The organism is Pseudomonas sp. MM227, assembly GCF_947090715.1.
Taxonomy (GTDB): domain Bacteria; phylum Pseudomonadota; class Gammaproteobacteria; order Pseudomonadales; family Pseudomonadaceae; genus Aquipseudomonas; species Aquipseudomonas baltica.
The window spans coordinates 983187-1039809 of record NZ_OX352319.1; the positions used below are offsets into that span (position 1 = coordinate 983187).

Below are 56623 nucleotides of genomic sequence, written 5' to 3' on the forward strand. Positions count from 1 at the left end.
TGCGAAAGCCCGCGCAGCAGCCGCGCCGGTCAAGGTGAACATCGCCAAGATCGAGCCGGGGCAGCAGATGGTTGTCCAGTGGCGCGGCCAACCTGTTTTCATCTGCCGACGCACGCCGCAGATCCTCGAACGCCTGGCCCAGAACACCGAGCATCTGGCCGATCCCCAATCGCGCGATTCCGATCAGCCAGGCTATGTCGACCCAGCCCTGCGAGCCATCAAGCCCGAAGTGCTGGTGGTGGTGGGTATCTGTACGCACCTGGGGTGCTCGCCGACCTTTCGTCCCGAGGTCGCCGCCGCCGACCTCGGGCCGGACTGGCAGGGCGGGTATTTCTGCCCGTGTCACGGCTCGCACTACGATCTTGCCGGACGGGTCTTCAAGGCACAGCCCGCGCCGTTGAACCTGGCCGTGCCCGCGCATCACTACGAAAGTGCCGAGGTACTGGTGCTGGGTGTCGACGGGGAGGGCGCCTGATGCGTGGCCTGCTGCAGTGGATCGAGGCGCGTCTGCCGGTGGGCAGGGTATGGCGTGATCATCTGAGCCATTACTACGTCCCCAAGAACCTGAATTTTTTCTATATCTTCGGCTCGCTCGCCCTGTTGATGCTGCTCAACCAGTTGCTTACCGGCATCTGGTTGACCATGAACTACACACCCACTGCCGAAGGCGCCTTCGCCTCCATCGAATACATCATGCGCGACGTCGAATATGGCTGGCTCCTGCGCTACCTGCATTCGACCGGTGCGTCGGCATTTTTCATCGTGATCTACCTGCACATGTTCCGCGGGCTGCTGTATGGCTCCTATCAAAAGCCGCGCGAGCTGGTGTGGGTCTTCGGCATGTCGCTCTACCTGCTGCTGATGGCGGAAGCGTTCATGGGCTACCTGCTGCCGTGGGGGCAGATGTCGTATTGGGGCGCGCAGGTGATCATTTCGCTGTTCGGAGCGATCCCGATCGTGGGCGCTGACCTGGCTCAGTGGATCCGCGGAGACTATCTGGTCTCGGGTATCACCTTGAACCGCTTCTTCGCGCTGCACGTGGTGGCATTGCCGCTGCTGATCGTGGGGCTGGTGGTGCTGCACATTCTCGCGTTGCACGAAGTAGGCTCGAACAACCCCGACGGCATCGATATCAAGCAGCTTCGGGATGCCGATGGCAAGCCGCTGGATGGCATTGCCTTCCATCCGTACTACACGGTCAAGGACCTGCTCGGGGTGGCGATCTTTCTCTTTGTGTTCAGCGCCGTGGTGTTCTTCTTTCCGCAGATGGGCGGCTATTTCCTGGAGCCGGCCAACTTCGAGCCTGCCAACGTGCTCAAGACGCCCGAACATATCGCGCCGGTCTGGTACTTCACCCCGTTCTACGCCATCTTGCGCGCCGTTCCCGACAAGCTCATGGGGGTGCTGGCCATGGCTTTCGCGATTGCCATCCTGTTCGTGCTGCCATGGCTGGACCGCAGTCCCGTCAAGTCGATGCGCTACAAAGGTTGGTTCAGTCGCACGGCGCTGGCGCTGTTCTGCGTGGCGTTCGTGACGCTGGGCTACGTCGGCATGCAACCGGCCACGGTCATCACCACCTGGATAGCGCGGGGGGGCGTGGTGCTGTACTTCGGCTATTTCCTGGCCATGCCGCTGTACACGCGACGGGAGATCACCCGGCCGGTACCCGATCGGATCCCTCGCCGATGAAATTCATGATTGCCGTCTTGCTGTTGCTGGCCCTGCCGCGGGCCTGGGCGGACCCGGTGGCGCCGCTGGTGCGCCCGGTGGCGATCGAGGTGACCGACAAGGCGGCCTTGCGAGACGGTGCAAGCACCTTCGTCGGCTATTGCATGGGCTGCCACGGGGCCAGGTTTCAGCGTTACCAGACAGTGGCCGACGACTTGGGCATACCCTATGAGCAAATGCTGCAGACCTTGGCCCCAGCCGGCGCAGCCATTGCCGATCACATGCAGACGCGCCTGCAGCCGGCCGATGCCAAAGCCTGGTTCGGCGCCGAGGTGCCCGACCTGACCCTGGTGGCTCGTGTGCGCGGCACGGACTGGCTGCACGCCTACCTGCTCGGCTTTCACGCCGACCCCCAGCGCCCCTGGGGTGTGAACAATGTCGTCTACCCCAACGTCGGCATGCCCAACGTGCTGGAAAGCCTGCAGGGCCGCCAGGTGCTCGACTGCCCCGAACCCACGGGCCAGCCGTGTACGCAGCTGCGGGTGATACCTGGTACCGGCAGCCTCGATGCGCAGCAATTCGACGCCAAGGTACGAAATCTGGTGGCCTTCCTGGCGTACTCGGCCGATCCGGCAGAGGCACAGAGCCGGCAGATCGGTGTGTACGTGCTGCTGTACCTGGCGCTGCTGATCATCCTTGCTTACTTGCTGAAACGCGAATACTGGAAGGACGTGCGTTGAAAGTGCGGTAAACTGCGCGGCTTGCTTGCGCCCCCTGCCGGAGGCGCTCGTTTTTGCATTCATACATTCGCGAGGAGGACCGCCATGGGCGTGACCAATCGGTTGGCCTGTTACTCCGACCCCGCCGACCACTATTCTCATCGGGTGCGTATCGTTCTCGCCGAGAAAGGCGTCAGCGCAGAGATCATCAACGTGGAGGGCGGTCGCCTGCCACCCAGGCTGATCGAAGTGAACCCCTACGGCAGCACGCCGACACTGGTCGATCGCGATCTGGCCCTGTTCGAATCGACCGTGGTGATGGAATACCTCGACGAACGCTATCCGCATCCGCCACTGCTGCCGGTGTACCCGGTGGCACGTGCCAACAGCCGGTTGCTGATCCATCGTATCCAGCGCGACTGGTGCGGCCTGGCGGACCTGATTCTGGACCCGCGCAGCAAGGAAGCCGCCCGCGTGCAGGCGCGCAAGGAATTGCGCGAAAGCCTGACCGGTGTTTCGGCCTTGTTCGCCGACAAGCCCTGCTTTCTCAGCGATGAGCAAAGTCTGGTCGACTGCTGTCTACTGCCGATACTCTGGCGCTTGCCGATCATGGGTATCGAACTGCCGCGGCCTGCCAAGCCGCTGCTCGACTATATGGAACGTCAGTTCGCGCGGGAGGCCTTCAAGGCCAGCCTGTCCGCGGCTGAACGTGAAATGCGCTAGGTTTTGAGGAGCCGTTGATGAACTCCAGTCGTCCCTATTTGATCCGCGCGCTATACGAGTGGATCGTTGACAATGACTGCACCCCGCACATGCTGGTCAATGCCGAGTATCCCTCGGTCCAGGTGCCGCAAGGTTTCGCCAGCGATGGCCAGATCGTGCTGAACGTGTCACCCAGCGCTGTGCGCAATCTGCACATGGACAACGAAGCGGTCAGCTTCGACGGTCGCTTCGGTGGCGTGTCGCACACGCTGTTCGTGCCTTCGGGTGCCATCCTCGGTATCTACGCCCGGGAGAATGGCCAAGGCATGGTCTTCGACCTGGAGTCGCCCGAGCTGGACGAGGAAGAAGCCGAGTTCGAAGACATCGTCGAATCCGATGACGACGTTCCACCGCCAGGCAACCCGCCGCCGCGCCCAACCGGGCGGCCGAGTCTGAAAGTGGTGAAATGAAAAAAGGCGATCCGCAAGGATCGCCTTTTTTCATGGTGGTGAGCGGCTGCGGTCAGTCGATGTACTCGAACAGCTTGACGATCTTCTGCACACCGGAGACGCCTTGCACCAGGTTGGTGGCGCGGGTGGCCTCGGCCTGGGTCAGCAGGCCCAACAGGTAAACGATGCCGTTCTCGGTCACGACTTTGATGCGCGAACCGGGTATGGCGCTGTCGGCCAGCATCTGGGTCTTGATCTTGGTGGTCAGCCAGGCGTCGTTGTTGCGCGCCAGCAACGAGGAAGGCGCCAGCACCTGGATCTCGTTGTGGACCTTCTTGACTCGCTGCACTTCGCTGGCGGCCTGCTCGGCCAGGGCCTTGAGGTCGGCGCGCGGCGTCTGCCCGGCGAGCAGGACCACACCGTTGTAGCTGGTCACGACGACATGGGAGTTCTTGTCCAGGTCGATGTTGGCCTTGGCAATGTTCACCGATACCTTGGTTTCGATCAGCGAATCGTCGATCTTGCTGCCCAGGGTGCGGGTACCGCGATCATCGTCGATCGGGTTGTCGCGGGTGGCGGTCAGGACCGAGCTGCAGCCGGTGACGCTCAAGGCCAGGCTCAGGGCCACTAGGGCAAGGCGGTTACGCTTCATTCTTCACTCCCGAACAGTTGGCTGTCGATCAAGTCGCAGAGACAGTGGATCGCCAGCAGGTGAACTTCCTGGATGCGTGCCGTGACGTTGGCCGGCACGCGGATCTCGACGTCTTCGGGCAACAACAGGGAGGCCATGCCGCCCCCGTCGCGGCCGGTCAAAGCCACCACGACCATGTCGCGGTCGTGGGCGGCCTGGATCGCCTGGATGATGTTGGCCGAGTTGCCGCTGGTGGAGATGGCCAGCAACACGTCGCCCGGCTGGCCCAGCGCGCGGATCTGCTTGGAGAATACCTCGTTGAAGCTGTAGTCGTTGGCGATCGAGGTAATCGTCGAGCTGTCGGTGGTCAGGGCGATGGCAGGCAGGCTGGGGCGTTCGCGTTCGAAGCGGTTGAGCAGTTCGGACGAGAAATGCTGGGCATCGCCGGCCGAGCCGCCATTGCCGCAGGAAAGCATCTTGCCATCGCTGAGCAAGGCACCCACCATGACCTGGCTGGCTTGTTCGATGTACGGTGCAAGGACTTCCATCGCCTGTTGCTTGGTATCGATACTGGCCTGGAAAAGCTGGCGAATTCGGGATTGCATGTCCATCAAGGTGACCTTAAGTAGGGCGGCTGGTCGGGCAAGACCGCAACGCGGCGGTGGTTCCCGGCACAAGAATGTGCAGCCCGCAAAGCAAAGAGCAAAAACCGGTGGCAAGGGTGTCGAGTGTCAGCTGTCGAAGGCATTGCGGATCCAGTTCAGGCGCGTGGCCCGAGTGCCGGTGCCTTCCAGGGCGATCACGTCGAAACGGCATGGATGCTGGGCCCAGCGCGCTTCCTTGATGAGGAAATATTGCGCGGCCAGCACCAGCTTTTGGCGTTTGCGGGCGTCGATACTGGCCAACGCTCCACCCCATTGTGCATGCAGGCGATAGCGGACCTCGACGAATACTACTGTATCGCCATCTAGCATGACCAGATCAAGCTCGCCTCGTTTGCACAGCCAGTTCTGCGCCAGCAGCGTCAAGCCCTGTGCGCACAAGTGCTCCAGGGCTTGCTGCTCGGCCTCGCGACCCGCCTGCTGGCGGGGGCTCAGCGACATTACGGCGTGGTGTTGGGCAGGCGCTGGACCTGGCCACCGGCGAACTGCGCCCACGGCAATTGGCGCTCGATGCGTTGGCTGGCGCTCATGCCAAGGTTGCCGGACAGGCCTTCGATGCGGCTGTCGGGCAGGGCCTTGAGCTGGCCCAGGCGTGCGGCCAGGGTGTAGGCGTCAACGCCCATGGCATACAGTCGGCCCATGCTGCCGTTGGCCTGCGGCCACTGGCGGGTAACCTGCTGGCGCAACGGGTTGCTGGTGTCGAGCAACCACGGCGTCTCGCAGAAGCGGATGCCGGTCATGTCGTTGTACTGGGCCTGATCGCCGCTGGCGCTGAACACGTGCGAAGTGGCATAGACCGGCAGGTCGCCGGCGTACTGGAAGTTCAAGGTCGGCTTGATCTGCTGGGCCTGCTGCGGTGTGGCAGCGAGGAAGATGAAGTCGATGTCCTGGCGACGCGATCCCTGTGTCCCGGTGCTGCTCTGCAGGCCGCTGCCGGCGTTGCGCACGTTGAGCATGTCCGCGATCTGTTGGGCCAGTTGGACCGGCTGGTCGACGCGTTCGGCTGCAACCAGCGTGCCGCCGTTGGCTTCCCAGTCCTGGCGGAAGGCATTGAGCACACGGTCGCCCCACTCACCCTTGGGGATCATTGCCGCAGCGCTGTGCAAGCCGTCGGCACGTGCGCGACGGGACACTTCGCGCGCTTCGTCTTCGGCGGCCAGGCCGAATTGGAACAGCTGGGGTGGACCGAGTTGGTTGTTGTCGCTGTAGTTCAATGCCAGGGTTGGCAGGGGCAGCTGGGTGCGTGCCGCCAGTTGCTTGACCAGATTTTTCTCCAGCGGGCCGATCACCAGTTGCACGCCTTGCGCCTGCGCCTGGCGGTAGAAGTCGTCGAGCGAGCTGAGGCGCGAGCTGTCGATCACGTCGATGACCGGCGGCTTCTGCCCGGCTTGCTGGGCTTGGTAGTACGCCGCCATGAAGCCTTCGCGCAAGGCGCGGGCCACGCCTGCCAACTGGCCTTCCTGTGGCAGCAGCAGGGCGATTCGGGTCAGCGGCTGGCTGGCCAGGGCCTTGAGTTTGACCAAGGGGGTAGGCAGCTGTCTGGCGGCAGGGTGAGCCGCGTGCTGGGCCACCCAGGTATCGATGGCGGCCTGCTGCTGTTCCAGGGTGCCTGCCGATTTGACGGCCAGGGCCAGGCTCAGCCAGCCGGCGAAGTCGTCGGTGCCCTGGTTTTGCAGCTGCTCCACCGGCAGCGAACCCACCAGTGCCCAGATGGCTTCGTGATTCTGGCCGGCGACCTCGCCACTGAGCAGGGGTGCCACGAATACGCGCTCGCGCGCCGCAGCCAGGATCTGGCCGTCGGCTTCCAGGGCCCGAGCGCGCACCAGATGCGCGCGTACCTGCTGGTCTGCGGGCAGCTCGCCCAGGCGCTGCAGGCTCGGATGATCGAGGGCGGCAAGCGCGGCCTTGGCATCGTTGCGGGTCAGTGCGAGCTCTGCGCCCAGGGTGCTGGCCAATATCTGCAGGCCTGGCTTGAGCAGTTCGATTCGCACTTGCTGCAGGATCTGCGCGGCGCGGGTTGGATCACCCTGGCGAGCGGCCTGGTCTGCCGCGCTCAGGCGCAAGGCTGCCGCTTCTTCCGGCGACTTGCTGGCGGTGGCGCGTTCGAGCAGCTGCTCGACGGTCGCGTCCGGCGTGCGCGGCAGCTCACCGAGATTGGATGAAGGCGAACTGGCGCACGCGGCCAGCAAGGCGGCGAGGCATAGGGCAGATAGAAGCCGCAGGCAGGCTGTCATGGGTATCTTCCTGATTTACTCGATCAATAGACGGGCAAGTGTACCCAAGCATCGGCCGGGGTGCGACGAGGATGGCAAGCCTGTCCTTATATAGGACAAGCAAATGTTTCACGTCGGCCGTGCCGGATCGCTGGGCGAGCACTGGCTGGCCTGGAGCCTGTACAATGCGGGTTTGGCCGAACGACAAGGTGTGTGCTGTGACTGCTTCAAGCGCTTCTAATTCCACCCCAGGCACACTTTATGTAGTGGCTACGCCCATCGGCAATCTGGACGACATGAGCGCGCGCGCGTTGAAGATCCTGGGCGAAGTAGCGTTGATCGCGGCCGAGGATACCCGCCATTCGGTGCGTCTGATGCAGCACTTCGGGTTGAATACGCCGCTGGCGGCCTGCCACGAGCACAACGAGCGGGACGAAGGCAGCCGTTTCATCCAGCGGCTGCTGGCGGGTGATGACATCGCGCTGATCTCCGATGCGGGTACACCGCTGATCTCCGACCCCGGTTACCACCTGGTGCGTCAGGCGCGTGCGGCGGGCGTGCAGGTAGTGCCGGTCCCCGGTCCCTGTGCCTTGATCGCGGCGCTGTCGGCGGCTGGCCTGCCGTCGGACCGTTTCATCTTCGAAGGTTTCCTGCCGGCCAAGACCGCCGGTCGCTGTGCGCGCCTGGAGCAGGTCAGGGAAGAACCGCGCACCTTGATCTTCTACGAGGCGCCGCATCGCATACTCGAATGCCTGCAGGACATGGAGAAAGTCTTCGGCGGTGAACGTTCTGCGCTGCTGGCGCGCGAATTGACGAAAACCTTTGAAACCCTCAAAGGCCTGCCGCTGTCCGAGTTGCGTGCATTCGTGGAAGCCGACAGCAATCAGCAGCGCGGCGAGTGCGTGGTACTGGTGGCGGGATGGACGGCGCCGGTCAGCGATGAGGCCGTCAGCACCGAAGTCATGCGTATTCTGGACCTGCTGCTGGCAGAGATGCCGCTCAAGCGCGCTGCCGCGGTGGCGGCCGAGATCACCGGCGTGCGCAAGAATCTGCTCTACCAGGTGGCCCTGGAAAAGCAGAAGGCGTGAGATTGGTTCGGCTCCAGGTCGATCGGAGCGATAAAAGCTTGTCCTGGCCGGTGCATGTCGTTAACCTGCGCGCCGGAGAGTCGATCGGACAGTCGCTGCCTGTTTTTGTTCCGCAACCCAGGTTGCTGGGCAGAGCGGGGGGAGGAAAGTCCGGGCTCCATAGGGCAGAGTGCCAGGTAATGCCTGGGAGGCGCGAGCCTACGGAAAGTGCCACAGAAAATAACCGCCTAAGCGCGCAAGCGCCGGTAAGGGTGAAAAGGTGCGGTAAGAGCGCACCGCACGTCTGGCAACAGTTCGTGGCTAGGTAAACCCCACTCGGAGCAAGACCAAATAGGGTTCCATATGGCGCGGCCCGCGTTGGAACCGGGTAGGTTGCTAGAGGTGTCCAGCGATGGCCATCGTAGAGGAATGACTGTCCTCGACAAAACCCGGCTTACAGATCGACTCTCCACCTTTTACCTTCGCGTCCCTTCGTTGTCCCTTGCGCTGTTTCGCAGAAAAAAACGGCTACCAAACCCCCTTTGGTAATGTCGAAAAAATCTTAGTCTTGAGACTCTACTTTAAGTTCAAGACGCAGATGCTTGAACTCAAACGGCTTTGTTCCTCCCCGACGCGTCTCAAATACCGTCTTCCCTTCATTTTGCGTTCTAAATCTCCGATCTATAAGGCTTTTCCCTACAGACGCGCCTTGACGGTGTGGTGGGGGGGTTCCTATAGTGTGCGCGAGTGGCGGGAAGTGGCGAAAAGTGGGTTTTTCGAGTGTAAAAGTCTGAGTTCAGGGGAAGCGCGACGTGTTTCGTGGAGCAAATCCGATCAACCTCGATGCCAAGGGACGGCTCGCAATGCCGAGTCGGTATCGTGACGAGTTGGATTCCAAATGCGCCGGCCAGCTGATCATAACGGTCGATACCATCGACCCCTGCCTGTGTGTCTACCCGCTGGATGAATGGGAACTCATCGAGGCCAAGCTTCGCGCCCTGCCATCGCTGGTGGAAAGCAACCGGCGCCTGCAGCGCCTGCTGATCGGCAATGCCGTCGACCTCGAGCTCGACGGCAGCGGACGTTTCCTGGTGCCTCCACGCCTGCGCGAGTACGCCCGGCTGGACAAGCACGCGATGCTGGTCGGCCAGCTGAACAAGTTTCAATTGTGGGACGAGGGTGCGTGGAATGCCGTCAGTGCGGCAGACCTTGCAGCTATACAACAACCGGGCGCCATGCCCGAAGAATTGCGTGATTTGATCTTGTGACTATTGATAGCGGCTTCAACCACATCACCGTGCTGCTCGACGAGGCCGTCGAGGCTCTGGCCGTGCGCGACGATGGTTGCTATCTGGACGGCACCTTCGGCCGTGGCGGCCATAGCCGCCTGATCCTGCGCCACCTGGGGCCCGACGGCCGCCTGTTGGGGTTCGACAAGGACCCTCAAGCGATTGCCACCGGGCAAGCGCTGGCGGCCGAAGACGGCCGCTTTGTCATTGTACAGCGCAGCTTTGCCGAACTTGGCGCCGAAGTGCGCGAGCGCGGCATGCATGGCAAGGTCAGCGGCATCCTGCTCGACTTGGGTGTTTCATCGCCACAACTCGACGATGCCGAGCGCGGCTTCAGCTTCCTGCATGACGGCCCGCTGGACATGCGCATGGACCCTTCGCGCGGCATGAGCGCGGCCCAGTTCATCGCAACCGCTGCCGAGGAAGAAATCGCCCGCGTCTTCAAGGAATACGGCGAAGAGCGCTTCGCCCGGCGCATGGCACGTGCGGTGGTGCAGCGTCGCGAAGTGCAGCCGTTCGAGCGCACCGCCGACCTGGCCGAGGTGCTCAAGGTCGCCAACCCGGCGTGGGAGAAGGGCAAGAACCCGGCAACCCGCGCCTTCCAGGGCCTGCGCATTCACGTCAACAATGAACTGGCCGACCTCGAGGCAGGCCTCGAGGCTGCCCTCGATGCACTGGAAATCGGCGGCCGTCTGGTAGTGATCAGCTTTCATTCCCTGGAAGACCGCATCGTCAAACTGTTCATGCGCAAACTGACCAAGGGCGAAGCCGACAACCTGCCGCGCAACCTGCCGGTGCGTTTCGAAGCCTTCGTACCCAAAGCCAAGCTGCACGGCAAGGCGCAATTCGCCTCCGAAACCGAGCTCAGGGCCAACCCGCGTTCGCGCAGCGCCGTCATGCGTGTCGCGGAGAAGCTGCGATGAGCAAGCTCCTCAACAAGCCGCTGCCAGGCGGCAGTTTTCTCATGCTGCTGCTGTTCATCGCCGTGCTGGTTTCGGCCATCGGCGTTTCCTACAGTGCGCACATCAATCGGCAGTTGCTCAATACGCTGTACGGCGAGCTCAGCGATCGCGACAAGGCGCAGGCCGAGTGGGGGCGCCTGATCCTGGAGCAAAGCACCTGGACCGCTCACAGCCGTATCGAAACCCTGGCCGCCGAACAACTGAAAATGCGCATCCCGGATGCCGCTGAAATTCGCATGGTGTCGCCATGATGAAGCTCGACGGGGCCTTGTTCCCGTGGCGGTTCCGCCTGATGGTCGGCCTGCTGTTGCTGCTGGTCGCCGGTATCGTTGCGCAGATCGTCTACCTGCAGGTCATCAACCGTGACTTCCTGATCGGTCAGGGCGATGCGCGCAGCATGCGCCACATCCCCATTCCTGCGCACCGTGGTTTGATCACCGACCGCAACGGCGAGCCTTTGGCCGTGAGCACGCCGGTGACCACCCTGTGGGCCAATCCCAAGGAAATGCAGCTGTCCAAGGACAAGTGGCCCGAACTGGCGCGCGCGCTTGGGCAGGAGCCCAAGGCTTTGGCCGCCCGTCTCGAGGCGCAGGCGAGCAAGGAATTCATCTATCTGGTACGTGGCCTGACGCCTGAGCAAGGCGCCTCGGTGCTCGACCTGAAAACCCCGGGTGTCTACGGCATCGAGGAATTCCGCCGGTTCTATCCGGCCGGCGATGTCACTGCGCACATGGTCGGTTTCACCGACCTCGACGATCACGGCCGCGAAGGCGTCGAGCTGGCCTATGACGAGTGGCTGGCCGGCGTGCCCGGCAAGCGTCAGGTCATCAAGGACCGGCGCGGCCGGCTGATCAAGGACGTCCAGGTGACCAAGAATGCCAAGGCCGGAAAGACCTTGGCATTGTCCATTGACCTGCGCCTGCAATACCTGGCCAGCCGCGAGCTGCGCAACGCCATCAACGAGAACGAAGCCAAGGCCGGCAGCATGGTCATCATGGACGTGAAGACCGGCGAAGTGCTGGCCATGGTCAACCAGCCTACCTACAACCCCAACAACCGCCGCACCATGTTGCCGGCGGCGATGCGCAACCGGGCGATCATCGACGTGTTCGAGCCGGGCTCGACCATGAAGCCGATCTCGATGAGTGCAGCGCTGGAAACCGGCCGCTGGAAACCCACCGACAAGGTGGACGTCTACCCCGGTACCTTGCAGATCGGCCGCTACACCATCAAGGACGTGACCAAGACCGAAGGCCCGGTGCTCGACCTGACCGGCATCCTGATCAACTCCAGTAACGTGGGCATGAGCAAGGTCGCCTTCGACATCGGCGGTGAAAGCATCTACCGGGTGATGTCGGCGGTTGGCCTGGGCCAGTACACCGGCCTTGGCTTCCCGGGCGAGCGCGTCGGCAACCTGCCCAACCATCGCGAATGGCGCAAGGCCGAGACCGCGACGCTGTCCTACGGCTACGGCCTGTCGGTGACGGCGCTGCAGCTGGTGCACGCCTATGCGGCGATCGCCAACAACGGCCGCATCGTGCCGCTGACCATTCTCAAGAGCGACCAGCCGCCGACCGCGGCGCAGGTCATTCCCGAGAAGGTCGCCAAGACCGTGCAGGGCATGCTTCAGCAAGTCATCGAAGACACCCGCGGCGTGTATCGCGCACGGGTGCCTTCGTATCACGTGGCGGGCAAGTCGGGTACCGCGCGCAAGGCCACCATCGGCTCGCGTGGGTATACCGAGAACGCCTATCGCTCGCTGTTCGCAGGCTTCGGTCCGATGAGCGACCCGCGCTACGCCATCGTGGTGGTGATCGACGAACCCAGCAAGGGTGGCTATTACGGTGGTCTGGTCAGCGCGCCAGTGTTCAGCAAGGTAATGTCCGGCACGTTGCGCCTGATGAACGTGCAGCCCGACAACCTGCCACCGCCCGTGCCACAGCAGCAGGTGAACGCCGCACCGGCGACTCCATTGATAAAAGGAGGGCGCGGCTGATGACCATGCCCCTGAGCAAGCTTTTTCCCGAAGCCAGCCGCGATCCGCTGATTCGCGAGTTGACCCTGGACAGCCGCAACGTTCGCCTCGGCGACCTGTTCCTGGCCGTGCCTGGAAGCAAGGTCGATGGCCGTGCGCACATCGCCGACGCCCTCAAGCTGGGTGCCGCCGCCGTGGCCTACGAAGTGGATGGCAGCACCGTGCTGCCGCTCACCGATGTACCACTGATTCCCGTGAAAGGCTTGATCGCGCAGCTGTCGAGCATTGCCGGGCGTTTCTACGGCGAGCCGAGTCGGCTGGTGAATCTGGTCGGCGTGACCGGTACCAACGGCAAGACCAGCATCACCCAACTGGTCGCCCAGGCACTCGATGCGCTGGGCGAGCACTGCGGCCTGATCGGCACCCTGGGCACCGGTTTCTACGGCGCCCTGCAGAGCGGCCGACTGACGACCCCCGACCCGATCGCCGTGCAGTCCACCTTGTATGACCTGAAAAAGGGCGGCGCCCATGCCGTGGCCATGGAAGTGTCGTCGCACGCGCTCGATCAAGGCCGCGTGGCCGCGCTGGATTTCGACATCGCGGTGCTGAGCAACCTGTCTCGCGACCATCTGGACTACCACGGCAGCATGCAGGCCTATGCAGCGGCCAAGGCGCGGCTGTTCGCCTGGCCGGGGCTCAAGTGCCGCGTGCTCAATCTGGACGACGAATTCGGTCGGCAGTTGGCCGAGCAGGAACAGGACTCACGCTTGATCACCTACAGCCTCGCCGACAGCGCCGCGACGCTGTTCTGCCGTGACACCCGCTTCGACGACCACGGCGTACGCGCCACCCTGGTCACCGCGCACGGCGAATACAGCCTGAGCAGCCGCCTGCTCGGGCGCTTCAACTTGAGCAACGTACTGGCGGCGGTAGGGGTGCTGATGGGCATGGCCTATCCGCTTGACGACATCCTCAAGGTCATGCGCAACGTCGAAGGCCCTGTTGGCCGCATGCAGCGCCTGGGCGGCGCAAGCAAGCCGCTGGTGGTGGTCGACTATGCCCATACGCCCGATGCTCTGGACCAGGTGCTGCAAGCCTTGCGCCCCCATGCCAAGGGCCGGTTGCTGTGCCTGTTCGGCTGCGGCGGTGATCGCGACAGCGGCAAGCGTCCATTGATGGCCGAGGTGGCCGAGCGTCTCGCCGACCGTGTGCTGGTGACCGACGACAACCCTCGCAGCGAAGATCCGCTGCGCATCTTCGACGACATTCGCGCCGGCTTCTCCAGTGCAGCCAACGCAACGTTTGTGGCTGGCCGTGGCGCGGCCATCGCCCAGCTGATCGGCGCTGCCTCGGTCGATGACGTGATCGTGTTGGCCGGCAAGGGGCACGAAGACTATCAAGAGATCAATGGTGAGCGTCAGCCGTTCTCCGACCTGCAGCAGGCCGAACAGGCCCTGGCCGCATGGGGGAACGTCGATGCTTGACGCCATGACCCTCAGCCAGTTGGCCGACGCCTTGCAAGGCCACGTGCGTGGCGGCGATGCGCGCTTCGACGGCGTCAGCATCGACAGCCGTGCCATCGTTGCCGGCGATCTGTTCGTCGCGCTGGCCGGTCCTCGCTTCGATGGCCATGACTATCTCGACGAGGTGGCTGCCAAGGGAGCAGTAGCCGCGTTGGTGCAACGCGAAGTTGCTGGCACGACGCTGCCCCAGCTGGTGGTGGCCGATACGCGCCTGGCGCTGGGTCAGCTCGGTGCGCTGAACCGCGCTGCGTTCAGCCGTCCGGTGGCAGCCATCACCGGCTCCAGCGGCAAGACCACGGTCAAGGAAATGCTCGCCAGCATCCTGCGTACACAAGGTGCGGTGCTGGCCACCCGTGGCAACCTGAACAATGACCTGGGCGCGCCGCTGACGCTGCTCGAGCTGGCGCCACAGCACACGGCAGCGGTGATCGAGCTGGGCGCGTCGCGCCTGGGCGAAATCGCCTACACAGTGGGCCTCACGCGTCCACAGGTAGCACTCATTACCAATGGGGGCACCGCTCACGTCGGCGAATTCGGCGGCCCGGAAAAGATCGTCGAAGCCAAGGGCGAGATTCTCGAGGGCCTGGGCGAGGGCGGTACGGCCGTTCTCAATCTCGACGACAAGGCTTTTGCAATCTGGCAGGCGCGTGCCGGCCAGCATGCCGTGCTGACCTTCTCGCTGGACAACGCCAAGGCTGACTTTCATTCCAGCGCCCGCCACAGCGATGCGCGCGGCTGCCCGTCCTTCACCCTGCATGGGCCTGACGGCGAGGTGCCAGTCCAGCTCAACCTGCTCGGTACCCACAACGTGCTCAATGCCCTGGCAGCCGCTGCCGCAGCCCATGCCCTGGGTGTGACGCTGGCCGGCATCCAGGCAGGCCTCAACGCAGTGCAGCCGGTCAAGGGCCGCACCGTGGCGCAGCTCGCGGTCAACGGTGCGCGGGTGATCGACGACACCTACAACGCCAACCCCACCTCGATGTGTGCGGCAATCGATATACTCGCCGGCTTTTCCGGGCACACCGTCCTGGTTCTCGGCGATATCGGCGAACTGGGCGCCTGGGCCGAAGCGGGCCATCGCCAGGTCGGTGAATACGCGGTCGGCAAAATCGACGCGCTGTACGCGGTGGGCCCATTGATGAGCCACGCAGTCGCTGCGTTCGGTGCTCAGGGCCGACACTTCGCCAACCAGGCAGACCTGATTGCGGCGCTGGGCGCCGAGCAGGGTTCCACTACCACTATTTTGATCAAGGGATCACGCAGCGCGGCGATGGAAAACATCGTGGCGGCACTGTGCGGTCCTGGCGGGGAGAAACACTGATGCTGCTGCTGCTGGCGGAATTTCTGCAACAGTTCTACAAAGGCTTCGCGGTCTTTCAGTACCTGACCCTTCGCGGGATTCTGGGCGTACTGACCGCGCTGTCGCTGGCCCTCTGGTTGGGCCCCTGGATGATCCGCACCCTGCAGATTCGTCAGATTGGCCAAGCGGTGCGCAACGATGGCCCACAATCGCATTTGTCCAAATCCGGCACGCCGACCATGGGCGGCGCCCTGATTCTGTCGGCCATCGCCATCAGCACGCTGCTGTGGGCCGACCTGTCCAATCGCTACGTCTGGGTCGTACTGGTCGTCACCCTGTTGTTCGGCGGCATCGGCTGGGTGGACGACTATCGCAAGGTGATCGAGAAAAACTCGCGCGGCCTGCCCAGCCGCTGGAAATACTTCTGGCAATCGGTGTTCGGCCTGGGTGCGGCGGTGTTCCTGTTCATGACCGCGAACAGCCCGGTGGAAACCACCCTGATCATCCCGATGCTCAAGGACGCCAGCATCCCATTGGGTGCCGGCTTCATCGTGCTGACCTACTTCGTCATCGTCGGCTCCAGCAATGCGGTCAACCTCACCGATGGCCTCGACGGCCTGGCGATTCTGCCGACGGTGATGGTGGGCGGCGCGCTGGGGATTTTCTGCTATCTGTCGGGCAACATTAAGTTCGCCGAATACCTGCTGATTCCCTACGTGCCGGGCGCGGGTGAGTTGATCGTCTTCTGCGGCGCGCTGATCGGCGCCGGGCTGGGCTTCCTGTGGTTCAACACCTATCCGGCCCAGGTGTTCATGGGCGACGTCGGCGCGCTGGCGCTGGGCGCCGCGCTGGGCACCATCGCGGTGATCGTGCGTCAGGAGATCGTCCTGTTCATCATGGGCGGCATCTTCGTCGTCGAGACGCTGTCGGTGGTGATCCAGGTCGCCTCGTTCAAGCTGACCGGTCGCCGCGTATTCCGCATGGCACCGATCCATCACCATTTCGAACTCAAGGGCTGGCCCGAACCTCGGGTCATCGTGCGTTTCTGGATCATCACCGTGATTCTGGTGTTGATCGGCCTTGCCACCCTGAAGCTGAGGTAGAACGAGTGTCTCTGATCGCTTCTTCCCACTTCCGCATCGTTGTCGGCCTCGGCAAAAGCGGCATGTCGCTGGTGCGCTTCCTGGCGCGCCAGGGCGTGGCGTTTGCCGTGGCCGACACGCGAGCAGCGCCGCCGGAACTGGCGACGCTACAGCGTGACTATCCCCAGGTGGAAGTGCGTTGCGGCGAGCTGGACGTGGAGTTCCTGTGCCGCGCCGACGAGCTCTACGTGAGCCCCGGCCTGGCGCTGGCGACCCCCGCCCTGCAACAGGCGGCGGCGCGCGGCGTGCACCTGTCCGGTGACATCGACCTGTTCGCCCGGCATGCCAAGGCGCCGATCGTGGCGATCACCGGCTCCAACGCCAAGAGCACCGTGACCACCCTGGTTGGCGAGATGGCGGTTGCGGCTGGCAAGCGCGTGGCCGTGGGCGGCAACCTCGGCGAGCCGGCGCTCGATCTGCTCGCTGACGACGTCGAGTTGTACGTGCTGGAGTTGTCGAGCTTTCAGCTGGAAACCACCCATCAGCTCAATGCCGAAGTGGCTACAGTGCTCAACGTCAGTGAAGACCACATGGATCGCTACAGCGGCCTGCCGTCCTATCACCTGGCCAAGCACCGGATTTTCCGTGGCGCGCGCAAGTTCGTCTTCAATCGTCAGGACGCCCTGAGCCGGCCGCTGATCGGCGAAGGCATGCCGTGCTGGACCTTCGGCTTGAACAAGCCGGACTTCAAGGCCTTCGGCCTGCGCGAGGAAGACGGGCAGAAGTACCTGGCCTACGAGTTCGATAACTTGATGCCGGTCAGCGCGCTCAAGGTGCGTGGCGCGCACAACCAGGCCAATGCCCTGGCCGCGCTCGCTCTGGGACACGCGGTAGGTCTGCCGTTCGACGCCATGCTGGCCAGCCTGCGTGAATTCACCGGGCTGACGCACCGTTGCCAGTGGCTGCGCGAGCGCGATGGCGTGGCCTGGTACGATGACTCCAAGGCCACCAACGTCGGCGCCGCCATTGCCGCCATCGAAGGCCTGGGCGCCGATATCGACGGCCAGTTGGTGCTGATCGCCGGTGGCGACGGCAAGGGCGCCGATTTCACCGCGCTGGGCAAGCCCATCCAGCGTCACTGCCGGGCACTGGTGCTGTTGGGCCGCGATGCCCCGCGCATCGCCGCCGTGGCCGGGCCGGGCGTTCCACAAGTTACCGTTGCCTCGATCGAGGAAGCGGTTCAGCAGTGTGCCGAACTGGCGCAGCCCGGCGATGCCGTGTTGCTGTCACCGGCCTGCGCGAGTCTGGACATGTTCAAGAATTACGAAGAACGCGGGCGGCGGTTCGCCCAGGCAGTGGAGGGCCTGTCATGATCTTTGGTGTCATCAAGCCATTTCCCTCGCCGCTGATCAGTGGCCGCGGGATCGACATCGACTTCGCCATGCTCGCGGGCTGCCTGGCATTGCTCGGCCTGGGCCTGGTGATGATCACCTCGGCCTCTTCGGAAGTAGCTGCGGTCAACTCGGGCAATTCGCTGTCGATGATGATCCGGCACCTGGTCTACCTGGTGATCGGTATCGGTACCTGCATCGTCACCATGATGGTGCCCATCGCCACCTGGCAGCGCCTGGGCGGTACGCTGCTGATCGCCGCCTTCGGCTTGCTGGTGATGGTGCTGTTGCCAGGCATTGGCCGCGAAGTGAACGGTTCGATGCGCTGGATCGGCTTCGGCATGTTCAACGTGCAGCCTTCGGAAATCGCCAAGGTGTTCGTGGTGATCTTCCTGGCCGGCTATCTGGTGCGTCGCCAGCAGGAAGTCCGCGACAGCTGGATGGGCTTCTTCAAGCCGTTCTTCGTTTTGTTGCCGATGGCCGGGCTGCTGCTGATGGAGCCGGACTTCGGCGCCACGGTGGTGATGATGGGCGCAGCGGCGGCGATGCTGTTCCTCGGTGGGGTGGGCCTGTTCCGCTTCGCCTTGATGGTGGCTCTGGCGGTCGGTGCGGTGTTCGTGCTGGTCCAGGCGCAGCCGTACCGCATGGCGCGGCTGATCACCTTCACCGACCCGTGGAGCGACCAGTTCGGCTCGGGCTATCAATTGACCCAGGCACTGATCGCCTTTGGCCGTGGCCAGTGGTTCGGTGTCGGCCTGGGCAACAGCGTGCAGAAGCAGTTCTACCTGCCCGAAGCGCACACCGACTTCGTGTTCTCGGTACTGGCCGAGGAGCTGGGGGTGATCGGTTCACTGTGCACCGTGGCCTTGTTCGTGTTCGTCTGTATCCGCGGCATGTACATCGGTTACTGGGCCGAGCGGGCCAAACAGTATTTCGCCGCGTACGTGGCCTATGGGCTGTCGTTCCTGTGGATCGGCCAGTTCCTGATCAACATTGGCGTGAACGTCGGCCTGCTGCCGACCAAGGGTCTGACCTTGCCGTTTCTCAGCTACGGCGGCAGTTCGCTGGTGATCTGCTGCGCCTGTCTGGGGCTGCTGCTGCGCATCGAATGGGAAAGCCGTTCGCACCTGGGCAGCGAAGAGGTGGAATTCAGCGAGAGCGATTTCGCCGAGGAGACGCCCAATGGCCGGTAAAGGCAATGTGCTGATCATGGCGGGCGGTACCGGGGGCCATGTGTTCCCGGCGCTGGCCTGCGCACGGGAATTCCAGGCGCGCGGTTTCAGCGTGCACTGGCTGGGCACGCCGCGCGGGATCGAGAACGAGCTGGTGCCTGCCAATGGCCTGCCACTGCACCTGATCGATGTCAGCGGTGTGCGCGGCAAGAGCCGGCTGGCTCTGCTCAAGGCGCCGTTCGCCATTTGCAAGGCCGTGTTCCAGGCGCGCCGCATCATCGCCCGGCTGCAGCCGGTGTGCGTGGTCGGCTTCGGTGGTTACCTGACCGGCCCCGGTGGCGTCGCCGCGCGGCTGGCCGGCGTGCCGGTGATCGTGCACGAGCAGAATGCCGTGGCCGGTACCGCCAATCGCCTGTTGGTGCCTTTCGCCAGCCGGGTCTGCGAAGCTTTCCCCGACACCTTCGCCGCCTCGGCCAAGCGGCGTACCACCGGCAACCCGGTGCGTACCGAACTGTTCATGGAAACGCCGCGTCAGGCCCTCATCGGTCGCCAGCCACGCCTGCTGGTACTGGGTGGCAGCCTGGGCGCCGAGCCGCTGAACAAGCTGCTGCCCGAAGCCCTGGCTCAGGTGCCTGCGCACTACCGCCCCGAGGTGTTCCACCAGGCCGGCAAGCAGCACGATGAAATCACCGCCGAGCGTTACCGCACCGCCGGTGTCGAGGCGCAGGTCGCGCCGTTCATCAAGGATATGGCCCAGGCGTATGGCTGGGCCGACCTGGTGGTTTGTCGCGCGGGTGCGTTGACCATCAGCGAGTTGGCGGCCGCCGGCCTGCCGTCGTTGCTGGTGCCTTTGCCCCACGCGATCGACGACCACCAGACTCGCAATGCCGATTATCTGGCTCGCGAAGGCGCTGCCTTCCTGATGCCACAAGCGACAACCGGCGCGGCACAGCTTGCCGAGCGCCTGAAAGAGGTTTTGATGCAACCCGAAAAACTCCTGAGCATGGCGAGCACTGCCCGCCGCCTGGCCAAACCCGATGCCACGCGCAATGTGGTCGACGTCTGCCTGGAGGTGGCCCATGGTTGAGAACCAGAGAGCCATTCCGCAACCGGAAATGCGCCGTATCCGTCGTATCCACTTCGTCGGTATCGGTGGTGTGGGCATGTGCGGCATCGCCGAGGTGCTGTTGAACCTGGGCTACGATGTGTCCGGTTCCGACCTCAAGGCTTCGCCGGTGACCGAGCGACTGACGTCGTTCGGCGCGCAGATTTTCATCGGCCACCGTGCCGAGAACGCCGCCAGCGCCGACGTGCTGGTGGTGTCGAGTGCGGTCAACACCAGCAACCCGGAAGTCGCCACCGCGCTGGAGCGGCGGATTCCAGTGGTGCCGCGTGCCGAGATGCTGGCCGAGCTGATGCGCTACCGGCATGGCATTGCCGTGGCCGGCACCCATGGCAAGACCACCACCACCAGCCTGATCGCCTCGGTGTTCGCGGCCGGTGGCCTGGACCCGACATTCGTCATCGGCGGCCGGCTCAATGCGGCCGGCACCAATGCCCAGTTGGGCACCAGCCGCTACCTGATCGCCGAGGCCGACGAGTCGGACGCCAGCTTCCTGCACCTGCAGCCGCTGGTGGCCGTCGTCACCAACATCGACGCCGATCACATGGCGACCTACGGCAACGACTTCAACGTTCTGAAGAAGACCTTCGTCGAGTTCCTGCACAACCTGCCGTTCTACGGATTGGCCGTGGTGTGCCTGGATGACCCGGTCGTGCGCGAGATCCTCCCGCAGATCGCGCGGCCGACCTTGACCTACGGCATCAGCGAAGAGGCCGACGTGCGTGCCATCAACGTGCGCCAGCAGGGCATGCTGACCCACTTCACGGTGCTGCGCCGCGACCGCGAGCCGCTCAACGTGTCGGTCAACATGCCGGGCAACCACAACGTGCTCAACGCCCTGGCGACGATTGCCATTGCCACCGATGAAGGCATCAGCGACAGCGCCATCGTCCAGGGCCTCTCCGGCTTCCAGGGCGTGGGTCGACGTTTCCAGGTGTATGGCGAATTGCCGGTCGAAGGCGGCAGCGTGATGCTGGTCGACGACTACGGTCATCACCCTCGCGAAGTGGCGGCAGTGATCAGCGCCGTGCGCGGTGGCTGGCCCGATAAACGTCTGGTGATGGTATATCAGCCGCACCGTTTCAGCCGCACGCGTGACCTGTACGACGATTTCGTACAGGTGCTTGCCGACGCCAATGTGCTGCTGCTGATGGAGGTCTACCCGGCAGGCGAAGAGCCCATCCCGGGCGCCGACAGTCGTCAGCTTTGCCACAGCATCCGCCAGCGTGGCCAGTTGGACCCTATCTATATCGAACGCGGCGTCGAGCTGGCGCCACTGGTCAAGCCGCTGCTGCGCGCAGGCGACATCCTGCTTTGCCAAGGTGCCGGCGACATCGGTGGTCTTGCCCCGCAGTTGCTCAAAAGCCCGCTGTTCGCGCAGGCCTCGGAGAAATCGCAATGAACATTCTGGATCCCAGCACCCTGCGCTCGCAGATCATGCCCAGTGACTTCGGTCGCGTGGCCGTGCTCTACGGCGGCAAGAGCGCCGAGCGCGATGTGTCGCTGAAATCGGGCGCCGCGTGCCTGCAGGCCTTGCAGAGCGCCGGGGTGGACGCGTTCGGCATCGACGTGGGCGACGATCTGCTGGCCCGCCTGCAAGCGGAGAAGATCGACCGGGCGTTCATCATCCTCCATGGCCGCGGCGGCGAAGACGGCAGCATGCAAGGGTTGCTCGAGTGCCTGGACATCCCGTATACCGGCAGCGGTATCCTTGCCAGCGCGTTGGCGATGGACAAATTGCGCACCAAGCAGGTGTGGCAGAGCCTCGGCTTGCCGACCCCGTCGCACGCCGTGCTGGCCAGCGAGCAGGATTGTATTTTTGCGGCTGGGGAACTGGGCTTCCCTTTGATCGTCAAACCCGCCCATGAAGGTTCAAGCATCGGGATGGCCAAGGTGAACAGCGTCGACGAACTGGTCGTCGCCTGGAAAGCCGCCAGCACCTACGATTCGCAAGTGCTGGTCGAACAATGGGTCCACGGCCCCGAGTTCACCGTCGCGACGCTGCGTGGCCAGATGCTGCCTGCGATTGCGCTGGGCACGCCCCACACGTTCTACGACTACGACGCCAAGTACGTCGCCAACGATACCCAGTACCGCATCCCCTGCGGCCTTGCTCCCGCCAAGGAACAGGAACTCACCGAACTCTGCGCCCGCGCCTGCGATGCCATCGGCATCCAGGGTTGGGGGCGTGTGGATGTGATGCAGGACCAGCAGGGCCGTTTCTGGCTGCTGGAAGTCAACACCGCTCCAGGCATGACCGATCACAGCCTGGTGCCCATGGCGGCGAACGCGGCTGGCCTCGATTTCCAGCAGTTGGTGCTGGCGATTCTGGCTGCCAGTTGCAAGGCGCGAGGTTAAGACCATGCACGGCCCAATGATTCGCCATCAGTCACCCGCCATCGGCCGCAACAAGCCGGTGCCGCGTGGCGCCAGCCGTATGGTGGCCAAGGAGCCACTGTCGGTGCGCCTGCCCAAGGCCAATTTCAGCATCTTCAGGAAGCTGATGTGGCCGGTGCTGTTGGTGGGTCTGGGCTTTGGCACCTACGAAGGTGCCCAGTACCTGATGCCCTACGCCGATCGCCCGATCACCAAGGTGTCTGTACAGGGCGACCTGGCCTACATCAACCAGCAGTCGGTGCAGGAGCGCATCCAGCCTTATGTCGGCATGACGTTCTTCAGCATCGACCTGACCCGCATGCGCACCGAGCTGGAAACCATGCCCTGGATCGCCCACGCCGAAGTGCGTCGGGTGTGGCCTGACCAGGTGGTGATCCGCCTGGAGGAGCAACTGCCGGTCGCGCGCTGGGGCAACGAATCGCTGCTCAACAACCAGGGCCAGGCGTTCGCGCCTCGCGAACTGGGCAACTACGAACACTTGCCGCAGTTGTTCGGCCCGGTACGGGCCCAACAGCAGGTGATGCAGCAATACCAGGTGCTGAGTCAGATGTTGCGTCCACTGGGCTATTCGGTTGCCCGACTGGAACTGACCGAACGCGGCAGCTGGTTTCTCACCACAGGCGCAGGAAGCGCCGGCCCGGGCATCGAGCTGTTGCTGGGACGTGACCACTTGCTGGAAAAAATGCGCCGCTTTATCGCCATTTACGACAAGACACTCAAAGACCAGATCACGAATATCGCGCGTATCGACCTGCGCTATGCCAACGGCCTGGCCGTGGGCTGGCGTGAACCGAGCGCCCCGACTGCGGACAAGCCCGCCGTCGCGAAGAATTGACAAGAGGCAGGACCATGGCAAACGTTCAAAGCGGCAAAATGATCGTCGGGCTGGACATCGGCACCTCCAAGGTGGTGGCGCTGGTGGGCGAGGTGGCAGCCGACGGTACGCTGGACATCGTCGGGATCGGTACCCACCCCTCGCGCGGCCTGAAGAAGGGCGTGGTGGTGAACATCGAGTCGACCGTGGCGTCGATCCAGCGCGCGGTCGAGGAAGCCCAGCTGATGGCCGGTTGCCGCATTCACTCGGCGTTCGTCGGCGTCGCCGGTAACCACATCCGCAGCCTGAACTCCCATGGTATCGTGGCCATTCGCGACCGCGAGGTCAGCACCGCTGACCTGGAGCGGGTTCTGGACGCGGCCCAGGCCGTGGCGATTCCCGCCGACCAGCGCGTATTGCACACCCTGCCGCAGGACTACGTGATCGACAACCAGGAAGGCGTGCGCGAGCCTCTGGGCATGTCCGGCGTGCGTCTGGAAGCCAAGGTCCATGTGGTCACCTGCGCCGTCAACGCTGCGCAGAACATCGAGAAGTGCGTGCGCCGCTGCGGCCTGGAAATCGACGACATCATTCTCGAGCAGCTGGCCTCGGCCTATTCGGTGCTGACCGATGACGAGAAAGAGCTGGGTGTCTGCCTGGTCGACATCGGCGGCGGCACCACCGATATCGCCATCTTCACCGAAGGCGCCATTCGCCACACCGCGGTCATTCCCATCGCGGGCGATCAGGTCACCAACGACATCGCCATGGCCCTGCGCACACCGACGCAGTACGCCGAAGAAATCAAGATCCGTTACGCCTGCGCCCTGGCCAAGCTGGCCGGCGCCGGCGAAACCATCAAGGTGCCCAGTGTCGGCGACCGTCCTCCGCGCGAGCTGTCGCGCCAGGCGCTGGCCGAAGTCGTCGAGCCGCGCTACGACGAGCTGTTCACCCTGATTCAGGCCGAGCTGCGTCGCAGCGGCTACGAAGACCTCATCCCGGCCGGCATCGTGCTGACCGGTGGTACGGCAAAAATGGAAGGCGCGGTCGAGCTGGCCGAAGAAATCTTCCACATGCCGGTGCGCCTGGGCGTACCGCATAGCGTGCGGGGGCTGAGCGACGTCATCAGCAACCCGATCTATTCCACCGGCGTGGGCCTGCTGATGTATGGCCTGCAGAAACAGTCCGATGGCTTGAACCTGTCAGGTATCAGCAACAGCGGCAATTACAGCGATGACACCAAGGCTCCGGTGCTGGAACGGCTGAAGCGTTGGGTGCAAGGCAATTTCTGATTCAAAACGGCAGTAGCGGTAGGCGCACACAAATAGAGAAAGGAGAGGGCACATGTTCGAACTCGTAGACAACATCCCGCAAAGCCCGGTAATCAAAGTTATCGGTGTCGGCGGCGGCGGCGGCAACGCCGTCAACCACATGGTCAAGAGCAACATCGAAGGCGTTGAATTCATCTGCGCCAACACCGATGCTCAGGCACTCAAGAACATCGGCGCGCGCACCATCCTGCAGCTGGGTACCGGTGTGACCAAGGGCCTGGGCGCTGGCGCCAACCCTGAAGTCGGCCGTCAGGCCGCGATGGAAGACCGCGAGCGCATCGCCGAAGTGCTGCAAGGCACCAACATGGTCTTCATCACCACCGGCATGGGTGGCGGTACCGGTACCGGTGCTGCGCCGATCATCGCCGAAGTGGCCAAGGAAATGGGCATCCTGACCGTCGCGGTCGTGACCCGTCCGTTCCCCTTCGAAGGCCGCAAGCGCATGCAGATCGCCGACGAAGGCATTCGCATGCTGTCCGAAAGCGTCGACTCGTTGATCACCATTCCCAACGAGAAGCTGCTGACCATCCTGGGCAAGGACGCCAGCCTGCTGTCGGCGTTCGCCAAGGCCGACGACGTGCTGGCCGGTGCCGTTCGCGGTATCTCGGACATCATCAAGCGTCCGGGCATGATCAACGTCGACTTCGCCGATGTGCGTACCGTGATGAGTGAAATGGGCATGGCGATGATGGGGACCGGCTGCGCCAGCGGCCCGAACCGCGCGCGCGAGGCCACCGAAGCGGCCATTCGCAACCCGCTGCTCGAGGACGTCAACCTGCAGGGCGCTCGCGGCATTCTGGTCAACATCACCGCAGGTCCCGACCTGTCGCTGGGTGAATACTCCGACGTGGGTAGCATCATCGAAGCGTTCGCCTCCGACCACGCGATGGTCAAGGTGGGTACCGTCATCGACCCGGACATGCGCGACGAGCTGCACGTGACCGTCGTGGCCACCGGCCTGGGCGCGAAGATCGAGAAACCTGTGAAGGTCATCGACAACACCATGCAGACCGCAGCGCAGACGCCGCCACCGTCGCAGCAGCCGGCTCGCCAGGACGCACCGTCGGTGAACTACCGCGACCTGGATCGTCCGACCGTGATGCGCAACCAGGCTCACGCCGGTGCTGCTGCAGCGGCCAAGCTGAACCCACAGGATGACCTGGATTATCTGGACATCCCGGCCTTCCTGCGTCGTCAGGCCGATTGATGCAATTTATCAGGGGTATTAGGGTGATTGGTGTTCAGCAAAGGTTCGGTCTGCTATCATCGCCAGCCTTTGTTGATACCAGTTCGCAATTTGCGCTGAAGCGGCCAATGCCATGATTAAACAACGCACCCTGAAGAATATTATCCGTGCCACAGGCGTCGGTCTGCACTCCGGTGAGAAGGTCTACCTGACCTTGAAGCCTGCGCCCGTGGATACCGGCATCGTGTTCTGCCGTGTCGACCTTGATCCGGTCGTGCAGATTCCTGCGCGCGCCCACAATGTCGGCGCTACCACGATGTCCACCACTTTGGTCAATGGCGATGTCAAGGTCGATACCGTAGAGCATCTACTGTCGGCCATGGCGGGCCTGGGAATCGATAACGCCTACGTCGAGCTCTCCGCGTCCGAAGTGCCGATCATGGATGGCAGCGCCGGACCCTTCGTATTCCTGATTCAATCGGCTGGCCTGGAAGAACAGGACGCGCCGAAGAAATTCATCCGCATCCTGCGTGAAGTGACAGTGACGGAGGGCGACAAGCGCGCCACCTTCCTGCCTTTCGAAGGTTTCAAGGTGAGCTTCGAGATAGATTTCGATCATCCTGTCTTCAAGGATCGCACCCAGAGTGCCAGTGTCGACTTCTCCAGCACGTCCTTCGTGAAGGAAGTCAGTCGCGCTCGCACGTTCGGTTTCATGAGCGACCTTGAGTACCTGCGCAAGCACAATCGTGCACTGGGCGGCAGCGTCGAGAACGCTATCGTGGTGGACGAGGCAGGCGTCATGAACGAGGACGGTCTTCGTTACGAAGACGAGTTCGTCAAGCACAAGATCCTCGATGCAATCGGCGATCTCTATCAGCTGGGCAACAGCCTGATTGGCGAATTCCGTGGCTACAAGTCGGGCCACGCACTGAACAACCAGCTTCTGCGTCGTCTGCTCGAGCAGGACGATGCGTGGGAAGTGGTCACGTTCGAAGATGCCAGTACGGTACCGATCTCCTACATGCGGCCAGCTGCGTTGGGTTGATACAACCTCTCTTTTCTGGTTACACATTTTATAGGCCACCCATTGGGTGGCTTTTTTTTGCGTGGCGTTCGGGATGCCTAGGGCATTGCCAGCGGGTTCAGCGCACGCGTTTGGCGTGAGCTGCCAGGCGCTCCAGCGCGGCGCGCAGATTCGGATCGCTGATGCCGTCGGCGGTGGCCTGAATGTTCTCGCCCGCGCCGATGGACAGATCGATGCTGCGCTCTCCGGCCTTGCTCTGCACCATGGGCGGCTGCACCTTGAACAGGATACGGGTCAGGCTGCCGAATTCCTCCAGGGCCTGCAGGTCGCGCTGCAGGCGCTTTTGCTGATAGCGCAGGCGCGTAGCCCAGTGGCCGTCGGTGACAATCAGCAACAGGCTGCCTTCGCGCCACGAAGCAACGTAGCAATGCTCGCGCGCCGCAGGCTGCAGCTGGCTCTCGAGCAGGCGCTGCAGGTGCGACAGGCGCTGGGCGTGGCTGAACAAGGCCTTGAGCGGCTTGGCTTCGCGCAGCAGCACCGCTGGAGCCCGGGCGGGCAGGGGCCGAAAGACCATGGAGATACACCTGAGGTTACAGAGTCGGCATGTTAGCAGAATCCCTTGTCGTCACCGTTTTACGTGGGTACACCGGCGGGCCTGTGAACGTTCGAATAGATGACATCTGCAGCTTGCGGGTTGAAGTTGGCGAAAAAGCCCTTATTGTAAAACCGCCCCGTCACAACGCTGTGCCAGCATCGTGGACATCGCGCCACTTTCCTCTCCATCGTTTCCGGGTAGAATGCTCGTTCGCATGCGGCCATGAGGGCTGCACGGGCGACTCACGGGGCCGCCCTCCATCCCTATGTGTGGAAGATCCTGCCAATATGTTTGCGCCTTTGTTAAAGAAACTTTTTGGAAGCAAGAACGAGCGTGAAGTACGACGCATGCTCAAGACGGTACAAGCCGTCAATGCCTTCGAAGAGCAGATGGTGGCCCTTTCGGACGAGCAGCTGCGCGCCAAGACCGCAGAGTTCAAGGCCCGCCTGGCAAAAGGCGAGACCCTCGACCAGCTGCTGCCCGAAGCCTTCGCCGTGTGCCGCGAAGCCGGCAAGCGCGTCATGGGCATGCGGCACTTCGATGTCCAGCTGATCGGCGGCCTCACCCTGCACGAAGGCATGATCGCCGAAATGCGTACAGGTGAAGGCAAGACCCTGGTGGCGACCCTGGGCGTTTACCTCAATGCGCTGTCCGGCAAGGGCGTGCATGTGGTCACGGTCAACGACTACCTGGCCCGTCGCGACGCCAACTGGATGCGTCCGCTGTACGAGTACCTGGGCCTGACCGTGGGCGTGGTCACGCCGTTCGCGCCGCCGGACGAGAAGCGTCTGGCCTACGCTGCCGACATCACCTACGGCACCAACAACGAATTCGGTTTCGACTATCTGCGCGACAACATGGCGTTCAGCATGGAAGAGAAATTCCAGCGCGAGCTGAATTTCGCCGTGATCGACGAAGTCGACTCCATCCTCATCGACGAAGCCCGCACGCCGCTGATCATTTCCGGTCAGGCCGAGGACAGCTCCAAGCTGTACACCGAAATCAACCGCCTGATTCCGCAACTCGAGCAGCACATCGAGGAAGTGGAAGGTCAGGTCACCAAGGAAGGCCACTACAGCATCGACGAGAAGACCCGCCAGGTCGAACTCAACGAAGCCGGCCACCAGTACATCGAGGAAATGCTCACCCGCGCCGGTCTGCTGGCCGAGGGCGAGAGCCTTTATTCGGCGCACAACCTGGGCCTGCTGACCCACGTGTATGCCGGCCTGCGTGCGCACAAGCTGTTCAACCGCAACGTCGAGTACATCGTCCAGGACGGCCAGATCCTGCTGGTCGACGAGCACACCGGTCGTACCATGCCGGGCCGTCGCCTGTCCGAGGGCCTGCACCAGGCCATCGAGGCCAAGGAAAATCTGAACATTCAGGCCGAGAGCCAGACGCTCGCCTCGACCACGTTCCAGAACTACTTCCGCCTGTACAACAAACTGTCGGGCATGACCGGTACGGCCGATACCGAGGCGTTCGAATTCGCCCAGATCTATCAGCTCAACGTGATGGTCATTCCGCCGAACAAGCCGCTCGCGCGCAAGGACTTCAACGACCTGGTGTACCTGACTGCGGACGAGAAATACGCCGCCATCGTCACCGACATCAAGGAAAGCATGGCCCAGGGCCGGCCGGTGCTGGTGGGTACTGCCACCATCGAAACCTCCGAGCACATGTCGCGCCTGCTCAACCAGGAAGGCATCGAGCACAAGGTGCTCAACGCCAAGTTCCACGAGAAGGAAGCCGAGATCATCGCGCAGGCCGGTCGTCCGGGTGCGCTGACCATTGCCACCAACATGGCTGGCCGTGGTACCGACATTCTTCTGGGCGGCAACTGGGAGGTCGAAGTGGCTTCCCTCGAGGACCCGTCGCCGGAACAGATTGCCCAGATCAAGGCCGACTGGCAGAAGCGTCACCAGCAGGTGCTCGAATCCGGTGGCCTGCATGTGATCGCCTCCGAGCGTCACGAATCACGCCGTATCGACAATCAGTTGCGGGGCCGTGCCGGTCGCCAGGGTGATGCCGGTTCCAGCCGCTTCTACCTGTCGCTGGAAGACAGCCTGATGCGCATCTTCGCGTCTGACCGGGTGAAGAACTTCATGAAGGCGCTGGGCATGCAGTCCGGTGAAGCCATCGAACATCGCATGGTGACCAACGCCATCGAAAAGGCCCAGCGCAAGGTCGAAGGCCGCAACTTTGACATCCGCAAGCAATTGCTCGAATTCGACGATGTCGCCAACGAGCAGCGCAAGGTCATCTACCACATGCGCAACAGTCTGCTGGCGTCCGACAACGTCGGTGACACCATTGCCGACTTCCGCCAGGAAGTGCTGGGCCAGCTGTTCGCCCAGCACATTCCGCCACAGTCGCTGCCCGAGCAGTGGGACGTGGCCGGTCTGGAAGCGGCGCTGCAGACCGATTTCGGTGTGAGCCTGCCGATCCAGCAGTGGCTGGACGCCGACGCCAAGCTCTACGAAGAAACGCTGCGCGAGAAAGTCATGGCCGAGCTGCTGGCGGCCTACACAGAGAAGGAAGACCAGGCCAGCGCCGATGCGTTGCGCACCTTCGAGAAGCAGATCCTGCTGCGCGTGCTCGACGACCTGTGGAAAGATCACCTGTCGACCATGGACCACCTGCGTCACGGTATCCACCTGCGCGGCTACGCCCAGAAGAACCCGAAGCAGGAATACAAGCGCGAGTCGTTCAGCCTGTTCCAGGAGCTGCTGGATTCGATCAAGCGCGACACCATCCGTGTGCTTTCCCACGTTCAGGTGCGCCGCGAAGATCCGGTCGAGGAAGAAGCTCGTCTGCGTCGCGATGCCGAAGAGCTGGCTGCGCGCATGCAGTTCGAACACGCTCCTGCGCCAGGCCTGGATCAGCCTGAAGCCTTGGCGGAGGACGCCGAAGTGATTGCCGCCACAGTGTCGGAGCCGGTGCGCAATGACCAGAAACTGGGCCGCAACGAGCTGTGCTGGTGTGGTTCAGGCAAGAAATTCAAGCATTGCCACGGCAAGATCGACTGATTGCCGCACGTTGCTTCAAGCAATAGCACGCCGCGACTGACGCCGGCTCCCCGTAGGAGCGGTCAGTGGCCGCGAAAAGTACGACACGGTCTGGCAGGTATACCGCGTCGTCTGTTTCGCGGCCGCTGACCGCTCCTGCGGTGGATTTCGGTGATCCGATCGCGGCGTTCGTCCATTCAATGGCGGCGTCGACGCTACGCCGTACAGTCTTCAAAGGAGTGCTCACATGGCTGTTGGTCTTGGTCCACTGCCCACGCTGCATGCGGTTCCCGGTTTCGAGCTGGGCATCTCCAGCGCCGGCATCAAACGCCCCGGCCGCAAGGACGTGGTGGTCATGCGCTGCGCCGAGGGTTCCAGCGTCGCTGGCGTGTTCACCCTGAATGCGTTCTGTGCGGCACCGGTCATCGTCTCCCGGCAGCGCGTGGGCGGCGCTGTGCGTTACCTGCTGACCAACACCGGCAATGCCAACGCCGGTACCGGTGAGCCCGGCCTGGCTGCCGCCGAGCGCACCACGGCGCGGCTCGCCGAATTGGCCGGGGTGGACGCCAGCGCCGTGCTGCCGTTTTCCACCGGAGTGATCGGCGAGCCTCTGCCCGTGGAGAAGATCGAAGGGGCCCTGCAGGCCGCTCTCGACGACCTGTCGGTGGACAACTGGGCCGCCGCGGCCACTGGCATCATGACCACCGATACCTTGCCCAAAGGCGCCAGCCGCCAGTTCCAGCACGACGGCGTGACCGTCACCGTGACCGGGATCAGCAAGGGTGCGGGCATGATCCGGCCAAACATGGCGACCATGCTTGGCTACATTGCCACCGACGCCAAGGTCGCGCCCCACGTACTGCAGGATCTGCTGCGCGACGGCGCCAACAAGTCGTTCAACCGCATCACCATCGACGGCGACACGTCGACCAACGACTGCTGCATGCTGGTGGCTACCGGGCAGGCAGCATTGCCAGAGATCAGCGAGGCCAGCGGGCCGTTGTTCGCGGCGCTGAAGCAGGCGGTCTTCGAGGTGTGCATGGAAGTGGCCCAGGCCATCGTGCGCGACGGTGAAGGGGCGACCAAGTTCGTCACCGTCCAGGTCAACGGCGGCAGCAACCACCAGGAATGCCTGGATGTGGCCTACACCGTGGCTCACTCGCCGCTGATCAAAACCGCCTTGTTCGCCTCCGATCCGAACTGGGGGCGCATCCTGGCGGCCGTCGGCCGTGCAGGCGTGCCGGAACTGGATGTCAGCAAGATCGATGTGTTCCTGGGCGAGGTGTGCATCGCCAGTCATGGCGCGCGTGCGGCTACCTATACCGAGGAGCAGGGTTCGGCGGTGATGGCGCAGGCAGAAATCGGCATTCGTATCGAGCTGGGCCGCGGCGATTGCAGCGAGACCATCTGGACCACCGACCTGTCCCATGAATATGTGAAGATCAACGCCGAATACCGTACCTGACGGTCAGGCCCGGGTGTGCTCCATGGTGCACCTGGGCGTTGGTAGCTCAGTGCGGCCTGGAGAATGCGTGAAACGAGTGCATGTAGCCGCCGCGGTGATCCGTGGCGCAGATAACCGTATCTTGATTGCCCGCCGTGCCGATGCCCAGCACCAGGGCGGTTTATGGGAGCTTCCCGGCGGCAAGGTCGAGGCCGGCGAGACGGTGCAGACGGCGCTGGCGCGGGAGCTGCGCGAAGAACTGGGGATCGAGGTCGGCCAGGCGCGGCCATTGATCAAGGTGCATCACGACTATGCCGACAAGCAGGTGCTGCTGGATGTCTGGGAAGTGACCGAGTTCACTGGCCAGCCGCATGGCGTCGAAGGTCAGCCCGTGGCCTGGGTCAAGGCACGCGAGCTGCCGGGCTACGAGTTTCCGGCAGCCAATCGTCCCATCGTCGCGGCTGCGAGTCTGCCCGGTGAGTATCTCATCACTCCGGATGGGCTGGATAACCCGACCTTGTTGCGCGGGATGCAGAAGGCGATTGCCGGTGGTATCAAGCTGCTGCAGCTGCGCGCACCCAATGGCTACGATCCGCAGTACCGCGACTTGGCGGTGGACGCAGTGGGGTTGTGCGCCGGCAAGGCCCAGTTGATGCTCAAGGGGCCGTTGGAATGGCTGGGCGATTTCCCTTCGGCCGGGTGGCATCTGACGTCTGCGCAGCTGCGCAAGTACGCCAGCAAGGGCCGGCCGTTTCCGCAAGAACGTTGGCTGGCGGCCTCCTGTCACGACGCCGAGGAGCTGGCGCTGGCGCGGCAGATGGGGGTGGATTTCATCACCCTGTCGCCGGTGCAACCGACCCTCACGCATCCCGATGCCCAGCCGTTGGGATGGGATCAGGCGCATGGTTTGATCGAGGGCTTCAACCAGCCGGTCTATCTACTGGGCGGGATGGGTCCGCAGGATCAGGCGAAGGCTTGGGAGATCGGCGCGCAGGGCGTCGCAGGCATCCGCGCGTTCTGGCCAACCCTGTAGCCGCCCTGGCCCCTGTAGCAGCGGCGCAAGCCGCGTCAGCTGTCCCTCGAGACCCACTGACCTGACGCGGTACTGGCGACCTGCAGCCTGCGCCACTCTCACGGCTTGGCAGACTGCCAAAGAATCTCGGCAATAGCCTGACGTCGAGCGATGATCCGCGCCGCCACGAACAGCAGGTCCGAAAGCCGATTGATGTACGCCAGGCTCACCACCGACAACGGCTCCACGGCATTGAGCTGCTGACAGCGACGTTCGGCACTGCGCGCCAGGCTACGGCACACATGGGCCTGGGCGATCAGCATCGAACCGCCTGGCAGGATGAAATTCTCTAGCGCGCCGACTTCGTCATTCCAGGTATCGATGGCCGTTTCCAGGCGCTCCACTTCGCCAGCATCGAGTGCCTGGTACGCGGGCATGGCCAACTCGCCACCCAGATCGAACAGCCGATGCTGGCAGGGCGCAAGCACCTCGTACACCTCGTTCAGGCGCGGATCTTCCGCCAATCCCGCCAGCAGCACGCCCAACTGGCTGTTCAAGGTGTCCACTTCGCCAATAGCCTCGACTCGCGGATGGTCCTTGGGCACCCGACGTCCATCGCCAAGCCCGGTTTCGCCCTGGTCGCCGGTGCGCGTGTAAATCTTCGTCAGGCGAAAGCCCATGCTCATATCTCCGTGGTGGTGAGGGGCAGCGGATTGCCGGCCAACGGCAGGCGCAGGGTGAAGCAGGTGCCCTGGCCAGGGCTGGATTGCACTTCCATCTGGCCCTTGTGGTTGTTGGTGATGATGAAGTAGGACACCGACAGGCCCAGGCCGGTGCCCTGGCCAATCTCCTTGGTGGTGAAGAAGGGCTCGAACGTACGCTTGCGCACGCTTTCGGGCATGCCCACGCCGTTGTCCTCGACCTGGATTTCCGCCCACGGCGGGCTCAGCCGGGTGCGCAGGATGATGCGACCCGGCTCGTGCTCGTCGTTGCGCTGGTGAATGGCCTGCGCCGCGTTTTTCAGCAGGTTGAGCAGCACTTGCTCCAGCTCGTTGGCAGTGCCCGGTACCGGGCCCAGCGCCGGGTCGAACTGGCGCACGATGTTTTGTCCCTTGAAGTCGAAACCGATCGCCAGGTCGAAGTCGTTGCCGGCGATCTCCACCGCCTGGTCGATCAGGGCGGGCAGGTCGCACGGTGCCATTTCCCGCGTGCTGCGGCGGCTGAAGCTGAGCATGTGGGTGACGATCTTGGCTGCCCGTGCACCGGCCTGCTGAATGCCGTCGAGCAGCTGCGGGATTTCGCGCCCTTGCAGGTAGGCGTTCACTGCTGCCAGATCGACACCGGCATCGCTGGCCTGTTCGAGGTTCTTCGGCAGGTCGGCCGAAAGGCGGCGCCTGACGTTCTGCACGTTGTGCAGGATCGCGCCCAGGGGGTTGTTGATTTCGTGGGCCATGCCGGCGGCCAGCCCCCCCACCGAGAGCATCTTTTCCGACTGCACCATCATCTCTTCCAGGGACAGGCGCTGAGTGATGTCGTCGATGCGAATCACCACGCCGCGGCCGGCACCGCCCATCAGCGGATAGAAGGTCAGCGCGTAATGGTGTGGGGTGTCGTCCTTGACCCAGGTGACCCGCTCGATCTTGGCCACCGTGTGCTGTTCGACCGTGGTCTTGAGCTGCGGCAGGAACGGTTTGAGCGGGGCGAATGCAAGAAAGATCGGTTGATTGAGCGCCTCGTCCAGCGGTGTTCCGGAAAGTGCGCTGGCTTCCTGATTCCATTGGGTGACGTACAGCTGCTCGTCGAGGGCAATGAGTGCCGAAGGCATGGAGTCGATGATGCTGTTGAGGTAGTTCTGAAAGCCGGTGAGTTTCTTCTCGATCTTGCTGCGCACCTGGACTTCGAGTTCGAGCTTGCGGTTGGTGTGGCGAGTTTCTTCGGCCAGCCCCTGGGCCTGGTCGTAGGCGGCCTGGGACTCGTCGCGGGCACGCTTGAGTTGCTGTTCGCGGGCCTCGATGCGTGAAAGCATGGTGTTGAACGCTTCCGCCAGGCTGCCGATCTCGTCGTGGTTGCCGCGGCCGGCGCGCAAGGCGTAGTTTTCTTCGCGGGTGACCTGGCGCGACAGCTCTTCGAGGCGATAGATGGGTTGGGTGATCAAGCGCTTGATCTGCCGGGCGATGATCATCCACAACAGCACGCTGAACACCAGGATGCCCAGGCTGGCAGTCAGCGTGCCGGTGTAGAACGCCACGGGCAGTTCGCTGCTGGCCACCAGCAGCAGATGGCCGGCACTGGGCAGAGGCACCAACTGGGTGCTGCGGAATTCGGTGGAGCGCCAGGCTTCGATGCTGGCGAAGCGGGCCGGCATCTTCAGCCGGTCGCCGTGCTGCAACTGGGCCAGGCGCTCGCCCTGGGCGTCGTAGATGGCGGCGGCGCGCAACGGGGAATAGCTGTTGAGCTCTTCGAGCAGCGCTTCGGCGTCCTGCGGCGAGCGTACCGCCCGCTGCGCAAGGCCAGGGTTGGCCAGCAGTCGGCCGATGGTCTGCAAGGCCTGGGGCGCCATGCTTTCCTGGGAAATCCAGTAGGCGGCACTGATGAACGTCAGGTTGGCGACCAGCAGGACCGTGGTCAACAGCACCAGCAGGGCCGCCAGCAGTTTCTGGCCAACCGGCAGGTTTTCGAGTCTCTGGCGCAAGGGCATTGGCGGGTCGCTTCCACGGCAGGGCAGAGCGCCAGTGTAGCAAACCTGTTTTGCAAATCCCGCGGTTCGCCTGATACACCGCGGCGCCTGTTTCGCGGCCGATGACCGCTCCTACGCAGATCGTGCGTCCCTCCGTAGGAGCGGCCAGTGGCCGCGAAGAGCGCGCTGCGGTATGCCTGATTCACCGCGCGGCTGTTTCGCGGCCACGGACCGCTCCTACGGAGATCGTGCGTCCCGCCGTAGGAGCGGTCGGTGGCCGCGAAGGGCGCGGTCTCAGGTCTTGTTCAAGGCCCGCACCAGCCGCGCCTGCAGTGCTTGCAGATGTGGCACCTCGCAGTGCCGCTCCAGCGCGGCTTTGCAGGCGTAGCCCAGCAGATAGTCGATTTCGGTGCGCCGACCCTGGTCGACGTCCTGGTACATCGAAGAGTAATTGGCAGCGGTCGCCTGGATAACCCGTCGTACTTCCTCGTGCAGCCCCTGGGCCGCGTCCACCTGCCCGCCCGCGTCCAGCAGCTGTGCCAGCTCGGCGCAAAGGATGGCCACTTCGTCGTGATGGTCCGCCAACGCGCCATTGCGACAGCCGTACAGCACGGTCAGCGGGTTGATCGCGCAGTTGAGCGCCAGCTTGCGCCACAGGCGCGAATGGATACTGGGTGTCCACTGATGAGCGATGCCGGAACGCTTTAGGTCGGCCAGCAAGGCTGCAGGGTGGGTGGGGCAGGCCGGGTCGGCATCGCCCAGCCAGGTAAAGCCCTGCCCGGCGAAAACCGCCTCGAAATCGGCGGCACGGTAGGCGCCTTCGGTGGTCGAGGCATAGATACAGCGCGCCTGCGGCAGCATTTCGGCCACCGCCTGCTGACTGCCCATGCCGTTCTGCAGAAGGATCACTTCGGCGCCGGGTGCCAGCCGCGCGGCGACACTGGCAATGGCCGCTTGCGCATCGTAGGCCTTGCAGGTCAGCAACAGGCGGGTGATCGCGCCCTCGGCGGCCACGTCGGTGGCCGGCAGGCAGTGAACGCTGGCCTCGCCGCTTTCGATCAAGCGCAAGCCACCGGCTGCGCGGTAGGCCTGCAGGCGCGCGGCATTGCGCAATAACAGTTGCACCTGCAAGCCCGCGCGGGCCAGGCGGCACGCCCACAACGTACCTAGGCTGCCTGCGCCCAACACATGCCAGGATCGGGCTGCCGGCGGTTCTGCGACGACCAGCGCTGGTTCGTCGGCGGCCGCATTGCTTGGGGGGAGGTTGCGCATATCAGGCTCGTGTGGAAAGTGATGACCCATGCCTGAATTCAAGCGGTGGGGTGGCATTTCACGATGCCGGCTCCCTTATAATGAGCGGGCATTTCAATCGTCAAGCCAGGCGTGCTCCTTCTTTCAACGAGCCGCCGATCAATTCTGGAGGAAACACATGCCCTCGTTCGACGTAGTGTCCGAGTTGGACAAGCACGAAGTCACCAACGCGGTCGACAACGCCATCAAGGAGCTGGATCGCCGTTACGATCTCAAGGGAAAAGGCAGTTTCGCATTCAAGGAGCTGACGGTCACCCTGACCGCCGAAGCCGAGTACCAGCTGGAAGCCATGATCGAGATTCTCAAGCTGGCACTGGTCAAGCGCAAGATCGACGTGCAATGCCTCGAGGTCAAGGAAGCCTACGCCTCGGGTAAGGAAATGAAGCAGGAAGCGATCCTGCGCGAAGGTATCGAGAAGGAACTGGCGAAGAAGATCGTCGCTCACGTCAAGGACGCCAAGCTCAAGGTGCAGGCTGCCATCCAGGGTGAGCAGGTGCGCATCACCGGCAAGAAACGCGATGACTTGCAGGAGGCAATCGCTGCCCTGCGCGCGAAGGAATTCGGCATGCCGCTGCAGTTCAACAACTTTCGCGATTGATGAAGAACGGCGGGCCGGGCTGAACCTTGCCAGGCGACCGGCGTCGGAGCATCAGTGCGGCCGGAGCCTCTGGCGCCGGGCTTGCCGTGGCCTTTCAGATCGTGGCGCCGGTACGCCCGAGCCGGTCTTTGCCGGTTATCGCACGCTTTTCTTGAACGAAGCTTGAACGAAGGCGGTAGGAGAACCCCATGGATTTGAACGCGGAAGTCAATCATCTGGTCCAGGCCTCGCAGGCCTGGATTCCGATGGTCATGCAGTACGGCAGCAAGGTGATCCTCGCCTTGGTGGTGCTGTGCGTGGGTTGGTGGTTGATCAACCGAGTCACCGCCAACCTGCAGAAACTGCTGGCCCTGCGTCACATCGATCTGGCGCTGCAGAACTTCATCGGCACGATCGCCAATATCATCCTGAAGATCCTCTTGATGGTCAGCGTGGCCTCGATGATCGGTATCGAGACGACCTCGTTCGTTGCCGCCATCGGTGGTGCGACCCTGGCCATCGGCCTGGCCCTGCAAGGCAGCCTGGCGAACTTCGCCGGCGGCGTGCTGATCCTGCTGTTCCGTCCCTTTCGCATCGGCGACTGGATCGAAGCACAGGGTGTGAGCGGCACGGTCGACTCCATCCAGATCTTCCATACCGTGTTGCGCACCGGCGACAACCGCACGGTGATCCTGCCCAACGGCAACCTGTCCAACGGCATCATCACCAACACCAACCGTCAGCCCACGCGCAAGATCACCTTCGACATCGGTGTGGACTACGATGCCGACCTGCAGAAAGCTCGCGAGATCCTGCTGGACCTGGCCAAGGACCCACGCGTGTTGCAGACCCCGGCACCCGAGGCCGTCGTGGCGGCCCTGGGCGACAGCTCGATCACCGTGTCCCTGCGGATCTGGGTGAACACTGGCGACTTCGGCGGCGTGACCAATATGCTCAACGGCGAGATTCGCGATCGCCTGCGTGCCGAAGGCATCGACATTCCGTTTCCGCAGCGTGTGATTCGGGTGATGCAGGAAGGAGAAGCCAAGTAGGTTCGCAACGCTTCACGAAAAAGCCCCGGTCATCATGGCCGGGGCTTTTTTTTGTCAGGAGGGTTCTTCGTCAGGCCCGTCGCGCGCGATGCGGGCATTCTCCTGCTTCCAGTGCAGGGCGATCAGCAGCAGGGTCGGCACACCGAGCAGGGCGGTGATGAGGAAGAAATTGTGGTAGCCGAACTTCTCGACCATGACCCCTGAGTAGCCCCCGATCAGGCGCGGCAGGAGGAGCATGATCGAGCTCAGCAGGGCGTATTGGGTCGCCGAGAACTTGAGGTTGGTCAGGCTCGACAGGTAGGCGACGAAGGCCGAAGTGGCGAGCCCGGAGCTGAAGTTGTCCAGCGAGATGGTCAGCACCAGCATCTGCAGATTCGGCCCCATGTCGGCCAGCATCAGGAACAGCAGGTTGGTCCCCGCCGAAGTGATGCCACCGATGAACAGAATGGGCAGGATGCCGAAGCGCACGATCAGCAGGCCGCCGAAGCCGGCGCCGAGCAGGGTCATGATCAGGCCGAAGATCTTGCTGACGCTGGCGATCTGGTCCTTGGTGAAGCCTTGGTCGATGTAGAAGACGTTGGCCATGACACCCATCACCGTATCGGACATCCGGTAGGTCGCGATCAGGCCCAGCAGCAGCAATGCCTGCCAGCGGTAGCGCAGGATGAAATCGTTGATCGGTGTGAGCACGGGAGCCAACCCGCGGCGACCGACCGAAGACAGGCACACCGCAGTCAGGATTATGTAGAGCAGCGCACGCAGGAATGCCCGGTCCTCGAGCAGCAGGTCGATCAGGCTCTGGCTGCCGAACAGCACGCTGGCAAAATCGGTGTTGTACAACTGGGTGAACATCGCCGGCACCGACACCAGCAACACGATCAGCACGAACACCGACATCAGTTGGTGGCTGAAGCCGTAGCGCGCTGCGGACAATTGCGTGCGCAGGGCTACCGGGGGTTCGCGCATGATCAGGGTAGTGATCAGTGCCGGTACCATCAGCACACCGAACAGCAGGTACGTGTTGGCCCAGGCCTGGTGCAGATAGGCGAAGCCGGTGGAACCGAAGCCTTCGGCGAAGTACAGCGCGCCGGCGGTGGCCAGCAGCGCGGCCACGCGGTAGCCGGCCATGTAGCTGGCGGCGAGGGCGGCCTGGCGCTGGTCTTCGGCGATTTCCAGGCGGTAGGCGTCTACCGCGATGTCCTGAGTGGCCGAGGCGAACGCGACCACCACGGCAATCGCGATCAACCACGACAGATGCTTCTGCGGGTCGCAGAAACTCATGCCCACCAGGCCGAGGATCACCAGAGCCTGGGCCAGCACCAGCCAGGAGCGACGCCGACCCAGCTTGCCGAGCAGCGGCAGCCGCCACTGGTCGAGCAGCGGCGACCATACCCATTTGAAGGCATAGGCCAGGCCAATGAGGCTGGCATAACCGATGGTTTCACGGGCGACGCCCGCTTCACGCAACCACACCGACAGGGTTGAAAACACCAGCATGTACGGCAGGCCGGCAGCGAAACCGAGCAGCAGAAGCACAACGGTGGAAGGGCTGGCATAAGCGGCGAGCGCGGCGCGCCAGGTTTTACGGGGCATGGGCTGGAATCTGCCTCAGTTTGCGAAACAAAGCGCGCACTCTAACCGCATGCCTGCTCCGGACGCCAGCCATGGCGTGCCATATCCACGCGATTCTTCATGATCAGCACGCCTTCGCTACGCAGGCGTGCGCGTTGTTCGGCCCCGCTGCACGTGCCTGCCGCCAGGCTCAGCCGCCCGCCGGCGGCAACCACACGGTGCCAGGGCAGGCGGGTACCGTCCGGCAGTTGACTCAGGGTACGTCCGACCCAGCGGGCCGCCCGCCCGAGCATGGCCAGTTCGGCCAACTGTCCATAGGTCACCACTTTGCCCTCCGGTACCTGAGCCAGCACGGTGTACAGCGCAGTGCGGCGAACGGCCGCAGCCTGATCCGGAGTATTTTGCAGTTGAGAATTGAACTCGTCTGTCATCTCGGGGTCTGTCCTTGCTCGGATCTTGTCCTACCGAATAATGCCGCATTTCCTACACTTCAGAGCACCCAGAATCCGCCTATGTTGCCTAGAACCCTGCTGTGCCTTGCCCTGGCTTCCACCTCTTCCGTGACGTTTGCCGATACAGTCTGGTTGAAGAACGGCGACCGTATCTCCGGGAAGATTACCGTGTTCGACGGTGGCAAGCTGATGGTGAAGACTGAATACGGTGGTTCGATTCCTCTGGACTGGAAACAGATCAAGACTATGGAAAGCGACCAGGAACTGCTGGTCAAGCAGGATGACTACATCGGCGAGAAAACCAAGTCGTTCAAGGCCGCCGAAGACGGCAAGGTCATCCTGCAGAACGGTGATGCACCGAAGACCGTCGAGTTGGCCAGCATCCAGCAGATCATCAAACCCAAGCCGGTGGTCACCGATCTGCAGATCAAGGGCAACGTCGATTTGGGCCTGGACTACAAGCGCGCCGAAACCGATACCGACGACTACAACGTCGCCTTCAAGACCACCGCCAGGCACGGCAAGTGGCGTCATATCGGCTCTGGCGAGTACAACCGCGAGTCCCAGGACAGCATCGTCACGACCGACAATTTCGATCTCGAATACTCCCTTGACCGCTTCCTCACCGATCAGTGGTTCTGGCAGGGCCGGGTTGATTACAAGCGTGACAAGATCGAGGACCTGGAGCGTCAGCGCACCGTGGGTACCGGCCCGGGCTACCAGTTCTGGGACGACGAACTGGGTGCGTTCTCCCTCGGTGGCTTGATCAACCGCACCGACTACCAGTATGCCGACGGCGACAAGGACAACTTCTATTCGCTGGCCATGAAGTGGGACTACAACCGCTACCTGATCGGCAAGACGGTCGAGTTCTTCACCCGCGGCGAACTCGGCAAGCCGATCGGCAACGTCGCCGACTACAGCCTGGATGCCGAAATGGGCCTGCGCTACAAGGTCACCGAATGGGCGTCGTTGAACCTCAAGGCCGAGAAGGACCTGGTCAGCGGCACCAGCGGTGCGGACCTCGACACCACCCGCTACACCGCCGGTTTCGGTGTCGCCTGGTAACATTGCAATACGCCGACACAAGTCTGCGAGGCCCGGCTGGCGCGGGTTTCGCGGGACTGGCCTAAGCGACTGATGGGTCGCTACCTTGAATTAACGATTTATTGACGTCATCTAGGGTCTACTGGAAGGCATTCTTCCGTAGAGGAAACCATTTGATGCGCGCTTTTCTATTGCTGTTCCTGTTGTTCCCCGTGCTGGAACTGTACGTCTTCTTCAAGGTGAGCACGGCGATCGGGTTCTTTCCCGCGCTGCTGCTCATCATCGCCGGTTCGGCATTGGGTGTGCTGGTCATGCGCGTCGCCGGGCTGGCCACCGTCCTGCGTACCCGAGCCAGCCTGCAGCGCGGCGAGCTGCCTGCCGAGCAGATGTTCAATGGTCTGGTCACCGCCGTCGGCGGCGTACTGCTGATCGTGCCCGGCTTCATCAGCGATCTGCTGGCCGTGCTGTGCCTGCTGCCATTCACCCGACACTTCCTGATCCGCAAGGTACGCGAGCGTGCCCAGGCGCAAGCCATGCGCCAGCGCGCGTTCGCCGACGACATGCCGCCACCGGGTGGCCCGGCCCAGGCCTACCGGGCCCACGTCATCGAAGGCGAGGTGATCGAAGGCGAAGTGGTCGGTCGCGACACGTCGCGTCCGGACCGCTGAACACCTGCTGCAACCTGTCAACGGCGCCCTCGGGCGCCGTTTCTTTTGCAGCTTCGCCTGCAAATCTTTTCAGCCCGGCCCTTGTAATCGCTCGCGCCGACCTCATGTATGGGTCACCGCAAGGTTTGTGGCGATTGCGCCACACATGTTCCCGCGTCTTGCGCCGCAAGACGCGACCGGTTACGCCGGAAGATCCACACCGCCGGTACACACCGGCCGATGAAAACCATAATTAGGAGAGATCGACAATGAAGCTTCGTCCTCTGCATGACCGCGTCGTTATCCGTCGCAGCGAAGAAGAGTCCAAAACCGCTGGCGGTATCGTTCTGCCAGGTTCGGCCGCTGAAAAACCCAACCGTGGCGAAATCGTCGCAGTGGGCACCGGCAAGATCCTGGAGAGCGGCGAAGTTCGTGCGCTGGCCGTCAAAGTGGGTGACAAGGTGGTATTCGGCCCTTACTCGGGCAGCAACACCGTCAAGGTCGACGGTGAAGACCTGCTGGTGATGAGCGAGAGCGAGATCCTCGCCGTCGTCGAAGTCTGAAACCACTGAACTCCCGTTACTACCCAGTATTCAAGGAAATCGATCATGGCTGCTAAAGAAGTTAAATTCGGCGACTCCGCCCGCAAGAAAATGCTGACTGGTGTCAACGTCCTGGCTGACGCGGTAAAAGCGACCCTGGGCCCGAAAGGCCGTAACGTGATCATCGAGAAGAGCTTCGGCGCTCCGACCATCACCAAGGACGGCGTTTCCGTTGCCAAGGAAATCGAGCTCGAAGACCGTTTCGAAAACATGGGCGCGCAGCTGGTCAAAGACGTTGCCTCCCGTGCCAACGATGACGCAGGCGACGGCACCACGACCGCTACCGTTCTGGCTCAGGCCATCGTCAACGAAGGCTACAAGGCCGTCGCTGCCGGCATGAACCCGATGGACCTCAAGCGCGGCATCGACAAGGCGACCATCGCCGTTGTTGCCGAGCTGAAAAACCTGTCCAAGCCATGCGCCGATACCAAGGCCATCGCTCAGGTCGGCACCATCTCCGCCAACTCCGACAGCTCCATCGGCGACATCATTGCCGAAGCCATGGAAAAGGTCGGTAAAGAAGGCGTGATCACCGTTGAAGAAGGCAGTGGCCTGGAAAACGAGCTGTCGGTTGTAGAAGGCATGCAGTTCGACCGTGGCTACCTGTCCCCGTACTTCGTCAACAAGCCTGAGACCATGGTCGCCGAGCTGGACAGCCCGCTGATCCTGCTGGTCGACAAGAAAATCTCCAACATCCGTGAAATGCTGCCGGTGCTGGAAGCTGTTGCCAAGGCCGGCCGCCCACTGCTGATCGTTTCCGAAGACGTCGAAGGCGAAGCCCTGGCGACTCTGGTCGTGAACAACATGCGCGGTATCGTCAAAGTCGCTGCCGTCAAGGCGCCGGGCTTCGGCGATCGTCGCAAGTCCATGCTGCAGGACATCGCCGTACTGACCGGCGGTACCGTTATCTCCGAAGAGATCGGCCTGAGCCTGGAAAGTGCCACGCTGGAAAACCTGGGCAGCGCCAAGCGCGTGACCATTTCCAAGGAAAACACCATCATCGTCGACGGTGCTGGCGTTGAGGGCGACATCCAGTCCCGTATCAACCAGATCCGTGCCCAGGTTGCCGAAACTTCCTCGGACTACGACCGTGAAAAACTGCAGGAACGCCTGGCCAAGCTGTCTGGCGGCGTTGCAGTGATCAAGGTTGGCGCTGGCTCCGAAGTTGAAATGAAAGAGAAGAAAGCCCGCGTTGAAGACGCCCTGCACGCAACCCGCGCAGCCGTCGAAGAAGGCGTGGTACCTGGCGGTGGCGTTGCACTGATCCGTGCTCTGGAAGCGCTGACCAACCTGACCGGCGACAACGCTGATCAGAACGTAGGTATAGCTGTACTGCGTCGCGCAGTCGAAGCACCGCTGCGCCAGATCGCTGCCAACTCCGGCGACGAGCCAAGCGTTGTCGTCAACGAAGTCAAGAACGGCAATGGTAACTACGGTTACAACGCTGCAACTGGCGTCTACGGCGACATGATCGAAATGGGCATTCTGGATCCTACCAAGGTGACCCGTTCGGCCTTGCAGGCTGCAGCTTCCATCGGTGGTCTGATCCTGACGACCGAAGCGGCCATTGCCGACAAGCCGAAAGCCGAAGGCTCGGCTGGCGGCGGCATGCCAGACATGGGCGGCATGGGTGGCATGGGCGGCATGATGTAAGCGAGCCCCGCGCTCTACCTGTCCTCAGGTAAGAAAAACCCCGGCCAGCGATGGCCGGGGTTTTTTTATGCCTGCCCAGCCTATAAGCTGCGCGAGCCCCGCCGGGGCGACAGCAGCACTCGGAGACCTGCCCATGCGAATCCTACTGGTTGAAGACAACCGCGACATCCTGGCCAACCTGGCCGATTACCTGGGTATGAAAGGCTACACCGTCGACTGCGCCCAGGACGGCCTATCCGGATTGCACCTGGCGGCGACCGAGCACTACGACCTCATCGTGCTCGACATCATGCTCCCGGGCATCGATGGCTATACGCTGTGCAAGCGCCTGCGCGAAGATGCCCGGCGCGATACGCCGGTGATCATGCTCACCGCGCGCGACCAGCTGGACGATCGCCTGCAGGGTTTTCGTTCCGGCGCCGACGACTACCTGCTCAAGCCGTTTGCCCTGTCGGAGCTGGCAGCACGCATCGAAGCGGTCCTGCGCCGGGCCCAGGGCGGCGGTCGTCGCTCGCTGCAGGTGGGCGATCTGATCTACGACCTCGACACCCTCGAGGTCACCCGCGAGGGCCGCCTGCTCAAGCTCAACCCGGTTGGCCTCAAGCTGCTCGCCGTGCTGATGCAGAAGAGCCCCCATGTGCTGCGCCGCGAAGTGCTCGAGGAAGCTCTGTGGGGCGATGACTGCCCCGACAGCGACAGCCTGCGCAGCCACGTCCATCAGCTGCGCCAGGTGATCGACAAGCCGTTCGAGAAGCCCTTGCTGCACACCGTGCACGGTGTCGGTTACCGTCTTGCCGAAGGCCGCGATGGAGTTTAAGCAGAGCCTCGCGCAACGCATCATCATCGCGTTTGCCTTGATGAGTGCGCTGGTCGCAGGGGCGTTCGCGGTCGGTATCGTGGCTACCGTGCACCTGGTGGAGGAGCGGTTGATATCCGCAGGCCTGGGCGGCGACCTGCAGCGCCTGCTGCTGATGGACAACGCGGCCGACTGGAGCCATCGCCCCGAACCCGATCAGTTGTTCTACTACGATAACGGTCCGGGCGACTTCGCGCTCACTGCCGATGTGAGGCATCTGCCACGCGGCTTCCACGAAGTGTTTCGCGGCGACCTTTCCTACCACGCGATGATCGAGGTAGTCGACGGTCGTCGTTACGCCTTGCTGCAGGATCAGAGCGATTTCGAAGAGCGCGAAAGAGTGCTGTTCGCCGTGGTGCTGGTGGGCTTCGTGCTCAGTCTGGCCCTGGCGATCTTTCTTGGCTGGGTCTTGGCACGCAAGGTCATGGCGCCCGTGGTGCGCCTGGCCCGCCAGGTGCGCCATCGTGATCAGATTCTTGGCCTGGCACCGCCATTGGCACCGGACTATACGGCCGACGAAGTCGGCGAGCTGGCCGTGGCCTTCGATGCCACCCTTGGCCGCCTGCGCGATGCCTTGACCCGCGAACGGCTGTTTACCAGCGACGTGAGCCATGAACTGCGCACGCCGTTGATGGTGCTCGCCAGCTCCTGCGAGCTGCTGCTGGAGAATCCGGCGCTGCCGGAGCGTTCCCGTGCGCAGGTGCTGCGCATTGCCCGAGCCTGCGAAGACATGCGTGACCTGGTGCAGACCTTCCTGATGCTGGCGCGGGCCCAGCGCGACGACAGCGGCAGAGCCACGCCGGCCACTCTGGGTCAGGTAGCCGAAGCGCTGCTGACCCAATGGCGACCAGCCATCGAAAAGAAAGGCCTGGCCCTTGAGTTCGTCGCTGGCGCGCCCTTGGCGCAGACCTACAACGGTGCTTTTCTTCACGCCGTGATGGGCAACCTGCTGCGCAATGCCCTGCACTACACCGATCAGGGTTTCATTCGTCTGACGCTGGGGGCGAGCGGCTTCCATGTGGAAGACAGCGGTGTAGGGATCCCCGAGGCCCAGCGCGAGGCCATGTTCCAGCCGTTCGTGCGCGGCCCGGAGAAGCGTGGAGAAGGTCTAGGCCTGGGTCTGTCGTTGGTCCAGCGGATCTGCGAGGACCAGGGCTGGCAAGTCCATCTGGAGGCCGTCGAGCCTCATGGCTGTCGCTTCAGTGTGGAGCTGGGCCTTGGCAAGCAAGCCCTGGGGTGATGCTTGCCTCGCACCCCAGGTGCAATTATTGTAGGAAATATCCTGTATCAGCTCGGAAACTTCTGACAAATTTTTCACAATGACATGACCTAGCCATGACGGTTGGATGAATAAGGTGTGCGCCACTGTCCTGGAGGCGTGCCCATGTCCGATCCCGTGAAGCTGGAATTTTCCGATAAGTACGATCGCGCTCACGCGCAGAAGTATTTCGACAAACACCGCAACAGTTTTGCTCGACGCATGTCGCACCGACGTGACGAACAGCTGGCCCGCAAAGCCCTGGCCCTGGTCGGCGAGCCTGGATTGGTCCTGGATCTGCCGTGCGGTGCCGGTCGTTTCTGGCCGCTGCTGGCGGAGAAGCAGAACCGGGTGATCATTGGTGCGGACAACTCTGCGGCCATGGTGGAAACCGCCTGCGCTTCACAGCCGGCGCACATCGTTGGCCGGGTGCAGCCGCTGCAGACCTCGGCATTCGATGTGGCCCTGCCGGACAATTCGGTGGACAGCATTTTTTGCATGAGGTTGCTGCACCACATCGGCGAGGCCGAGCACCGCATGACGATTCTCAAGCAGTTTCATCGAGTGACGCGTGACAGTGTGGTGTTGTCGTTGTGGGTCGATGGCAACTTCAAGGCCTGGAAGCGTGAGCGGGCCGAGCAGCGTCGACGCCTGCACAACGAGCAGGATGGGTATCAGAACCGCTTCGTGTTGCCGGCGGCAACCGTTGAAGCGGAGTTCATCCAGGCCGGCTTCCGTATCCAGGAACGCCTGGACTTTTTGCCGATGTACGCCATGTGGCGAGTATACGTTCTACGTAAGGGGTAAGCAGGATGGCGGTTGAAGGCATGACGGCAGGCACGGCGAGCGGAGATGCCGACTTCGATCACTATTGGCGTCAGCAGGGTGCCTGGGTGGAAGAGCCCAATGTCAGGCGCGGCGGTGAAAGCGGCGTGCAACGCGTGTTCGCTGCCGACGGGCAGATGATCTACGTCAAGCGCCAGGTCGGGCATATCTACCGCAGCTGGCTGCACCCGTTCGGTCGCCCGACGGTGCTGCGCGAACGCGATGCGTTGACCGCGCTCTACCAGCTCGACGTCAATGTACCGAAGATGATCTTCTGCGGTACGCAGCGCGACGAGAACAATCAGTGGCGCGCACTGCTGGTGACGCGTTCCTTGGACGGTTTCGAGGAGTATGAGCACTGGCTGCAGGGCGGGGGCCGCGAACGCCACGGCGAAGCGGTCCACGAGCAGATTCTGCAGAGCCTGGCGACCAATCTGGCGCGCATGCACCGCGGCCGCTGGCAGCACAGCTGCATCTATATCAAGCATGTGTTCGTGCGCGTGACAGGCGAGGGCAGCAATGCACGCGGTGAGGTAGCGCTGCTGGACCTGGAGAAGTGCCGTCAGCGCATGACCGCGCAGCAAGCTGCCTCCCACGACATGAAGCAGCTGCGTCGCCATTCGTCGTTCAGTGCACCCGACTGGCAGAAGTTGATCTACCTTTATGAAGCGGCATTCGGCAGCTCCATCAAAGGTTTAGCGTGATGAAACTAGAAATGGCACGAGGTTTGTTTCTGGTGGCAGCCCTGGGGGTGGCCACTGCGGCGGCAGCGGCGTGGGAACAACCCCGCTCGGCCATTGTCAGTGCGGCCCACGGTGAGGGCAATTGCCCATTGCCCCGGTCGCAGAAGGCGCACATCGCAGTGACCCCGGACAAGGATTTCATCCTGTTCATGCTGGGCCTGAGCCAAGGCGTGCGCACCCAGGGTTGAATTCCCGAGCCAGTTCGCTGGCTCACGTTGCACTGGCTCAAGCAAGGTACAGGTGGTTGTCCCAAAGCCCCGATGGCAATTGCAGCGGCATGCCCACCAGCTGCGCCGCTCGGCAGTCGTAATGGCGGCAGCGGCCTTGCCCCGACGTCACCACGAAACCGTCCTCCACAGCCCCCACGCCTGCGCAGTCGGGCAAGGTGCCGTCATGCCTGACCGCACCACTGTCCATGTCCCAGATGAAGAAGCGGTTGGCCCTTGGCGCCGTCAGCGCCACCAGGCGCAACTCGCTGTGCACCGCAACGCTGGCGGTGTAGTGCCCCATTGATTGCAATTGCGTCAGCGAAACGGGAAAGGCTTCGAAGGGCTGGCCGGGACGCTTGACCGCCAACAGCGGCGCGCTTTCATGGGCAGGCCCCATGAATTGCTGGCAGGCGAAGACGGTAGCGTCGCTGCCGATTGCCAGGTGCCGCACGCTGTTCATCGGCTGTTCCAGGCACTCCTTGCTCAGCAGGGTGCCATCGCGCTGCATCAGCACCAGGCTCGGCTGCATGGCATCCAGATTCATCTCGATCCGGCTTTCGGCCTCGGTCCGAATACCGCCATTGGCCACCACCAGGGTTTCGCCGTCCGGCATCCACGATACCTGATGAGGACCGATGCCATGGGTGGACAGTTCGCCACTGTGCACCAGGCGTCCGTCGACGAAGCGGTAGACCCCCAGAACGCCACGGCCTGGATCGGTGGTGTCGTTCTCGGTGGCGTACAGCCACTCGCCATCCTTGTGCACTACTGCGTGGCCATAGAAGTGCCGGTCTGCCTGAGATGCCAGGGTCTGCAGCAACACGCCGTCGCGCAGATCGATCAAGTAGCTTTCGGTGCCTGGACGGCGAGCCACGAACAGCGCCACGGGCAGCGTCGGGTGCGTGACGATGTCATGGCAGCGTTGGCCTACCTGCGTGGCGAACACCTCGCGGCCGTCTAGCCGATAACCCACGGCGTAGTGCCCGCCATCGGCATCGTCGCGCGCAGACAACAGCAGCGGTTCGCGCTGCGGATGCCGGGCCAGCGTCCAGTTGCCCAGGGTCAGTGCCTTGAGCAGTACGTGGGTCAGCTTCTGCGCCGAGCGTACAATCATCGTCAGTCACCGTCGTTGGCATTGAAGCCCAGCTGGATGTTCAGGGCGCGGGCCAGTTCGCCTTCGTGCAGACGGTGGACCACGTTGAGGCTGTCGTAGAGGGTGTTGAGGAACTGTTTGCCGGCATCGTCGCCGAGCAGTTCACCGAGGTTGCGGGTATTGCCGTCGAGCAGCTTCATGGACGTGGCGTAGGCGGCGTCGATCTTGTCGGCCAGGGGTTTCTGCTCGGTGGGCAACAGGCCGCGCAGGCCCTTGCCGTCGACACCGACCCAGACGGTCTGGGCGGCCGCCAGGCTCGCCCGCACGCTGTGCATCGACTGCGCGCTGCGCCAGGCCTCGGCCTGGTAGGGCTGGGCGATACCCTTGCTGAGGCGGCCCATGGGCGCGCCGAGCTTTTTCTTCAGGGTGTCGAGTGCGGTGACCTGCGCACGCAGTACATCGGCGATGGCTTCGTGGGAGTCGGCGTAGCGCTGGTTGGGAAACTTGGTCATCTGCGCGAGCATGCCGTCGGCACTGTTCCAACTGGCGAGGATTTCTTCGGCCAGCGCTTTCTGCCTCTCGCCAATGGCGCTGAGCAGTGGACAGTAGCGTGCTTTCTGCGCGGCATCGGCAATTTCCGGCTTGCTGTCGAACAGGATGTACTCATAGGCCGACAGCCCCTGCACGACCACGCTGGCCTTGGCCAAACCCTGTGCGTCGATGGGTTGCTCGGCGTTGGCCAGTTGCTCGACCTGACGGCCGACGAGGTTCTTCTTGTCCGGCCAGAACTGCACCGACCAGGCTTTGTTGCCCTCGGCCAGCGGCCCGATCAGCAACGGTTGCAGCTCGGCCCAGGCTCTTTGCGCCTTGAGGAAATCGGCACGCGCGGCATCCAGTGGCTGCGTACCTTGGCAGAACGCCAGGGCGCTGGCAGCCAGTTGCCGATCGGCCTCCACCCAGCGGCTATAGGTCGGCAGGATGACCTGCTTGGCTATGGCCGCACTGGTAACGGCTTGCCGGTCTTGCGGCGAGCAGGCACCCAGTGCCAGGGCGGCAAGGCCGGTGAAGAGCAGCTTGGGACGGAACATGTAGGCTCCTGAAACGTGTGTTCATCTAGAGAGAGTTCAAGAACGCCAGCAGCGCAGCGCGCTGCTGGGCGTCGAATTGCAATACCTGTTGCCTGGCCGCTTCGGCTTCACCGCCGTGCCACAGCACGGCTTCGAGCAGGTTGCGCGCGCGACCGTCGTGGAGAAACTGGCTATGCCCGCTGACCGTTTCGCTCAGGCCGATGCCCCACAGCGGCGGCGTGCGCCAGTCCTGTGCGCCGGCTTTGAACTCGCTGCGCCCGTCGGCCAGGCCGGGGCCCATGTCGTGCAGCAGCAGGTCGGTGTAGGGGCGAATCGTCTGGCTGCGCAGCTCGGGCTCCGCCGCGTCGCTGGCCGTGGTGTATTGCGCCACGTGGCAACCCTGGCAGCCGGCCTGATAGAACAGATTCTTGCCGGCCAGGACCTGCGGCGAGTCGACGTCGCGGCGCGCAGGCACACCCAGGTTGCGGGTGTAGAACAACACCAGACGCAGAATGTTATCACTGACTTCGGGTTCCCCGCCCGGGCCATTGCCGTTGACCGCCTGGCGACAATCGGTTTGCGCCGCCGTACAGTCATCGAAGGGTCGCAGCGTGGTGGTCAGCCCCATGTCGCCGGAAAAGGCATGGACATTCTGCTGGTTCAGATTGGGCTGTCCGGCTTTCCAGCCGAAGCGGCCAGGCACGCTGCGGCCTTGGCTGTCGTCCCATACCTGGTTGGGCCGACCCTTGATCGGCCCGGCGCTATCGGCCTGGTTGCGGGCATTGGCCAGGATATCCGCTTCGCTGATCGCTTCGAGCAGGCCCAGGCCGATCATCGGTGGTGCGACCCGCGCCGAGAAGCGTGTGTCGGGATGCAGTGCGCCGTAGCCCAATTGGCTGATCTGCAACTGCGGCTGGCGCAGCTCGACCAGAGTGCCGTCCTTGAAGCGCACCGGCACGCTTTGATAGGTGACCCTCACCTTGCCTTCGGGCACATGGCCAGGGATGGCCATGTCCTGCAGCTGTGTGCCGTAAACCGGATCGGGCACCACGCCCAGGCGTTCGATCTCGCGCAGGTAATGCGGGCTGTCGGGCAGCGACAAGCGGACCAGCATGGAGACGGCGCTGAGCGCGTTGTCTTCGGGCGGATGGCCGCGGCCATCCTTGATGTGGCAGTTCTGGCAGGCATTGGTATTGAACAGCGGCCCCAGGCCGTCACGCGCGGTGGTGGTAGACGGCGCGATGACCCAGGGGCTGCGGAAGAAGCTGTTGCCCACGCTGAAATCCAGGCGTCGGACCGGCGAAAGATTGGCCGAGGGCATGGAGTAGGCGTTGACATCGAATTTGCGCACGGTGGCCTGCCCCGCGCTCTGTGCTTCGCCCGGCTCTGCCTGGGTGAAACGCGGGGCGTCGTCACACCCGACCAGGCCGCAGGCCAGGAGCAGGAAGACGACACGGGGCAGGGATGGGCGCATGAATGGAAAGCTGTGGTGAAGGAAGCGGATGTTCGGCCGACGCATGGGGGCTGCAACTGGCGTCGGCGTAGCCTTCTCCAGTGCAGCCCCCGGTTGAATCAGAACTCGTGATCGGCGGTATCCGGGTTCAGATCGGTGATGCCCAGTTTGCCGGCGGCCTGTTCGATTGCGCCGGTCTGCTTGACCAGGGCGGCGATTGCATCGCGCACCACCTGCTGGCCGGCGGCGTTGTCGGCGCTGATCAACTGGTCGAAGTGCTCGCCCTTGTTGGCGCGGTCGACGATGGCCTGCATCTTCGCTTCGGTGTCGGCCAGATCGGCCTTGAGCGCGGTATCGGCAGCCGGGTCGGCCTTGGCCACCAGTGAGGACAGGCTGGCGCCGGTCAGCTTGGTGCCGTCGGTACGGGTGTACTCGCCCAGGTACACGTTGCGGATGCCCTTGGCATTGTAGAAGGCGGAATTGTGCGTGTTGTCGCTGAAGCAGTCGTGCTCGTCTTCCGGCGAGTTGGCTTCGAGTGCGACCTTCATGCGTTCGCCGGCCAGTTCGCCGAGCGACAGGCTGCCCATGCCGAAAAGCATTTTGCGCAGGCCACTGTCGACCGGTTCGCCGACCAGCGTGGCGCGGTAGTTGTCGGCCACGTTGGGCTTCCAGTTGGCGAGCATCTCTTCGAGGTCGCTGACCAGCAGATCGGTGACGGCCTTGAGGTAGGCGCGACGGCGATCGTTGTGGCCGCCGGTGGCGCCCGCGCCGTCCAGGTAGTCGGAGGCAGGGCGGTTGCCGGCGCCAGGGCCGGTACCGTTGAGGTCCTGACCCCAGAGCAGGAATTCGATGGCGTGGTAGCCGGTGGCGACGTTGGCCTCCGAACCGCCCAGCTCGTTCAGGCTGGCAAGCTTCTCGGGAGTGATTTCGCTGACGTCGACCTTGTCTTCACCGACCTGGATTTCCTTGTTGGCGATGATGTTGGCAGTCGCGCCCGGGTTGCCCAGGGAGTGTTCGTAGCTCTTGTCGGTGTAGTCGATCAGGCCTTCGTCCAGCGGCCAGGCATTGACCTGGCCTTCCCAATCGTCGATCAGGGTGTTGCCGAAGCGAAAGGTTTCGGTCTGCAGGTAGGCAGGGCGCGAGGCTACCCAGGCGTCGCGTGCGGCCTTCAGGGTGGCGTCGCTGGGTGCGGCCAGGAAGGCGTCCACGGCTTTCTGCAGCGTCTGGGCAGTGCTCAGCGCGTCTTCGAAGGTGGCGTGCACGATGTCGGCGTAATGGGCAACCACGGCCTTGGCGGCCGCCTCGTCCAGAGTCCCGGAGGCCGTGGGCACCGCAGCCGGGGCCGCCGGGGCGGATGCAGCCGGGGCTGGGGCCTGGGCAGCGGTGGTGGTTTGCTTGTCCTTGCTGTCGCAGCCGGCAAGAGCGATGGCGATGGCCAGCAGACTGGCGGTGGCCAGGGGCGTACGAATCATGGCGAAATCCTGCGTCAAGAGTGGCGAGCGGGCGCGCCTGTGGCGCGCAAAACTGCGCCATAATGCGAAAGATTTGCATTTTCTGTAAAGGGTTAATGTGAAAAAACCTTCAGGCTGGCATGTCTGCCGCTAGGTTTGCGACGGAGTCCGCGCCAGGCTGGTACGGCTGCGCTCGGATTGCTTGAGCAGGGCGGTCAGTTCGCGAGCGGCCAGGGGTTTGCTGTAGAGGTAGCCCTGGCCCTCATGACAGCCCTGGGCGACGATGTACGCTTCCTGCTCCAGCGTTTCCACGCCTTCGGCGATCACCTGCATGTTCAGGCTCTTGCCCAGTTGGATGATCGCCCGGACGATGGTCGCGTCGTCCTCGTCGTTGAGCACGTCCTGGACGAAACTCTTGTCGATCTTGATCTTGTCCAGTGGCAGTGACTTCAGGTAGCTGAGTGAAGAATAGCCCGTGCCGAAGTCGTCGATGGCGATCAGCGCACCCGAGCGTCGCAGACTCAGCAGGTGCTGCGCTGCGGTGCTGATGTCTTCCATCAGGCCGGTTTCGGTGACTTCCAGTTCGAGGCTGCGCGGCGGCAGGCGGTACATTTGCAGGATGTTGCTGACCACCCGCGGCAGTTCGTTGTGATGCAGCTGCACGGTCGACAGATTGACCGCCATGCGCAAGCCGCTGAAACCCTGGTCGTGCCACTCGCGCAGTTGGCTGCAGGCCTCGTTCAGCACCCACTCGCCGATGGCAATGATGCTGCGGTTCTGCTCGGCCAGCGGAATGAACTGATCGGGTGGCACCAGGCCGTGCTCGGGATGCTGCCACCTCAGCAGTGCCTCGACGCCGACGATCCGGTGGTCGCGGTAGCTGATCTGTGGCTGGTACACCAGATGCAGTTGATTGCGTGCCAGTGCCTCGCGCAGGTCTTTTTCCAGCTCGCGGCGCCGGCGCATCTCGGTGTCGACGCTGGCAATGTAGAACTGGTAGCGGTTGCGCGAGCGGACCTTGGCCAGGGTCATGGTCTGCTCGGCTTTCTGCAGCAGGTTTTCGGTGCTGTCGCCGTCTTCGGGAAACAAGGTGATGCCGATGGTTGCGCGCAGGCGAATGGAGTGCGGGTCGAGCGGGAAGGCGGCATCGAGGTCGTCGAGAATGCGCTGGGCCAGTTCTGCCGCTTCGTAAGGTTGTTCGATGTCGGCCTGGACCAGTGCGAACTGATCGCCGCCCAGGCGGGCCAGGGTGCCGAACCTACCACTGTGGGCCCGCAGGCGATCGGCCAGCGCGCGCAGCAACTGGTCACCGGTCTGGTAGCCAAACTGTTCGTTGATGCCCTTGAAGTCGTCGAGGCCGACGCACAGCACCGCCACCCGCCGCTGCAGGCGATGGGCGTCGAGCAGCACCTTGTCCAGTTGCTGCTGCAATTGCACGCGATTGGCCAGGCCGGTCAGGAAGTCATGCTGGGCCATGTGCAGCATGCTGTCTTCGGCTTCGTGGCGCAGTTGGGTGTTGCGCTCGATGGAGGCCAGGAGTTGATTGGCGGTATTCACCCATAGGCCCAGCTCGTTGTGTTCATGGCCGCGCGGCAACGGCAATTGGTACTCGCCGGGGCGGTCGGGGTTGATCTGCAGCAAGTGTTTGATGATCCGCGACAACGGCTTGGTCAGCAGCCAGTGATAGATCAGGTACAGCAACAGGCCCAGGGCGAGCGCGCGCAAGGTGCCGGAGATGAAGATGATCACCGAGCTGACGATGAAATCCTCGCCATAGGTGGCGGTGTCCAGGGTGATGTGCAGGTCGCCGTAGTATTCGCTGTAGGGCCCGCGGCCGATCAGGCGTGTACTGAAGCTGCGCTCTTGGCCCAGGATGCGATCGGTCAGCCAGCGGCTGGTCAGGCTCTGCAGCGGACGCGAACGTTCGGCGAGCATGGGTTCGTCGGGATGGCCGATGGAAGCCTGGCGCACGGCATCGTCCTGGAACAACCCTTCGATGACCTGCATGCCCATTTCCCGGTCCAGGCTATAGACCGCCTGGGTCGACGGATCGCGGAACATGGCGAGGATCCGCTCGGCATCGGCGGAGATGGCCTGGCGGGTCTTGTAGCCATCGAAGACGATTTGCGCACAACTGAGCACCATGCCCACGACCAGTGCCGACATCAGTACCACGCGAAGCAACTTGACGGACAAGCTGTTCCTGACTTCCAGCTTCAATGGCAATTCCTTGTTTCGAACGCTTGGCATCAAGATGCCATGAGTATTGGCAACTTACCGTAAGCCGTAAAGCCACAAATGTGCGCGAGCCGTACCGATGGTCTTGAATACCGGAGGACGCGCCAGTGTGTCGGCCGACCCGGACGTATTCTTGAGCGGCCATGTAGCAACAAGGTAAACGAAGCGTGCCTCCGGCGTATGCAGGCAGGCACAAAAAAGCCCGGCACGAAGGCCGGGCTTTTCAACAGTGCAGCAGGTCAGGCGGTGAACGCCTGGCCTTCGTACTGCTGGGCAACGAAGTCCCAGTTCACCAGGTTCCAGAACGCCTCGACATACTTGGGACGGACGTTGCGGTAGTCGATGTAATAGGCGTGTTCCCAGACGTCGCAGGTCAGCAGCGGGGTATCGCCGTTGGTCAGCGGGTTGCCGGCGCCAATGGTGCTGGCCAGGGCCAGGGAACCGTCGGCTTTCTTCACCAGCCAGCCCCAGCCGGAACCGAAGGTGCCGACCGACGTCTTGGTGAATTCTTCCTTGAAGGTGTCGAACGAGCCGAACGCGGTGTTGATGGCCTCGGCCAGGGCACCGGTAGGCTGGCCGCCGGCGTTTGGCGCCAGGCAGTTCCAGTAGAAGGTGTGGTTCCAGACCTGGGCGGCGTTGTTGAAGATGCCACCGGAAGACGACTTGACGATCTCTTCGAGGGTCTTGCCTTCGAACTCGGTGCCAGGCACCAGGTTGTTCAGGTTCACGACATAGGTGTTGTGGTGCTTGTCGTGGTGATACTCCAGGGTTTCCTTGGAGATGTGCGGCTGCAGGGCATCGTGGGCGTAGGGCAGCGGCGGCAATTCGAAAGCCATGGTGATTCTCCTAATCAGGTCTGTTGCGGTTTGCGCAAGGCCGATCACGGGCGGCCTGGAAAACGTCGGCGAGTTTTTACTCTTTGCGACGCAGTGCCGGATCATAGCATCGGCATAGTGGCTTAACCACGCAACAACTGTGTGGAATAGAGGTTCCAGAGCCTTTGCGTGGCCAGACTGACGGTTTTAGGCGAATACCAGTTGCGCGGCTACGGCGAACATCATCACCGCCACCATCAGATCGAGCAGGCGCCAGGTGTTGGGC

At 63.1% G+C, this 56623-nt stretch carries 53 protein-coding genes and 1 other RNA gene (2 of these 54 only partly in view); 37 read left to right on the forward strand and 17 right to left on the reverse strand.

Going from position 1 to position 56623, the window contains the following annotated elements; genetic code table 11:
• The 5 genes from petA to ONG87_RS04415 all read left to right on the forward strand — a co-directional run.
• Window positions 1-475, forward strand: the 3' portion of a protein-coding gene (petA, locus tag ONG87_RS04395) for a ubiquinol-cytochrome c reductase iron-sulfur subunit (RefSeq protein ID WP_264382824.1). Its footprint begins 134 nt before the window's first position; only the last 475 of its 609 coding nucleotides appear in the window; its start codon lies beyond the left edge, outside the window; the stop codon is at window positions 473-475.
• On the forward strand, window positions 475-1689 hold the full coding sequence (locus tag ONG87_RS04400; protein WP_264382276.1) for a cytochrome bc complex cytochrome b subunit: 1215 nt from the start codon (window positions 475-477) through the stop codon (window positions 1687-1689). The genes petA and ONG87_RS04400 overlap by 1 nt, the downstream gene beginning before the upstream one ends.
• A complete protein-coding gene (locus tag ONG87_RS04405; RefSeq protein WP_192053600.1) occupies window positions 1686-2408 on the forward strand; it encodes a cytochrome c1 in 723 nt (240 codons plus the stop codon). Before ONG87_RS04400 ends, ONG87_RS04405 begins: the two co-directional genes overlap by 4 nt.
• 84 nt (window positions 2409-2492) lie before the next feature.
• Window positions 2493-3110, forward strand: a complete 618-nt coding sequence (locus tag ONG87_RS04410) for a glutathione S-transferase N-terminal domain-containing protein (RefSeq protein WP_049860608.1) — start codon at window positions 2493-2495, stop codon at window positions 3108-3110.
• A 17-nt stretch (window positions 3111-3127) separates the two neighbouring features.
• Window positions 3128-3559, forward strand: a complete 432-nt coding sequence (locus ONG87_RS04415; RefSeq protein ID WP_122479479.1) for a ClpXP protease specificity-enhancing factor — start codon at window positions 3128-3130, stop codon at window positions 3557-3559.
• Window positions 3560-3611: 52 nt separating this feature from the next.
• Here ONG87_RS04415 and ONG87_RS04420 read toward each other — a convergent pair whose 3' ends face one another.
• The 4 genes from ONG87_RS04420 to ONG87_RS04435 form a co-directional block, all read right to left on the reverse strand.
• Complete coding sequence (locus tag ONG87_RS04420) at window positions 3612-4190, reverse strand: BON domain-containing protein (protein ID WP_122479478.1); 579 nt, start codon at window positions 4188-4190, stop codon at window positions 3612-3614.
• Window positions 4187-4780 (reverse strand): phosphoheptose isomerase, encoded by a 594-nt coding sequence (locus tag ONG87_RS04425; RefSeq protein ID WP_122479477.1) that lies wholly within the window; start codon window positions 4778-4780, stop codon window positions 4187-4189. Before ONG87_RS04425 ends, ONG87_RS04420 begins: the two co-directional genes overlap by 4 nt.
• Window positions 4781-4900: 120 nt before the next feature.
• Entirely contained in the window at window positions 4901-5272 is a 372-nt protein-coding gene (locus tag ONG87_RS04430) for a YraN family protein (RefSeq protein ID WP_122479476.1), read from the reverse strand.
• On the reverse strand, window positions 5272-7065 hold the full coding sequence (locus ONG87_RS04435; RefSeq protein ID WP_264382277.1) for a penicillin-binding protein activator: 1794 nt from the start codon (window positions 7063-7065) through the stop codon (window positions 5272-5274). The genes ONG87_RS04430 and ONG87_RS04435 overlap by 1 nt, the downstream gene beginning before the upstream one ends.
• 275 nt (window positions 7066-7340) lie before the next feature.
• Here ONG87_RS04435 and rsmI point away from each other — a divergent pair, with 275 nt between their 5' ends.
• From rsmI to lpxC, 18 genes are all read left to right on the forward strand, one after another.
• Window positions 7341-8132, forward strand: coding sequence for a 16S rRNA (cytidine(1402)-2'-O)-methyltransferase (rsmI, locus tag ONG87_RS04440; protein ID WP_244647908.1), 792 nt, complete (start codon window positions 7341-7343; stop codon window positions 8130-8132).
• Window positions 8133-8208: 76 nt separating this feature from the next.
• Window positions 8209-8584: RNase P RNA component class A (gene rnpB / locus ONG87_RS04445), an RNA gene on the forward strand.
• 339 nt (window positions 8585-8923) lie between these two features.
• Window positions 8924-9379 carry a division/cell wall cluster transcriptional repressor MraZ gene (mraZ, locus tag ONG87_RS04450; RefSeq protein ID WP_122479473.1) on the forward strand — a complete coding sequence of 152 codons (456 nt, stop codon included), beginning with the start codon at window positions 8924-8926 and terminating at the stop codon, window positions 9377-9379.
• A gap of 2 nt (window positions 9380-9381) precedes the next feature.
• Window positions 9382-10323, forward strand: coding sequence for a 16S rRNA (cytosine(1402)-N(4))-methyltransferase RsmH (gene rsmH, locus ONG87_RS04455; protein ID WP_122479730.1), 942 nt, complete (start codon window positions 9382-9384; stop codon window positions 10321-10323).
• A complete protein-coding gene (ftsL, locus tag ONG87_RS04460) occupies window positions 10320-10613 on the forward strand; it encodes a cell division protein FtsL (RefSeq protein ID WP_122479472.1) in 294 nt (97 codons plus the stop codon). The genes rsmH and ftsL overlap by 4 nt, the downstream gene beginning before the upstream one ends.
• The gene (locus ONG87_RS04465) at window positions 10613-12358 is read left to right on the forward strand and encodes a penicillin-binding protein 2 (protein ID WP_163007622.1); all 1746 of its coding nucleotides are present in this window, start codon (window positions 10613-10615) and stop codon (window positions 12356-12358) included. Before ftsL ends, ONG87_RS04465 begins: the two co-directional genes overlap by 1 nt.
• Window positions 12358-13821, forward strand: a complete 1464-nt coding sequence (locus ONG87_RS04470; protein ID WP_264382278.1) for a UDP-N-acetylmuramoyl-L-alanyl-D-glutamate--2,6-diaminopimelate ligase — start codon at window positions 12358-12360, stop codon at window positions 13819-13821. Before ONG87_RS04465 ends, ONG87_RS04470 begins: the two co-directional genes overlap by 1 nt.
• Complete coding sequence (murF, locus tag ONG87_RS04475) at window positions 13814-15181, forward strand: UDP-N-acetylmuramoyl-tripeptide--D-alanyl-D-alanine ligase (protein ID WP_264382279.1); 1368 nt, start codon at window positions 13814-13816, stop codon at window positions 15179-15181. The genes ONG87_RS04470 and murF overlap by 8 nt, the downstream gene beginning before the upstream one ends.
• Window positions 15181-16263, forward strand: coding sequence for a phospho-N-acetylmuramoyl-pentapeptide-transferase (gene mraY, locus ONG87_RS04480; RefSeq protein WP_122479468.1), 1083 nt, complete (start codon window positions 15181-15183; stop codon window positions 16261-16263). The genes murF and mraY overlap by 1 nt, the downstream gene beginning before the upstream one ends.
• A gap of 5 nt (window positions 16264-16268) precedes the next feature.
• Window positions 16269-17615 carry a UDP-N-acetylmuramoyl-L-alanine--D-glutamate ligase gene (murD, locus tag ONG87_RS04485; RefSeq protein WP_264382280.1) on the forward strand — a complete coding sequence of 449 codons (1347 nt, stop codon included), beginning with the start codon at window positions 16269-16271 and terminating at the stop codon, window positions 17613-17615.
• On the forward strand, window positions 17615-18826 hold the full coding sequence (gene ftsW, locus ONG87_RS04490; RefSeq protein ID WP_264382825.1) for a putative lipid II flippase FtsW: 1212 nt from the start codon (window positions 17615-17617) through the stop codon (window positions 18824-18826). Before murD ends, ftsW begins: the two co-directional genes overlap by 1 nt.
• Window positions 18816-19892, forward strand: coding sequence for an undecaprenyldiphospho-muramoylpentapeptide beta-N-acetylglucosaminyltransferase (murG, locus tag ONG87_RS04495; protein WP_122479465.1), 1077 nt, complete (start codon window positions 18816-18818; stop codon window positions 19890-19892). Before ftsW ends, murG begins: the two co-directional genes overlap by 11 nt.
• Window positions 19885-21330 carry a UDP-N-acetylmuramate--L-alanine ligase gene (gene murC / locus ONG87_RS04500; RefSeq protein WP_122713415.1) on the forward strand — a complete coding sequence of 482 codons (1446 nt, stop codon included), beginning with the start codon at window positions 19885-19887 and terminating at the stop codon, window positions 21328-21330. The genes murG and murC overlap by 8 nt, the downstream gene beginning before the upstream one ends.
• Entirely contained in the window at window positions 21327-22286 is a 960-nt protein-coding gene (locus tag ONG87_RS04505) for a D-alanine--D-alanine ligase (RefSeq protein WP_264382281.1), read from the forward strand. Before murC ends, ONG87_RS04505 begins: the two co-directional genes overlap by 4 nt.
• 4 nt (window positions 22287-22290) lie before the next feature.
• Window positions 22291-23160, forward strand: coding sequence for a cell division protein FtsQ/DivIB (locus tag ONG87_RS04510; RefSeq protein ID WP_122479462.1), 870 nt, complete (start codon window positions 22291-22293; stop codon window positions 23158-23160).
• Between the two features lie 14 nt (window positions 23161-23174).
• Window positions 23175-24431: a cell division protein FtsA gene (ftsA, locus tag ONG87_RS04515; RefSeq protein ID WP_122479461.1), complete on the forward strand. Its 1257-nt coding sequence runs from the start codon at window positions 23175-23177 to the stop codon at window positions 24429-24431.
• A gap of 52 nt (window positions 24432-24483) precedes the next feature.
• Window positions 24484-25677 (forward strand): cell division protein FtsZ, encoded by a 1194-nt coding sequence (gene ftsZ / locus ONG87_RS04520; protein ID WP_049860625.1) that lies wholly within the window; start codon window positions 24484-24486, stop codon window positions 25675-25677.
• Window positions 25678-25789: 112 nt separating this feature from the next.
• On the forward strand, window positions 25790-26701 hold the full coding sequence (gene lpxC / locus ONG87_RS04525; protein WP_043186858.1) for a UDP-3-O-acyl-N-acetylglucosamine deacetylase: 912 nt from the start codon (window positions 25790-25792) through the stop codon (window positions 26699-26701).
• A 97-nt stretch (window positions 26702-26798) separates the two neighbouring features.
• On the opposite strand, the gene ONG87_RS04530 is transcribed toward lpxC, so the two are convergent.
• A complete protein-coding gene (locus ONG87_RS04530; protein WP_264382282.1) occupies window positions 26799-27254 on the reverse strand; it encodes a DUF721 domain-containing protein in 456 nt (151 codons plus the stop codon).
• A gap of 308 nt (window positions 27255-27562) precedes the next feature.
• Here ONG87_RS04530 and secA point away from each other — a divergent pair, with 308 nt between their 5' ends.
• From secA to ONG87_RS04545, 3 genes are all read left to right on the forward strand, one after another.
• Window positions 27563-30304 (forward strand): preprotein translocase subunit SecA, encoded by a 2742-nt coding sequence (gene secA, locus ONG87_RS04535; RefSeq protein WP_264382283.1) that lies wholly within the window; start codon window positions 27563-27565, stop codon window positions 30302-30304.
• 226 nt (window positions 30305-30530) lie between these two features.
• Window positions 30531-31748 (forward strand): bifunctional glutamate N-acetyltransferase/amino-acid acetyltransferase ArgJ, encoded by a 1218-nt coding sequence (gene argJ / locus ONG87_RS04540; RefSeq protein ID WP_264382284.1) that lies wholly within the window; start codon window positions 30531-30533, stop codon window positions 31746-31748.
• A gap of 67 nt (window positions 31749-31815) precedes the next feature.
• Window positions 31816-32760 (forward strand): Nudix family hydrolase, encoded by a 945-nt coding sequence (locus ONG87_RS04545; RefSeq protein WP_264382285.1) that lies wholly within the window; start codon window positions 31816-31818, stop codon window positions 32758-32760.
• A gap of 98 nt (window positions 32761-32858) precedes the next feature.
• On the opposite strand, the gene ONG87_RS04550 is transcribed toward ONG87_RS04545, so the two are convergent.
• From ONG87_RS04550 to ONG87_RS04560, 3 genes are all read right to left on the reverse strand, one after another.
• Window positions 32859-33419 carry a cob(I)yrinic acid a,c-diamide adenosyltransferase gene (locus tag ONG87_RS04550; RefSeq protein ID WP_264382286.1) on the reverse strand — a complete coding sequence of 187 codons (561 nt, stop codon included), beginning with the start codon at window positions 33417-33419 and terminating at the stop codon, window positions 32859-32861.
• Window positions 33420-33421: 2 nt separating this feature from the next.
• A complete protein-coding gene (locus ONG87_RS04555; protein ID WP_185794025.1) occupies window positions 33422-35437 on the reverse strand; it encodes an ATP-binding protein in 2016 nt (671 codons plus the stop codon).
• A gap of 273 nt (window positions 35438-35710) precedes the next feature.
• Complete coding sequence (locus tag ONG87_RS04560) at window positions 35711-36688, reverse strand: putative 2-dehydropantoate 2-reductase (RefSeq protein WP_264382287.1); 978 nt, start codon at window positions 36686-36688, stop codon at window positions 35711-35713.
• Between the two features lie 157 nt (window positions 36689-36845).
• On the opposite strand from ONG87_RS04560, the gene ONG87_RS04565 reads away from it, so the two are divergent.
• Both ONG87_RS04565 and ONG87_RS04570 read left to right on the forward strand, forming a co-directional pair.
• Window positions 36846-37325, forward strand: coding sequence for a YajQ family cyclic di-GMP-binding protein (locus ONG87_RS04565; RefSeq protein WP_192057661.1), 480 nt, complete (start codon window positions 36846-36848; stop codon window positions 37323-37325).
• 188 nt (window positions 37326-37513) lie between these two features.
• Entirely contained in the window at window positions 37514-38356 is an 843-nt protein-coding gene (locus ONG87_RS04570; RefSeq protein ID WP_122479452.1) for a mechanosensitive ion channel family protein, read from the forward strand.
• Window positions 38357-38410: 54 nt separating this feature from the next.
• Here ONG87_RS04570 and ONG87_RS04575 read toward each other — a convergent pair whose 3' ends face one another.
• The gene (locus tag ONG87_RS04575) at window positions 38411-39949 is read right to left on the reverse strand and encodes an AmpG family muropeptide MFS transporter (protein ID WP_122479451.1); all 1539 of its coding nucleotides are present in this window, start codon (window positions 39947-39949) and stop codon (window positions 38411-38413) included.
• 41 nt (window positions 39950-39990) lie between these two features.
• Window positions 39991-40359, reverse strand: coding sequence for an MGMT family protein (locus tag ONG87_RS04580; protein ID WP_264382288.1), 369 nt, complete (start codon window positions 40357-40359; stop codon window positions 39991-39993).
• An 81-nt stretch (window positions 40360-40440) separates the two neighbouring features.
• Between ONG87_RS04580 and ONG87_RS04585 the strand changes: the two genes are divergently transcribed.
• From ONG87_RS04585 to ONG87_RS04625, 9 genes are all read left to right on the forward strand, one after another.
• The gene (locus ONG87_RS04585) at window positions 40441-41448 is read left to right on the forward strand and encodes a DUF481 domain-containing protein (RefSeq protein WP_264382289.1); all 1008 of its coding nucleotides are present in this window, start codon (window positions 40441-40443) and stop codon (window positions 41446-41448) included.
• 155 nt (window positions 41449-41603) lie between these two features.
• On the forward strand, window positions 41604-42095 hold the full coding sequence (locus ONG87_RS04590; RefSeq protein ID WP_122479448.1) for an FxsA family protein: 492 nt from the start codon (window positions 41604-41606) through the stop codon (window positions 42093-42095).
• Window positions 42096-42343: 248 nt separating this feature from the next.
• Window positions 42344-42637: a co-chaperone GroES gene (locus ONG87_RS04595; protein ID WP_192057660.1), complete on the forward strand. Its 294-nt coding sequence runs from the start codon at window positions 42344-42346 to the stop codon at window positions 42635-42637.
• A gap of 45 nt (window positions 42638-42682) precedes the next feature.
• The gene (gene groL, locus ONG87_RS04600; RefSeq protein ID WP_122479446.1) at window positions 42683-44329 is read left to right on the forward strand and encodes a chaperonin GroEL; all 1647 of its coding nucleotides are present in this window, start codon (window positions 42683-42685) and stop codon (window positions 44327-44329) included.
• Window positions 44330-44462: 133 nt separating this feature from the next.
• On the forward strand, window positions 44463-45146 hold the full coding sequence (gene colR, locus ONG87_RS04605) for a two-component system response regulator ColR (protein WP_122479445.1): 684 nt from the start codon (window positions 44463-44465) through the stop codon (window positions 45144-45146).
• Window positions 45136-46425 (forward strand): HAMP domain-containing sensor histidine kinase, encoded by a 1290-nt coding sequence (locus tag ONG87_RS04610; RefSeq protein WP_192053618.1) that lies wholly within the window; start codon window positions 45136-45138, stop codon window positions 46423-46425. The genes colR and ONG87_RS04610 overlap by 11 nt, the downstream gene beginning before the upstream one ends.
• 144 nt (window positions 46426-46569) lie before the next feature.
• Entirely contained in the window at window positions 46570-47250 is a 681-nt protein-coding gene (locus ONG87_RS04615; RefSeq protein ID WP_122479443.1) for a class I SAM-dependent methyltransferase, read from the forward strand.
• 5 nt (window positions 47251-47255) lie between these two features.
• Complete coding sequence (locus ONG87_RS04620; RefSeq protein WP_264382290.1) at window positions 47256-47972, forward strand: lipopolysaccharide kinase InaA family protein; 717 nt, start codon at window positions 47256-47258, stop codon at window positions 47970-47972.
• The gene (locus tag ONG87_RS04625; protein WP_122479441.1) at window positions 47972-48199 is read left to right on the forward strand and encodes a hypothetical protein; all 228 of its coding nucleotides are present in this window, start codon (window positions 47972-47974) and stop codon (window positions 48197-48199) included. The genes ONG87_RS04620 and ONG87_RS04625 overlap by 1 nt, the downstream gene beginning before the upstream one ends.
• A 37-nt stretch (window positions 48200-48236) precedes the next feature.
• Here ONG87_RS04625 and ONG87_RS04630 read toward each other — a convergent pair whose 3' ends face one another.
• The 7 genes from ONG87_RS04630 to ONG87_RS04660 form a co-directional block, all read right to left on the reverse strand.
• The gene (locus tag ONG87_RS04630; RefSeq protein WP_264382291.1) at window positions 48237-49334 is read right to left on the reverse strand and encodes a DUF1513 domain-containing protein; all 1098 of its coding nucleotides are present in this window, start codon (window positions 49332-49334) and stop codon (window positions 48237-48239) included.
• A gap of 2 nt (window positions 49335-49336) precedes the next feature.
• Window positions 49337-50401 (reverse strand): imelysin family protein, encoded by a 1065-nt coding sequence (locus tag ONG87_RS04635; RefSeq protein WP_264382292.1) that lies wholly within the window; start codon window positions 50399-50401, stop codon window positions 49337-49339.
• Window positions 50402-50426: 25 nt separating this feature from the next.
• Window positions 50427-51854, reverse strand: a complete 1428-nt coding sequence (locus tag ONG87_RS04640; protein ID WP_264382293.1) for a di-heme oxidoredictase family protein — start codon at window positions 51852-51854, stop codon at window positions 50427-50429.
• A gap of 98 nt (window positions 51855-51952) precedes the next feature.
• Window positions 51953-53305: an imelysin family protein gene (locus ONG87_RS04645; RefSeq protein WP_264382294.1), complete on the reverse strand. Its 1353-nt coding sequence runs from the start codon at window positions 53303-53305 to the stop codon at window positions 51953-51955.
• A 129-nt stretch (window positions 53306-53434) separates the two neighbouring features.
• Window positions 53435-55504, reverse strand: a complete 2070-nt coding sequence (locus ONG87_RS04650; RefSeq protein ID WP_122479437.1) for a bifunctional diguanylate cyclase/phosphodiesterase — start codon at window positions 55502-55504, stop codon at window positions 53435-53437.
• Between the two features lie 257 nt (window positions 55505-55761).
• Complete coding sequence (locus ONG87_RS04655) at window positions 55762-56358, reverse strand: superoxide dismutase (protein WP_122479436.1); 597 nt, start codon at window positions 56356-56358, stop codon at window positions 55762-55764.
• Between the two features lie 186 nt (window positions 56359-56544).
• On the reverse strand, window positions 56545-56623 hold the 3' end of the coding sequence (locus ONG87_RS04660) for a LysE/ArgO family amino acid transporter (RefSeq protein WP_122479435.1). The gene runs 521 nt beyond the window's last position; only the last 79 of its 600 coding nucleotides appear in the window; the start codon falls outside the window, past its right edge — the gene reads right to left on this strand; it ends in the stop codon at window positions 56545-56547.

Coding starts and splice junctions, on each gene's coding strand:
- ONG87_RS04590 (WP_122479448.1), top strand. CDS start 41,604: ATGCGCGCTTTTCTATTGCTGTTCCTGTTGTTCCCCGTGCTGGAACTG.
- ONG87_RS04640 (WP_264382293.1), bottom strand. CDS start 51,854: ATGCGCCCATCCCTGCCCCGTGTCGTCTTCCTGCTCCTGGCCTGCGGC.
- ONG87_RS04420 (WP_122479478.1), bottom strand. CDS start 4,190: ATGAAGCGTAACCGCCTTGCCCTAGTGGCCCTGAGCCTGGCCTTGAGC.
- ONG87_RS04655 (WP_122479436.1), bottom strand. CDS start 56,358: ATGGCTTTCGAATTGCCGCCGCTGCCCTACGCCCACGATGCCCTGCAG.
- ftsL (WP_122479472.1), top strand. CDS start 10,320: ATGAGCAAGCTCCTCAACAAGCCGCTGCCAGGCGGCAGTTTTCTCATG.
- ONG87_RS04620 (WP_264382290.1), top strand. CDS start 47,256: ATGGCGGTTGAAGGCATGACGGCAGGCACGGCGAGCGGAGATGCCGAC.
- ONG87_RS04630 (WP_264382291.1), bottom strand. CDS start 49,334: ATGATTGTACGCTCGGCGCAGAAGCTGACCCACGTACTGCTCAAGGCA.
- murC (WP_122713415.1), top strand. CDS start 19,885: ATGGTTGAGAACCAGAGAGCCATTCCGCAACCGGAAATGCGCCGTATC.
- ONG87_RS04415 (WP_122479479.1), top strand. CDS start 3,128: ATGAACTCCAGTCGTCCCTATTTGATCCGCGCGCTATACGAGTGGATC.
- ONG87_RS04645 (WP_264382294.1), bottom strand. CDS start 53,305: ATGATTCGTACGCCCCTGGCCACCGCCAGTCTGCTGGCCATCGCCATC.
- ONG87_RS04565 (WP_192057661.1), top strand. CDS start 36,846: ATGCCCTCGTTCGACGTAGTGTCCGAGTTGGACAAGCACGAAGTCACC.
- rsmI (WP_244647908.1), top strand. CDS start 7,341: ATGAGCGCGCGCGCGTTGAAGATCCTGGGCGAAGTAGCGTTGATCGCG.
- ftsZ (WP_049860625.1), top strand. CDS start 24,484: ATGTTCGAACTCGTAGACAACATCCCGCAAAGCCCGGTAATCAAAGTT.
- ONG87_RS04570 (WP_122479452.1), top strand. CDS start 37,514: ATGGATTTGAACGCGGAAGTCAATCATCTGGTCCAGGCCTCGCAGGCC.
- ONG87_RS04555 (WP_185794025.1), bottom strand. CDS start 35,437: ATGCCCTTGCGCCAGAGACTCGAAAACCTGCCGGTTGGCCAGAAACTG.
- ONG87_RS04470 (WP_264382278.1), top strand. CDS start 12,358: ATGACCATGCCCCTGAGCAAGCTTTTTCCCGAAGCCAGCCGCGATCCG.
- murF (WP_264382279.1), top strand. CDS start 13,814: ATGCTTGACGCCATGACCCTCAGCCAGTTGGCCGACGCCTTGCAAGGC.
- ONG87_RS04510 (WP_122479462.1), top strand. CDS start 22,291: ATGCACGGCCCAATGATTCGCCATCAGTCACCCGCCATCGGCCGCAAC.
- ONG87_RS04635 (WP_264382292.1), bottom strand. CDS start 50,401: ATGTTCCGTCCCAAGCTGCTCTTCACCGGCCTTGCCGCCCTGGCACTG.
- lpxC (WP_043186858.1), top strand. CDS start 25,790: ATGATTAAACAACGCACCCTGAAGAATATTATCCGTGCCACAGGCGTC.
- ONG87_RS04405 (WP_192053600.1), top strand. CDS start 1,686: ATGAAATTCATGATTGCCGTCTTGCTGTTGCTGGCCCTGCCGCGGGCC.
- ONG87_RS04505 (WP_264382281.1), top strand. CDS start 21,327: ATGAACATTCTGGATCCCAGCACCCTGCGCTCGCAGATCATGCCCAGT.
- ftsA (WP_122479461.1), top strand. CDS start 23,175: ATGGCAAACGTTCAAAGCGGCAAAATGATCGTCGGGCTGGACATCGGC.
- ONG87_RS04400 (WP_264382276.1), top strand. CDS start 475: ATGCGTGGCCTGCTGCAGTGGATCGAGGCGCGTCTGCCGGTGGGCAGG.
- ONG87_RS04595 (WP_192057660.1), top strand. CDS start 42,344: ATGAAGCTTCGTCCTCTGCATGACCGCGTCGTTATCCGTCGCAGCGAA.
- murG (WP_122479465.1), top strand. CDS start 18,816: ATGGCCGGTAAAGGCAATGTGCTGATCATGGCGGGCGGTACCGGGGGC.
- ONG87_RS04575 (WP_122479451.1), bottom strand. CDS start 39,949: ATGCCCCGTAAAACCTGGCGCGCCGCGCTCGCCGCTTATGCCAGCCCT.
- colR (WP_122479445.1), top strand. CDS start 44,463: ATGCGAATCCTACTGGTTGAAGACAACCGCGACATCCTGGCCAACCTG.
- ONG87_RS04430 (WP_122479476.1), bottom strand. CDS start 5,272: ATGTCGCTGAGCCCCCGCCAGCAGGCGGGTCGCGAGGCCGAGCAGCAA.
- ONG87_RS04615 (WP_122479443.1), top strand. CDS start 46,570: ATGTCCGATCCCGTGAAGCTGGAATTTTCCGATAAGTACGATCGCGCT.
- ONG87_RS04625 (WP_122479441.1), top strand. CDS start 47,972: ATGAAACTAGAAATGGCACGAGGTTTGTTTCTGGTGGCAGCCCTGGGG.
- ONG87_RS04425 (WP_122479477.1), bottom strand. CDS start 4,780: ATGGACATGCAATCCCGAATTCGCCAGCTTTTCCAGGCCAGTATCGAT.
- mraY (WP_122479468.1), top strand. CDS start 15,181: ATGCTGCTGCTGCTGGCGGAATTTCTGCAACAGTTCTACAAAGGCTTC.
- ONG87_RS04465 (WP_163007622.1), top strand. CDS start 10,613: ATGAAGCTCGACGGGGCCTTGTTCCCGTGGCGGTTCCGCCTGATGGTC.
- ONG87_RS04530 (WP_264382282.1), bottom strand. CDS start 27,254: ATGGTCTTTCGGCCCCTGCCCGCCCGGGCTCCAGCGGTGCTGCTGCGC.
- ONG87_RS04410 (WP_049860608.1), top strand. CDS start 2,493: ATGGGCGTGACCAATCGGTTGGCCTGTTACTCCGACCCCGCCGACCAC.
- ONG87_RS04610 (WP_192053618.1), top strand. CDS start 45,136: ATGGAGTTTAAGCAGAGCCTCGCGCAACGCATCATCATCGCGTTTGCC.
- ONG87_RS04585 (WP_264382289.1), top strand. CDS start 40,441: ATGTTGCCTAGAACCCTGCTGTGCCTTGCCCTGGCTTCCACCTCTTCC.
- argJ (WP_264382284.1), top strand. CDS start 30,531: ATGGCTGTTGGTCTTGGTCCACTGCCCACGCTGCATGCGGTTCCCGGT.
- ONG87_RS04560 (WP_264382287.1), bottom strand. CDS start 36,688: ATGCGCAACCTCCCCCCAAGCAATGCGGCCGCCGACGAACCAGCGCTG.
- ONG87_RS04580 (WP_264382288.1), bottom strand. CDS start 40,359: ATGACAGACGAGTTCAATTCTCAACTGCAAAATACTCCGGATCAGGCT.
- groL (WP_122479446.1), top strand. CDS start 42,683: ATGGCTGCTAAAGAAGTTAAATTCGGCGACTCCGCCCGCAAGAAAATG.
- ONG87_RS04550 (WP_264382286.1), bottom strand. CDS start 33,419: ATGGGCTTTCGCCTGACGAAGATTTACACGCGCACCGGCGACCAGGGC.
- ONG87_RS04435 (WP_264382277.1), bottom strand. CDS start 7,065: ATGACAGCCTGCCTGCGGCTTCTATCTGCCCTATGCCTCGCCGCCTTG.
- secA (WP_264382283.1), top strand. CDS start 27,563: ATGTTTGCGCCTTTGTTAAAGAAACTTTTTGGAAGCAAGAACGAGCGT.